The sequence below is a fragment of the Nostoc sp. FACHB-190 genome (assembly GCF_014696905.1).
In the GTDB taxonomy this organism is placed as follows: domain Bacteria; phylum Cyanobacteriota; class Cyanobacteriia; order Cyanobacteriales; family Nostocaceae; genus Nostoc_B.
In genome coordinates this window covers 115,343-173,013 of sequence record NZ_JACJQW010000004.1, presented here as the reverse complement: position 1 = coordinate 173,013, position 57,671 = coordinate 115,343, and the positions used below count along the sequence as shown (strand labels likewise).

General features: G+C 38.9%; 45 protein-coding genes and 1 tRNA gene (2 of these 46 running past the window's edge). 33 read left to right on the top strand and 13 right to left on the bottom strand.

Annotation, left to right across the window (positions count from 1 at the left end; genetic code table 11):
- From H6G28_RS07085 to H6G28_RS07030, 12 genes are all read left to right on the top strand, one after another.
- Positions 1–1,089, top strand: partial view of a nitroreductase family protein gene (locus H6G28_RS07085; protein ID WP_242054477.1) — the 3' portion only. The gene continues 18 nt to the left of window position 1, outside the view; only the last 1,089 of its 1,107 coding nucleotides appear in the window; the start codon falls outside the window, past its left edge; the stop codon is at positions 1,087–1,089.
- 210 nt (positions 1,090–1,299) lie between these two features.
- The gene (locus H6G28_RS07080) at positions 1,300–2,529 is read left to right on the top strand and encodes a polysaccharide pyruvyl transferase family protein (RefSeq protein WP_190669920.1); all 1,230 of its coding nucleotides are present in this window, start codon (positions 1,300–1,302) and stop codon (positions 2,527–2,529) included.
- A 23-nt stretch (positions 2,530–2,552) separates the two neighbouring features.
- The gene (locus tag H6G28_RS07075) at positions 2,553–3,686 is read left to right on the top strand and encodes a glycosyltransferase family 4 protein (protein ID WP_190669917.1); all 1,134 of its coding nucleotides are present in this window, start codon (positions 2,553–2,555) and stop codon (positions 3,684–3,686) included.
- Positions 3,687–3,736: 50 nt separating this feature from the next.
- Positions 3,737–4,810 (top strand): glycosyltransferase family 4 protein, encoded by a 1,074-nt coding sequence (locus tag H6G28_RS07070; RefSeq protein WP_190669915.1) that lies wholly within the window; start codon positions 3,737–3,739, stop codon positions 4,808–4,810.
- Between the two features lie 47 nt (positions 4,811–4,857).
- Positions 4,858–5,847 carry a glycosyltransferase family 2 protein gene (locus H6G28_RS07065; RefSeq protein ID WP_190669913.1) on the top strand — a complete coding sequence of 330 codons (990 nt, stop codon included), beginning with the start codon at positions 4,858–4,860 and terminating at the stop codon, positions 5,845–5,847.
- A gap of 24 nt (positions 5,848–5,871) precedes the next feature.
- Positions 5,872–7,011 (top strand): glycosyltransferase, encoded by a 1,140-nt coding sequence (locus H6G28_RS07060; RefSeq protein WP_190669911.1) that lies wholly within the window; start codon positions 5,872–5,874, stop codon positions 7,009–7,011.
- A gap of 101 nt (positions 7,012–7,112) precedes the next feature.
- On the top strand, positions 7,113–7,922 hold the full coding sequence (locus tag H6G28_RS07055; RefSeq protein ID WP_190669909.1) for a hypothetical protein: 810 nt from the start codon (positions 7,113–7,115) through the stop codon (positions 7,920–7,922).
- A gap of 31 nt (positions 7,923–7,953) precedes the next feature.
- The gene (locus H6G28_RS07050) at positions 7,954–9,243 is read left to right on the top strand and encodes a glycosyltransferase family 4 protein (protein ID WP_190669907.1); all 1,290 of its coding nucleotides are present in this window, start codon (positions 7,954–7,956) and stop codon (positions 9,241–9,243) included.
- A gap of 30 nt (positions 9,244–9,273) precedes the next feature.
- Positions 9,274–10,455: a glycosyltransferase family 4 protein gene (locus H6G28_RS07045; RefSeq protein ID WP_190669905.1), complete on the top strand. Its 1,182-nt coding sequence runs from the start codon at positions 9,274–9,276 to the stop codon at positions 10,453–10,455.
- Between the two features lie 214 nt (positions 10,456–10,669).
- Positions 10,670–11,884 carry an O-antigen ligase family protein gene (locus H6G28_RS07040; protein WP_242054474.1) on the top strand — a complete coding sequence of 405 codons (1,215 nt, stop codon included), beginning with the start codon at positions 10,670–10,672 and terminating at the stop codon, positions 11,882–11,884.
- A 23-nt stretch (positions 11,885–11,907) separates the two neighbouring features.
- Positions 11,908–13,161, top strand: a complete 1,254-nt coding sequence (locus H6G28_RS07035; protein ID WP_190669901.1) for a glycosyltransferase — start codon at positions 11,908–11,910, stop codon at positions 13,159–13,161.
- A gap of 133 nt (positions 13,162–13,294) precedes the next feature.
- Entirely contained in the window at positions 13,295–14,476 is a 1,182-nt protein-coding gene (locus H6G28_RS07030) for a glycosyltransferase (protein WP_190669899.1), read from the top strand.
- Positions 14,477–14,499: 23 nt separating this feature from the next.
- Here H6G28_RS07030 and H6G28_RS07025 read toward each other — a convergent pair whose 3' ends face one another.
- From H6G28_RS07025 to H6G28_RS07010, 4 genes are all read right to left on the bottom strand, one after another.
- Positions 14,500–15,717, bottom strand: coding sequence for a nucleotidyltransferase domain-containing protein (locus tag H6G28_RS07025; protein WP_190669897.1), 1,218 nt, complete (start codon positions 15,715–15,717; stop codon positions 14,500–14,502).
- A 197-nt stretch (positions 15,718–15,914) separates the two neighbouring features.
- Positions 15,915–17,372 (bottom strand): glycoside hydrolase, encoded by a 1,458-nt coding sequence (locus H6G28_RS07020; RefSeq protein WP_190669895.1) that lies wholly within the window; start codon positions 17,370–17,372, stop codon positions 15,915–15,917.
- A gap of 966 nt (positions 17,373–18,338) precedes the next feature.
- Positions 18,339–19,262, bottom strand: a complete 924-nt coding sequence (murQ, locus tag H6G28_RS07015) for an N-acetylmuramic acid 6-phosphate etherase (protein WP_190669893.1) — start codon at positions 19,260–19,262, stop codon at positions 18,339–18,341.
- Between the two features lie 82 nt (positions 19,263–19,344).
- Positions 19,345–19,761 carry a DUF3110 domain-containing protein gene (locus H6G28_RS07010; RefSeq protein ID WP_190589825.1) on the bottom strand — a complete coding sequence of 139 codons (417 nt, stop codon included), beginning with the start codon at positions 19,759–19,761 and terminating at the stop codon, positions 19,345–19,347.
- A gap of 108 nt (positions 19,762–19,869) precedes the next feature.
- Between H6G28_RS07010 and H6G28_RS07005 the strand changes: the two genes are divergently transcribed.
- Complete coding sequence (locus tag H6G28_RS07005; protein WP_190669890.1) at positions 19,870–22,509, top strand: CHAT domain-containing protein; 2,640 nt, start codon at positions 19,870–19,872, stop codon at positions 22,507–22,509.
- 339 nt (positions 22,510–22,848) lie between these two features.
- Here H6G28_RS07005 and H6G28_RS07000 read toward each other — a convergent pair whose 3' ends face one another.
- Complete coding sequence (locus H6G28_RS07000) at positions 22,849–23,622, bottom strand: ABC transporter permease (RefSeq protein ID WP_190589890.1); 774 nt, start codon at positions 23,620–23,622, stop codon at positions 22,849–22,851.
- Positions 23,623–23,794: 172 nt separating this feature from the next.
- On the opposite strand from H6G28_RS07000, the gene H6G28_RS06995 reads away from it, so the two are divergent.
- The 3 genes from H6G28_RS06995 (at position 23,795) to H6G28_RS06985 (ending at position 27,410) form a co-directional block, all read left to right on the top strand.
- Complete coding sequence (locus H6G28_RS06995; RefSeq protein WP_190669888.1) at positions 23,795–25,735, top strand: FAD-dependent oxidoreductase; 1,941 nt, start codon at positions 23,795–23,797, stop codon at positions 25,733–25,735.
- A 98-nt stretch (positions 25,736–25,833) separates the two neighbouring features.
- Positions 25,834–26,271 carry a hypothetical protein gene (locus H6G28_RS06990; protein ID WP_199332792.1) on the top strand — a complete coding sequence of 146 codons (438 nt, stop codon included), beginning with the start codon at positions 25,834–25,836 and terminating at the stop codon, positions 26,269–26,271.
- Between the two features lie 188 nt (positions 26,272–26,459).
- Positions 26,460–27,410: a glycosyltransferase family 2 protein gene (locus H6G28_RS06985; protein ID WP_313933878.1), complete on the top strand. Its 951-nt coding sequence runs from the start codon at positions 26,460–26,462 to the stop codon at positions 27,408–27,410.
- Positions 27,411–27,587: 177 nt separating this feature from the next.
- On the opposite strand, the gene H6G28_RS06980 is transcribed toward H6G28_RS06985, so the two are convergent.
- Positions 27,588–28,061 (bottom strand): DUF4347 domain-containing protein, encoded by a 474-nt coding sequence (locus H6G28_RS06980; RefSeq protein ID WP_190669886.1) that lies wholly within the window; start codon positions 28,059–28,061, stop codon positions 27,588–27,590.
- A gap of 446 nt (positions 28,062–28,507) precedes the next feature.
- Between H6G28_RS06980 and H6G28_RS06975 the strand changes: the two genes are divergently transcribed.
- Positions 28,508–29,065 (top strand): DUF4915 domain-containing protein, encoded by a 558-nt coding sequence (locus tag H6G28_RS06975; protein ID WP_199332791.1) that lies wholly within the window; start codon positions 28,508–28,510, stop codon positions 29,063–29,065.
- Between the two features lie 228 nt (positions 29,066–29,293).
- Here the strand turns inward: H6G28_RS06975 and H6G28_RS06970 are convergent, their stop codons facing one another.
- From H6G28_RS06970 to H6G28_RS06960, 3 genes are all read right to left on the bottom strand, one after another.
- Positions 29,294–30,184, bottom strand: a complete 891-nt coding sequence (locus H6G28_RS06970) for a phosphodiester glycosidase family protein (RefSeq protein WP_190669884.1) — start codon at positions 30,182–30,184, stop codon at positions 29,294–29,296.
- Between the two features lie 178 nt (positions 30,185–30,362).
- Positions 30,363–31,745 (bottom strand): oxygen-independent coproporphyrinogen III oxidase, encoded by a 1,383-nt coding sequence (gene hemN, locus H6G28_RS06965; protein ID WP_190669882.1) that lies wholly within the window; start codon positions 31,743–31,745, stop codon positions 30,363–30,365.
- 271 nt (positions 31,746–32,016) lie between these two features.
- Positions 32,017–32,733 (bottom strand): biliverdin-producing heme oxygenase, encoded by a 717-nt coding sequence (locus tag H6G28_RS06960; protein WP_190669880.1) that lies wholly within the window; start codon positions 32,731–32,733, stop codon positions 32,017–32,019.
- A gap of 591 nt (positions 32,734–33,324) precedes the next feature.
- Between H6G28_RS06960 and acsF the strand changes: the two genes are divergently transcribed.
- From acsF to H6G28_RS06945, 3 genes are all read left to right on the top strand, one after another.
- Positions 33,325–34,401, top strand: a complete 1,077-nt coding sequence (acsF, locus tag H6G28_RS06955) for a magnesium-protoporphyrin IX monomethyl ester (oxidative) cyclase (RefSeq protein ID WP_190669878.1) — start codon at positions 33,325–33,327, stop codon at positions 34,399–34,401.
- A 592-nt stretch (positions 34,402–34,993) separates the two neighbouring features.
- Entirely contained in the window at positions 34,994–36,580 is a 1,587-nt protein-coding gene (locus tag H6G28_RS06950; protein ID WP_190669876.1) for a general stress protein, read from the top strand.
- A gap of 46 nt (positions 36,581–36,626) precedes the next feature.
- On the top strand, positions 36,627–37,088 hold the full coding sequence (locus H6G28_RS06945) for a BON domain-containing protein (protein WP_190669874.1): 462 nt from the start codon (positions 36,627–36,629) through the stop codon (positions 37,086–37,088).
- Between the two features lie 153 nt (positions 37,089–37,241).
- Here H6G28_RS06945 and H6G28_RS06940 read toward each other — a convergent pair whose 3' ends face one another.
- On the bottom strand, positions 37,242–38,135 hold the full coding sequence (locus H6G28_RS06940) for an alpha/beta fold hydrolase (RefSeq protein ID WP_190669872.1): 894 nt from the start codon (positions 38,133–38,135) through the stop codon (positions 37,242–37,244).
- A 154-nt stretch (positions 38,136–38,289) separates the two neighbouring features.
- Between H6G28_RS06940 and H6G28_RS06935 the strand changes: the two genes are divergently transcribed.
- From H6G28_RS06935 to H6G28_RS06905, 7 genes are all read left to right on the top strand, one after another.
- Positions 38,290–38,601 (top strand): carbon dioxide-concentrating mechanism protein CcmK, encoded by a 312-nt coding sequence (locus tag H6G28_RS06935; RefSeq protein WP_062287987.1) that lies wholly within the window; start codon positions 38,290–38,292, stop codon positions 38,599–38,601.
- Between the two features lie 87 nt (positions 38,602–38,688).
- A complete protein-coding gene (locus tag H6G28_RS06930) occupies positions 38,689–39,039 on the top strand; it encodes a carbon dioxide-concentrating mechanism protein CcmK (protein WP_190589813.1) in 351 nt (116 codons plus the stop codon).
- Positions 39,040–39,852: 813 nt separating this feature from the next.
- Positions 39,853–41,037, top strand: coding sequence for a HetZ-related protein 2 (locus H6G28_RS06925; protein WP_190589812.1), 1,185 nt, complete (start codon positions 39,853–39,855; stop codon positions 41,035–41,037).
- Positions 41,038–41,268: 231 nt separating this feature from the next.
- Positions 41,269–42,402, top strand: coding sequence for a GspE/PulE/PilB domain-containing protein (locus tag H6G28_RS06920; protein WP_190669870.1), 1,134 nt, complete (start codon positions 41,269–41,271; stop codon positions 42,400–42,402).
- 205 nt (positions 42,403–42,607) lie between these two features.
- Positions 42,608–43,291 carry a Crp/Fnr family transcriptional regulator gene (locus H6G28_RS06915; RefSeq protein ID WP_190589810.1) on the top strand — a complete coding sequence of 228 codons (684 nt, stop codon included), beginning with the start codon at positions 42,608–42,610 and terminating at the stop codon, positions 43,289–43,291.
- Between the two features lie 471 nt (positions 43,292–43,762).
- Positions 43,763–45,547, top strand: a complete 1,785-nt coding sequence (locus H6G28_RS06910; RefSeq protein WP_190589809.1) for a M61 family metallopeptidase — start codon at positions 43,763–43,765, stop codon at positions 45,545–45,547.
- A gap of 169 nt (positions 45,548–45,716) precedes the next feature.
- Complete coding sequence (locus tag H6G28_RS06905) at positions 45,717–46,799, top strand: AI-2E family transporter (RefSeq protein ID WP_190670107.1); 1,083 nt, start codon at positions 45,717–45,719, stop codon at positions 46,797–46,799.
- A gap of 313 nt (positions 46,800–47,112) precedes the next feature.
- Here H6G28_RS06905 and H6G28_RS06900 read toward each other — a convergent pair whose 3' ends face one another.
- Positions 47,113–48,168, bottom strand: coding sequence for a DMT family transporter (locus tag H6G28_RS06900; protein WP_190669868.1), 1,056 nt, complete (start codon positions 48,166–48,168; stop codon positions 47,113–47,115).
- A gap of 445 nt (positions 48,169–48,613) precedes the next feature.
- Between H6G28_RS06900 and H6G28_RS06895 the strand changes: the two genes are divergently transcribed.
- Positions 48,614–48,994 (top strand): hypothetical protein, encoded by a 381-nt coding sequence (locus H6G28_RS06895; protein ID WP_190589807.1) that lies wholly within the window; start codon positions 48,614–48,616, stop codon positions 48,992–48,994.
- A 94-nt stretch (positions 48,995–49,088) separates the two neighbouring features.
- On the opposite strand, the gene H6G28_RS06890 is transcribed toward H6G28_RS06895, so the two are convergent.
- Positions 49,089–49,175, bottom strand: a tRNA-Ser gene (locus H6G28_RS06890).
- 255 nt (positions 49,176–49,430) lie between these two features.
- On the opposite strand from H6G28_RS06890, the gene H6G28_RS06885 reads away from it, so the two are divergent.
- The 3 genes from H6G28_RS06885 (at position 49,431) to H6G28_RS06875 (ending at position 52,188) form a co-directional block, all read left to right on the top strand.
- Complete coding sequence (locus H6G28_RS06885) at positions 49,431–49,928, top strand: LptA/OstA family protein (protein ID WP_190669866.1); 498 nt, start codon at positions 49,431–49,433, stop codon at positions 49,926–49,928.
- Positions 49,929–50,125: 197 nt separating this feature from the next.
- A complete protein-coding gene (lptB, locus tag H6G28_RS06880; protein WP_190589805.1) occupies positions 50,126–50,854 on the top strand; it encodes an LPS export ABC transporter ATP-binding protein in 729 nt (242 codons plus the stop codon).
- A 218-nt stretch (positions 50,855–51,072) separates the two neighbouring features.
- On the top strand, positions 51,073–52,188 hold the full coding sequence (locus H6G28_RS06875; RefSeq protein WP_190589804.1) for an LptF/LptG family permease: 1,116 nt from the start codon (positions 51,073–51,075) through the stop codon (positions 52,186–52,188).
- 30 nt (positions 52,189–52,218) lie between these two features.
- Here the strand turns inward: H6G28_RS06875 and H6G28_RS06870 are convergent, their stop codons facing one another.
- Positions 52,219–53,811 (bottom strand): tetratricopeptide repeat protein, encoded by a 1,593-nt coding sequence (locus tag H6G28_RS06870; RefSeq protein WP_190669863.1) that lies wholly within the window; start codon positions 53,809–53,811, stop codon positions 52,219–52,221.
- Between the two features lie 402 nt (positions 53,812–54,213).
- Here H6G28_RS06870 and mrdA point away from each other — a divergent pair, with 402 nt between their 5' ends.
- Both mrdA and H6G28_RS06860 read left to right on the top strand, forming a co-directional pair.
- Positions 54,214–56,034, top strand: a complete 1,821-nt coding sequence (gene mrdA / locus H6G28_RS06865) for a penicillin-binding protein 2 (protein ID WP_190669861.1) — start codon at positions 54,214–54,216, stop codon at positions 56,032–56,034.
- A gap of 484 nt (positions 56,035–56,518) precedes the next feature.
- Positions 56,519–57,671, top strand: the 5' portion of a protein-coding gene (locus tag H6G28_RS06860) for a B12-binding domain-containing radical SAM protein (protein WP_190669859.1). The gene runs 437 nt beyond the window's last position; 1,153 of the gene's 1,590 nt are visible here — the first part of the coding sequence; its start codon is at positions 56,519–56,521; its stop codon lies beyond the right edge, outside the window.

Here is a 57,671-nt window from a genome sequence, read left to right as displayed (position 1 = left end):
GCAAATACAAAGGTAATGAACATCAAATATCTGATTGATATGTTTTCAAAAGGAATTAAGAAGAACATTACACAGCTTATTCCAGAAAATATTCGTTCTTATCTCCGCTATATTCTGAAGCTAATAAAGATTATTCCATTGGCAATATCTGAAGTCAGGTTAGCATATAATTATGCTTATGATTTTACAAATTTTATAAGATGGTCATCTGTCAGAGGAAGCTCTACTCAAACTCAATTGGGTGCTTTAATTACAATGGATTACCATCGAATAGAAAAAGGTCTGGCGCTCAAAGAACCTAAAGTTGGTTTCGGAACTGATATTATCGAAAGGCTTTTATCAAATCTATGGGAATATCAAAAAAAATATGGTGTTGACGAAATCGTACAAATTTCTATTAATACTTTAGTGGCTTACTATGAGTTCAATCTTAATAATAGTTTAAAAAATGATCGGCTTTATCATGAACTGTTAAATTTAAAAGAGATAATTCCAGCAGATATAAAAGTACATCAGGGTGGAGTCCTAAAAATCACAGGGAAACAAATTATTGAATCATCTCAAATAAATTTCCGAGATTTTGTCAACTCAAGATACAGTATTCGACATTTTGCTCCAATTGATGTGGAAATCAGCTTAATTGAAAAAGCGATAGAAATGGCTCAGAAAACACCTTCTGTCTGTAATCGTCAGTCTTCAAAAGTGCATATATTTACAAGTAATGAAGATAAGAGCAAAGTTCTGAAATTCCAAAACGGAAACCGTGGTTTTGGAGAGCAAATTAGTAAAGTTTTAATTGTGACATCTGACTTACAAAACTTTGTTTCTGCGGGAGAAAGAAATCAAAGTTGGATTGATGGTGGTATGTTTTCTATGTCGCTTGTGTATGCTTTGCATTCTTTAGGTTTAGGTACATGCTGTTTAAATTGGAGCGTTCAGCATCAAACAGACACAAATCTTAAACAAGTGGCAGGCATAAAAGATTCAGAGGTTGTAATCATGATGATTGCAGTTGGTCATTTACCAAATGAACTGAATGTAGCGCAATCTCCTAGAAAAAATATTTGTGAGGTAATGATTGTTCACTAGTTAGAAGAAAATGAATTATTTTTTTAGTTGTAATTTATTTCTAAATAAAATTTACTTGAATACTGTTGTGAGTTATCTATATGAAAAATCGTTCTAAAAATACCTAGATTTGATTTAGTGAATGCGTTTTAATTTTTTATAAGACACTTTTACTTCAATATTTTTCCATCATTAGCAAATACTTTAACAGTTAATGGAGACATCAACTAAATGAAGAAAGCAGTTATCACAGGAATCACAGGACTACGTAACCGAGGCGTTGAGGCAATGGTTGTGACGACTATTGAGCAACTTCGTCAACGTCAACCTAATCTTGAGATAGATATTTTAACTGAAACTATAGATTATGATGAAATCCTGCTAAGACCTTATAATGTTAAGCTTTCAAGTGATGATTATTTGTTGTTATATAGAACTCAACCGTTACTTGCTAAACTTTCTAAATTCTCCCAACGCCTTGCTCCTACTTACAAAAATATCAATAATTTAGTGCGTGATGCTTCTGTGGTCATTGCTTCTGGCGGTGATGTATTTAGTTCAGACTACGGCACAAGATTTTTAAGACAACAACTGCAACCATTAGAATTTGCCTTAGAAGCTGGTGTTCCGCTTACATTTTTAGCTCAATCTATTGGCCCTTTTAAGAATGATAATGAAGCGGAGATGTGGCTTAATGTAGCTCGCCGTTCAAAGTTAATTACAATTAGAGAAAATTTATCTTATAAGTATGTTACGAAAGATTTGGGTTTGTCTCCAGAGTTAGTAAAACATACGGCAGATCCAGCCTTTCTGTTGCCGCCAACATCACCAGAGATTGTTAATAACTTATTTAAATCTTATGGCATCACTAAAGACCTTCCTGTTGTAGCTTTAGGAATTAGTCAAGGTATTTGCCGCTATACTCGTACAGACTATGATAAACATATCAAAGTCTGGTGTGAAACTATTGATTTAATTCTCAATGAATTTGGGGCGCAAGTACTCATTATTCCTCATGTACATGATCATCGAGCAGGAAATGATGATCGTATCCTAGCAGCTCACTTACTCAGGATATTTAATTTTGATCCTCGTGTACATTTAGCAGGTGCAGATCACACAGCTTCCGAATTCAAAGGTTTAATTGCTGCCTGCGATTTAGTCATTGCTGAAAGAATGCACGCTGCGATCGCTGGGCTTTCCAGTGGTGTTTGCACTCTTCCTATTGGTTACTCAGTCAAAGCAGAAGGAATTATGACTGATTTATTGGGTGCGGAATTAGTTCATGAAGGACTGCTGATTTCTGTAGAGCAGTTTTTAGATAGCGAGATGGCACACAAATCGATTCGTTTTGCTTGGCAGCACCGTCACGAAGTTGCCGATAAACTCAAGCAAGTATTACCAGAAGTCAAGCAAAAAACAGCTAGTAACTTCGATTTACTTTTATCAGTCATAGGCTAATGTTGTTTGCTTGAGAGAAAATCATGAAAATTGGGTATCTACACATCGGTTCTGAGCAACATGGAGTTCATCGCTATAGCAAGTTTATTGCTTCCGAAGCCAGACAGCGTGGTTTCACAGTCATTGAAGCTAATGTAGTTTTAACAGAAAATCTACATCACAATCGAGAAATATTGACAGAAGCTGCGAAAAAGCTTTCCAATGCCGATATTGTGCATTTACAACACAATACATTTCTTTGGGGTGAGCGATCGCAGCTGAAAAATTTTCGTGTTTTTGTGCATAACTGTTCATCCCCTTTAGTCGTTACACTTCATGATATCTATCTGCCCAAAATCCCACTACATTGGAAGACTTTTTTGTCTTACATAAAGTCACAATACAATAGCAATTCAATATTTATTCGTTGGATGTTTGCTAAAGTACAAAAAATTTTAGTTTGTACTGAGCAAGAAAGACAGAGACTTCACACTGTTGTCGGTATAAATACACTTAACGCCAGTAAAATAACACTTATACGGCATTTTGTTGAAGAAAGATTAATCATTGCTAACTCAGCAATCGCTCGAAAAAAACTAAATCTCGAAGGGTTTAAAACAATTACATTATTAGGTTGGATTTTTCCACGCAAAGGTCATCGCTTAGTCGTTGAAGCAATACCTTATTTATCAACGAATATAAAAGTAATATTTGCAGGTCAGCCAAGTGAAAGGTGTGACTGGTTTTTAGAAGAACTAATCACATTAGCACAAACACTAGGAGTAAAAGATCGTCTGATTGTCACAGGCTACTTATCAGAAGAAGAACTAGAGCAATATTTAGTCGCAACAGATTTAGCGATTTGCCCTTTCCAAAAATCTTCCGCTTCTGGTTCTTTATCAACTTGGCTTTCCATTGCTCATCCAAAAATTTTATCTTTTGACTTACCCTTAATAGATGAATACAACAACATAGAACCAGGCGCTATCAAAACTTTTTCACCTTATACGTCCAATGCTTTTGCACAAGCAGTTCAGTATATTTTATCCAAATCAGATGATAAAGAGAATATAGCTGTTAAAAACCTACGCCAACATCTTTGTATGTCCACAATTTTTACACAACACTTAGAAATTTACTCCCAAATCACTGAGAAATTACAAACATCTGAATTATAGAAAATAATCCCCTTACTAAAATACTTGAATTAATAAAATCATATTTAAACATGAAATCTATATTTCTACCACAAACAAATGATAATAATCCCTACCAAAAAGAGCTAATTCATCACCTCAATAAATTAGATATTCAAGCAGATTTTCCTCATCCTTCCTCTTCAACAACTTTCTTTTTACCAGCAGTATTGTTTCCTCAAAAAGCAGATGTAGTACACTTACATTGGCTCCATCCATTTTTCGCAGGTTCTAATACTGTAGAAAAATCTCTAAAATTATCATTTTTTATTTTAGAATTAATTATCTTAAAACTGCTAAGAACCAAAATTATTTGGACTGTACATAATCTAAAAAATCATGAAAATAAAAACTTAGTTTTAGATAATTTATGTAGTTATTTAGTGGCTAAATTAGCTGATGCGATTATTGCCCATTGTGACTCAGCTAAAGCAGAAGTTATCAAAAGTTTTTCCCTGAACGATAATCAAGATAAAGTATTTGTAGTCCCGCATGGTAACTATATCAACTGTTACGATAACAATATCGAAAAAACTCTAGCCCGCAAAAGCTTAAATATAGATGATTCTGCTGTGGTTTTCCTGTTCCTGGGGATGATTAGACCCTACAAAGGAGTCTTGGAACTAATAGATACATTTAAACAACTGCATAATGATGCAAGTCAACTATTGATTGCAGGTAAAGTATATCAAAACAGTCCAGAAATGACAGATATGCTTTTACAGAAGATTGATAACGAGCCAAACATCAAATTTATACCCGGATTTGTCCCTTCGGAGAAACTTCAAATTTATCTGAACGCTTGTGATGTAGTCGTATTTCCCTATCGAGATATTCTCACTTCAGGTGCTGTAATGTTAGCAATGTCTTTTGGTCGAGCCTGTATTGCGCCCCGCAAAGGATGTATCGCAGAAGTCTTAGATCATTCTGGAGCATTTTTATATGACATTGATGATGAATATGGTTTAATTCAAGCTATGAAATTGGCGTTAGAACAACAAAAACAACTATCAAATATGGGTCAATATAATCGCCAACTAGCAGAGAAATATGATTGGCTAAACATTGCCAAAATAACGAGCAATGTATATCAATCTTGTATGTAAAAATCTAATTAAAATTTAGAATTAAATTATTTTAGAAGCTAAAAGTTATGAATTCATCTCTCCCAGGACAACCAATCGTTAGTGTAATAGTTCCAACATTTAATAGAGCTAATTTTTTATCAAGAGCAATTTCTAGTATTCTCCAACAGACTTTCTCTAATTTTGAATTGATTATTGTTGATGATGGCTCTACAGATAATACTGCTGAAGTAGTTAAAGAATTTACCGATCCACGAATTAAGTTTTTACCTTTAGGTAAGAATTATGGAGGTAGCTATGCACGTAATCAAGGCATTAAAGCAGCCAGCACAGAATTCATCGCATTTTTAGACAGTGATGATGAATGGTTACCTGAGAAGTTAGAGTTACAGGTAAAACGTTTACAAGAAAGTGATGATCCTCTGGCAACTGTTGTTTATTGCTTAGGTTATGAATGTGTAGAGGGACAACAGAAAATACCCAGTTTACATCTTTATGAAGGAGATGTTTTTGATGATTTATTGAGAGGTTGGCTACCTCCTACCACTTCACTATTTATGGTGAAACGTTCTGCCTTACTAGAAGTTAATGGCTTTGATGAAAGTTTACCTAGTTTTCAAGACTATGATTTATGGTTGAGTCTAGCAGCAGCCAATAACCATTTTTTAGTAGTCGATAAACCACTAATTATTAGATATTTTCATCCCCAGCAGATTGGAGGTAATTTGCAAGCTAAATTAGAGGGATTAAGGATTTTCAAAAATAAGTGGGGGACAGTTATAAAACAACGGACAGGAGCGATTAATTATCATCGTGTTATAGGAGTAAGAACATCCATAGTCCAGTTACTTCGAGTAAATAAAGAACTTGATAAAGGAAATAAAATTACTGCTCTTTTCTATATTCTTGCCTTACTAAAATTCCTTCCCTGGTCTGGAAAACTTTTCGCTAAGGGAATTATAAGAGTAATTTTTGGGGCTAAAGTGTACAAATTATTATTTGAATTGAAATATGCTTTATTTTATAGGAATCAAAATAAAAGTTCTACAGCGATATAATTCTAGAGCCAGCATAAAAACAGTATGTCTAAGCCAAATGTAGTTATTTTCTGTGGACGCATTCTCCCTCCTTCAGAAACATTTATCCGCGCTCAAGGAGAAGGTCTAAAAAATTTTGAACCTTATTATGTGGGTTCTCGTTTTGTCAAAGGATTATCTCTACCTTCAGAGCGCACGTTAGTAGTTAATGAAGGTGGAAGTTTTGGAGCTTTCCAAGAGGTATTGTTTAAAGTCACAGGAATATCACCAAAAGTCAGGAAAAAAGTAAAACAGCTAAATCCTGTTTTACTTCATGCTCATTTTGGCGTTTGTGGAGCTTTAGCTCTTCCTTTAGTACAGTCTTTAAATCTACCTATGATTGTTACCTTTCATGGACTCGATGCTACCATGAAGGATGAATATGCTAGAAAAAATTCTATCAGTACTCGTGTTTATCTCAAACGGCGAGAATTACTTAAACAACAGGCCAATTTATTTATTACTGTATCAAAATTTTTGAAAGCGGAACTTGTTCAGCAAGGTTTTCCTTCAGAAAAAATATTAGTGCATTATATAGGTGTAGATACAGAACTTTTTCAACCTCAGCCAATAACTAATCGAGAGCCGATAGTTCTTTTTGTTGGACGGCTAGTTGAGAAGAAAGGCTGTGAGTATTTGATAAAAGCGATGGAGAGAGTACAGGCAGAAAATCCTGAAATAGCTTTGCTAGTGATCGGTGATGGCCCTCTCCGCAATTCTTTAGAAAATTTAGCTAAGTCCTTACTCAAAAACTATCGTTTTCTAGGCTCCCAACCACCAGAGGTTGTAAAACATTGGATGCAAATAGCCAAAATATTTTGTGTTCCTAGTATTAGAGCGGAGTCTGGTGATTGCGAAAGTTTTGGTATAGTGTTTGCTGAGGCTCAAGCAATGGGTTTACCAGTAGTTAGCTTTGCTAGTGGTGGAATTCCTGAAGTAGTAGCACATCAAGAGACTGGTTTTCTAGCACCTGAACGAGATGTTCAAACTCTTGCAGAGTATGTTTTACAGCTATTTAATGATAGTGTTCTCTGGCAAAGCTTTAGTCAAAATGGCCGACAACGAGTAGAAAATATGTTTAATCTTCATAAGCAAACGCAGATTTTAGAAGAAAAATACCAAATGCTCCTCAATAATCAGATGTAAATAACTTAGATTTTGAGCAAAATAATAATGATGTAAGTCTTTTAGACTAGCTTAAATTTAATTTAAAGTATTCAACAAACATAGAAAAAGTAAGATTATTTATGGATGATACTTCACAATTAGCAATTCTCGTAAATAGTACCGACAGTTTTGAAGATTGCTGGCAACCATTCTTTACTCTTTTTGCAAAGTATTGGTCTAATTGTCCTCACCCTATAATACTCAATACTGAAACTAAAGTATTTAGTTATCATGGGTTAAATATACAATGTTCTCAAGTTGGGATAAATGATGAGAGTGGCACAAGACCGAGTTGGAGTGATTGCTTAATTCGTTGTCTTGACCAAATTAAGTCAAAGTACATTCTTTATGTACAAGATGATTATTTTCTTAATGATTATGTCAATACAACTATCCTCTATGATTTTCTCAAAATTATGGAATGTGAAGGATATTCCCACATTCGGTTAAGAGAAACTCTGGGAATTGGCCCATATAAACCATCATCCAAATATCCGTTATTATGGGAGATTCCTCAAAAAGCCAACTATCGGATTGGGTTACAAGCCGGGTTGTGGGTCAAGGATAGACTCAGATTTTATCTTGAGCCAAATGAAACAGGATGGGAGTTTGAACGCTGGGGTAGCATCAGAGCCAGGAAAATTAAAGATTCATTTTTCTGTCAAAATCTTGATTATTTTAATGGTCAAGATAAATATATTTTTCCTTATTATCCCACTGGAATTGTTCAAGGTAAATGGTTAGAGGCGGCTGTGGTTGACTTGTTCAAACAACATCACATAGAAGTGGATTATTCCATTCGAGGTTTTTATCAATTAAATCAAAAACAAAAGCTGATCCAGCTATTGAAAAATCAGTCACGAAAATTATTAATGCGATACATACCATAAACCTGCATAAATATTTTAAGAAATGAAAAATATGAAAATTTTAGTTTCTGCCTATGCCTGTAGACCAAAGATGGGGTCTGAACCAGGAGTTGGTTGGAATATGGTTCAAGAACTAGCTCACAAATGTGAGGCTGTATGGGTAATTACACGTCAAGATAATCAACCCAGCATTGAAGCTGAACTATCCAAAATGCCAGTTCCAGGGTTGAAGTTTGTGTATCATGACTTACCTGCTTGGGCTAGATGGTGGAACCGAGGACAAACAGCACTGTATTTTCACTACTATTTTTGGCAAATAGGTGCATATTTTCAAGCCAGGAAACTACATGAGCAAATTAATTTTAATTTGGTACATCATGTTACCTACGGTCGATATTGTTTTCCTAGCTTTTTATCACTATTACCTATACCGTTTGTTTGGGGGCCATTGGGGGGCGGTGAAGTTGCACCGAAGCCATTTTGGCGTGATTTTCATTGGAGTGGCAAAGTTTATGAAAGTTTGCGGGAAGTTAGCCGTTGGATAGGTGAACGCGACCCTTTTGTGAAAATGACTGCCAAAAGAAGTGCTGTAGCAATAGTTTGCACATCAGAAACAGCTGATTGTGTAAGTGCATTAGGTACAAAACGTATTGAGAAGATATTGGGACAAACAGGTGTTAATCAACAAGATATAGCTCAATTCGAGCAATATAATGTTTCGCAATTCCAAGCTCCTATAAGATTTATCAGTATGGGGCGTTTACTGCATTGGAAAGGATTTCATCTTGGGTTACGTGCCTTTGCAGCAGCTAACTTAGAAAATGGGGAATACTGGATTATTGGTGAAGGCCCGGAACGTCCAAGATTAGAAGCTTTAGCTAATAAACTAGGAATTGCTGAAAAGGTCAAATTTTTAGGAAGTCGGCCTCGTGAAGAAGCACTAAGGATATTGGGAGAATCTTGTGCTTTAATTCATCCTAGTTTGCATGATTTTTCGCCTACGGTTTGCATAGAAGCAATGGCAGCCAGTAGACCTGTAATCTGTTTGAATTTAGGAGGCCCAGCTTTTCAGATTACGGAGCAAACTGGTTTTAAAATTACGGGTAATAACCCTGAAGATGCGGTTAAAGGTATGGCAGAGGCAATGGTTCGTCTAGCTAAAGATCCAGAACTCAGAGCCAAGATGGGACAAGCAGGTCAAAAGCGGGTGAGTGAGTTATACAACTGGGAAATTAAAGCAAATTCTTTAGTGGCACTTTATGAAGATATTTTGACTTGCCAACAGTCTCTATTATCACAAAGTGTAATTCAGACCAAAGAAAATAACGCTCAGGTTATTTAATTAATCATTATCCCATTCAAAATTTCCTCAATGCACATTCTAAGCATTCATAACAATTATCAAATTCGTGGCGGCGAAGATGAATCTCGTGAGGCTGAAGAAAAACTCTTACGGGAAATGGGTCATGAAGTTGATGTTTATCAAGAACATAATGACCGAGTGGGATCTATTGGTGCTGTACCGATGGCGTTGCGCTCTATCTGGTCTCAAGAATCTTACAACATAGTCAAACAAAAACTTCAGCATTCAAAATGTGACATTGTTCATATTCAGAATTTTTTCCCCTTAATTTCTCCTTCTGTTCACTATGCGGCTAAGTCAGAAGGAGTACCTGTTGTGCAAACTTTGCGTAATTATCGCCTATTGTGTCCCAATGGCTTATTTTTTCGGGATGGACTCGTCTGCGAAGATTGTATGGGGAAGTTTATTCCCTATCCTGGCGTTTGGCATGGTTGCTATCGGGAAAATCGTCCAGCAACGATCGCAGTAGCAACTATGTTAACAGCTCATCGCGCTATGGGTACTTGGCTGGAAATGGTAGATGTGTACATTGCTTTAACTGAGTTTGCTCGACAAAAATTTATCGCCGGAGGTTTCCCCGCCGAAAAAATTGTCGTCAAGCCTAACTTTGTGCATCCTGATCCTGGTGTGGGAGATGGTTCTGGCGGTTATGCTCTTTTTGTGGGAAGACTATCTTCCGAAAAAGGATTAGATACTTTACTAGCGGCTTGGAACTATTTGGAAGGGAAAGTTCCTTTGAAGATTATCGGGGAAGGGCCTTTGGCAGAGAAAGTGGTGGAATTAGTCAAACGATTACCCAACGTAGAATGGCTAGGACGTAGACCAATATCTGAAGTGCATAAATTGATGGGAGAAGCGATGTTTTTAGTGTTTCCTTCCAAGTGGTATGAAACTTTTGGTCGAGTTGCGGTTGAGGCTTTTGCAAAAGGTACGCCCGTAATTGCTGCTAATATTGGAGCGATCGCAGAATTAGTAGACTCTAGTCGTACTGGATTGCTGTTCTCACCAGGAAACCCCGAAGATTTAGCAAATAAAGTGCAATGGGCGATTGCAAATCAAGCAAGACTAGCTCAGATGCGTCAAGAAGCTAGACATGAATTTGAATCTAAGTACACAGCACAACAGAACTATAGCCGGATGATGGCAATTTATGAATTAGCTACTCATCAGAGTTTGTTAAAAATTTCATGAATCTCATCTATAAACAAATTACTATTATTTGAACTTCTATAAAAATCTTTATATTGCAACTATGCAATTTATATTTGAATCCTTTTAATTTTTCCAAATCAACTAGTAACACCTAAAAGGGCCTATGCTCGACAAGACAAGTGTTTATCCTAACAATGAGACAGAAAAATCTTCCATCGCCGATAAATTCCTCAACTGGTATAGTTGGGTACTGTTGGGATATTCTCTGTGTGGACGAGGATTTTCTTACTTTGGTGTTCCTCCTGCTTATATCGGAGAAATTACGCTTATTTTTGGATTGTTTACTTTAAGCATCAACAAATCAATCCCAAAACTTCTCAAACTCCCTCAAGTTTGGTTTTTAATCATATTTATGGTGTGGTGTTGCCTCAATACCATACCTTATGTACCCATATATGGCTTAGATGCCATACGTGATGCAGCCTTATGGTACTATACATTTTTTGCCCTAATAGTTGCCACCTTACTAATTAGTAAGCCACAGCGATTTTTATTTATGGTTGCTCAATATGGGCGCTTTTGTAGAATTTTTATTATTCTTATACCATTTCTCTGGTTGATATCTAGAACAATACCATTACCTAGTTTACCTGGTTCCGGGGCTAGAATTATCTCTCTGAAACCAGCAGATACAATGACTCATTTATCGGGGATTACTGCTTTTTTTGTTGGATCTAGTTTGCTAGATTTTCAACCATTATTATTTACTTTAATGTTTTTTGTCAATTTAGGTGTAGTTGCTCTAAATTCTAATCGTTCAGGAACACTAGCTTTTTTGAATGCTTTTTTTGTGCTGGGAATTGCTAATTATAAAAGTAGTAAAGTTTGGCGCATTATAACTATTATAATTTTGGTTATTTTATTGGTTTTCATTTTTAATCCAGAGTTTTTTGAACCATTAATTAATCGAGTGTTGAGTATTTTTATTGATAATAATGAAAGACAAGGTTCAAAAGAATATCGATTAGAATGGTGGACTTATCTCATCAAAAGCACTTTTTCAGATTATTTTTGGACGGGTCGAGGATTTGGTTTTAACTTGGGAGCTGGTACAGGTTTTGATCCTTTAGGTGATGGGGTTGTACGTAGTCCACATAATGGTCATATTACTGTGCTTTCTCGTACTGGCGTTCCTGGTTTCGTTCTTTGGCTTGTCATTCAGTTAGGTTGGGCTGGAAGCATACTATCAAAATATTTACAGTGCAGAAAAAAGGGGCAGACAAAATGGTCTGGTATATTTTTAACTTTACTTACTTATTGGGTGGCTTGTATGACTGTTACATCATTTGAAGTAATTATTGAAGGCCCCACAGGTGGTATTTGGTTATGGACAATGTATGGGATTGGTTTAGCTGCAATGCAAATATACAAACGTTATCCCCAACTTTTTGATGCAGAAGCTGAATAAATATTCTATACCAACTAATAATTATGAAAATTCTAATTTCTGCATACGCTTGTGAACCAAGCCAAGGTTCTGAACCGGGTGTAGGTTGGAATTTTGTTCAAGAAATGAGCAAATATTATCAGATTTGGGTTTTAACCTCTAACTGTCACCGCTCCGCTATTGAAGCAGAATTAGCACGCAAGCCACCATCTAATCTCAACTTTATTTATTTAGATCCTTTTGGTTGGATGATAGATTGGAGTCAGAAAGGAAAATCAACCCAAAGATGGGTATATCTTCACTACTATTTATGGCAAATTACAGCTTACTTTGTGAGCAGAAAGCTTCATCAGAAAATTTGCTTTGATATTGTGCATCACGTAACTTACGTAAAATATAATAGTCCGTCTTTTCTTTGTTTATTACCAATTCCGTTTATTTGGGGGCCTGTGGGTGGAGGAGAATTAACTCCCAAAAACTTTTGGACAAGTTTAAATTTTCGTAGCAAAATATATGAGTTGCTGAGAAACGCAGCTTGCTTAATCGGAGAGTGTGATCCTTTTGTCCACTTAACAGCACGGCGGAGTATTTTAGCTTTAGCAACAACTGAGGATACAGCTAAAAGGTTACGATATTTAGGAGCCAAAAATATTCAAGTATATTCTCAGCTTGGTATATCTCAGGAAGAATTAATGAATTATCCAGAGGTATCTTTATCCTATCAATCTATTATCAGGTTTATCAGCGTGGGTAGATTATTGCATTGGAAAGGATTTCATCTAGGATTATTAGCATTTGCCAAAGCAAATATATCTAATTCTGAGTATTGGGTTGTGGGAGAAGGATCTGAGCGAAAAAACTTGGAAAATCTCACTCAAGAATTAGGTATTGAAAAACAAGTTAAATTTTGGGGTAGTTTGTCTCGTGATCAAACCTTAAGTAAAATAAGAGACTCTCATGTACTAGTTCATCCAAGTTTGCATGACTCTGGTGGATTAGTCTGTTTAGAAGCAATGTCTCTAGGTTTACCAGTCATTTGCTTAAATCTGGGAGGGCCAGCACTTCAAGTTACTGAAGCAACTGGTTTTAAAATTGTAGCAAATACACCAGAACAAGCTGTCAAAGATATTACTCAAGCAATGATATGTTTGGTTGCAGATGTAAAATTGAGATCAAAGATGGGTGAGGTTGGAAAAAAGAGAGTTAGAGATGTATTTAGTTGGGAATTGAAAGGATTATTTTTTGCTCAATCTTATAAAGAAATTTGCGTGCAGGAAAAACTTGCTAGTTTTTCCTAGTTTATGCTTGTTTTATAGAATACTCATATAAAAATAAAATTCAAATAAACATTCACCAGTGTATCCCTCCTCCCAAAAACCCTGACTCTCTAACTTAATAGTATGAGTTCATATCCACCAGTTCATAAAAACAATGAAGCTGTTAATCTTACACAATCGCTATCGATTAACCGGTGGTGAAGATAAAGTAGTTCAAATTGAAAAAAGTCTATTAGAGGCTAATGGGCATGATGTGATTTTACTGGAAGAAAATAACCTAAATATAGTAAATGTTTGGGATACATTAGCAGCAGCAGGGGGCGCAATATATTCGCTTCCATCTAAGCAACTAGTTCAAGCAGAGATAATACGTTTTTCTCCTGATATAGTTCATGTACATAATTTTTTTCCGTTACTATCACCTGCTGTATATGATGCTTGTTATGCTGCTGGAGTACCTGTCATCCAAACGCTGCACAATTATCGCCTAGCTTGTCCTAAAGCAATGCCATTTCGAGATGGCAAAATCTGTGAAGATTGTATTGGTACATTAATACCTTGGTCTAGCGTTGTACATGGCTGTTATCGTAACTCTCATCTTCAAAGTTCTGTGGTTGCTGCAATGACTACATGGCATAGATTAACAGGTACTTGGCATAAGAAAGTAAATGGTTATATTGTTTTGACTCAATTTCAAAAAGAAAAAATGATTCAAGCTGGACTCCCAGCAGAAAAAATTTATATTAAACCAAATTTTGTTTTTCAGCCAAATAAGTTAGAGTCAAATATCCAACGTGATAATTACTTACTATTTGTTGGCAGATTATCAGAAGAAAAAGGAGTTTCTGTTTTAATTGATGCCTATATCAAAAGTCATATATCTACACCATTAAAAATTGTCGGTGATGGGCCACTGCATCAAGTTTTGCAGAAAAAAGTTCAAACAGCAGGCTATGAATATTTAATTGAATTTTTGGGATATCAAGATAAAGTAATAGTGCTAGAATTAATGCAGAAAGCTAAATTTTTAGTTTTTCCTTCAATTTGGTATGAAGGTTTTCCATTAACGATAGTTGAAGCATTTGCAGCTAGTTTACCTGTGATAGTTTCTCAGTTAGGTAGTATGGCTGAAATTGTTGAAGATCATGTCAGTGGGTTATACTTTGAAGCTGGCAATTCAGAAGATTTAGCAGCTAAAATAAAATGGGCTATTAATCATAATGAATTGATGATTAATTATGGCAAAAATGCCAGATCGATTTATGAATATAAATACTCTTCAGAAGTGAACTATCAGCAATTAATGTCTATTTATAATCAATTCGTTCCAATGTAATTGATTTTGAAAAATTATAAAAATTAATTTTTGCTTCGATTAAAAAAAATCAGCCTCAATGGTCGAACAAAATAGTACAGAAATGACAAATATCGAGGTAAAGACACAAAACTTTTGTCTGCGATCGTAGGAACAATGAGATGTTGATAGCAATATGATATTTTGTCCCACGGTTGTTCTATCAATTTTAGATGAAAAAGTGCTGATTTTAATTGGCTTTGTGTAGCAACATCCGCAACAGGACGAGTTAGTTGAATAATAATTTCAGCAGTGAGATGCTTGACTGATGAGTTATTTTCTATCTTTTGTAAAATCAATTCTGGAAGTGGAGCATCTAAGATATGATGAGCTAATGAAAGTCCTAACAGCAGCATTTTTGTCATTTTTAATTCAATAGCTAACTGCCAAACTTTTTCCCAATTCACATCAGTATAAGTATGTAGTACTTCAGCTAAGTCACAAATTCTATTTAAGTAGAACCAACAGTCTTTACTTCCTTGGGAACAGAGAATCAGGATGAGGTTTTCTATAGAAAAGCTGAGTATTTGTTTACCAGCAAAATTTATTGTTATTGTGTCATTCCATATCCATTCTGAACTGGAAGGTAGGGAGAATTTTTTAGATAAAACCCCTTGGTGAACATCTAAGGTGACTTGCTCTTTTCGATTAATTAAATGTAATTCCCAGTGAGAACGTAAATAAGTTTCTTCGTCTTGACTATTAAGAGATTTAAGATAAGCGGCTTCTTGTTCATTACTGTCTGCGTATGGCTCAAATCCTGCATCTATTAATATTTGTTTAGTTCTCAAAAAATCTTCCCGATGCACAAGTAGATCCAAATCTCCAAAAGATCGACGTGATATATCTCCGTAAGCTGTGGTAGCTAAAATTGGCCCTTTAAAGGGAATAACAGGAATATTATTCTCAGTGAAAATATTCAATATATTGACCAGTTTACTAGCCATTAATAGGCTATGCTGTGTATTAAGGTAATGATATTTTTGTAGTGTGCTGAAAATATTATGAGGAATAGCTTGAGAATCAATTTTATTCAGGCTAATAAATATTAGTGGTAAAACTTTGTGGTAAGCAGCAAGTTCTAGTAGATATTCCCAATTGATTGGTTTTTGTAATAATGTCTGGACTTTAATTAAGTCTTTTTCTTTGATATGAGTACGAGAACAACAAATTAATAGTTCTAGTTCATGAGTCAGATGATTTTCTAATAAAATCGCGTTCATAGCGTATCAGGATTAATATGTGCTTACGAATGTGAATATGTATATTAATTATATTTTATTTAGGATTTTTAGAGACAAAAATAGCTAGAATTTACTCTAGCCAAAAATTTGATAATTTAAATGGTATTTCACTACTGAAAAGTTTATGAGTGAATGACTGACTTAGTTCTTGAGGATAACAACTGCTATGTTTTCATTCACAGACTGCGGAGAGTGATGAGATCCAAACTATCTACTTTGGGAATAGTCACTGTTCCTTTCCGCATCACAGCAGAGCCTATGTAGACATTATTAACATTGCTGTTGGAACGATACATTTTCATCTTGATGTCACCAGCTTGGGCCAGTTCTTCGATAAAGACTGTGACAGCGAATGCTTCTGCTGCACGACCAGATTGAGCATCGCTCACCAATGTGCCTTTTGGATAACCAAATTCAGCAGGAAGAGGAAAGAAAAATTTGTCAGAAGTATAATTACTGATTCCGATTCCCCAAGAACCATCGGGGTTTTTGGCACTAGCTACTATAATTCGGGGCTTTTTGCCAGAACTCCAGGTCATATCTTTTTCTAGTGAACTATAGCTTTTTCGGAATACGGCTCCAATATCAAAAGTGCGGGTTAGTTGCTTGAAGTAATGATATTTCTGGAACAGTTGATATTTAAACGGACTAATAGTGTAAGGAATTAACCTTGTAGAGTTATCTTCGGGATGTGATACTCCATGTCCAATAAACCAAATCCAGTGAGTTACCCGGTTGTTCATATCATTGAGGAAGCGAGAAGCACCAGAAGCAGCTATCAGTGCATCTCCGGGTTCTTCTGGGCCGGTAGTACCAGCTTCTGTTATCCAATATTCTTTATCTGTTCCTTCAAGTAGAGAGCTTATCCAGGGTGCGGCGGCCATGTTGTAAGAGTGGGTGGAAATGGCGGCTAATGCTTTCCATGCTTCAGGGTTATTTTTGATAGCTTTGATGATGCGAACAGCTATACTATCAGCATTTGCCAACTCTGGTGTAACTATTTTGACATCTTTTAAATTACGGTTATCTAACTCTTGGCGTAGTGCTGTAATCATCACAGGCCATTGAGAATCTTTGAATTTGATGGGATTATCATTAGGCTCGTTTAATATGCCTGTTGCGTGAATTTTGACTCCATATTCCTGCTTCATACGATAGATGAAGTTTGCTAAAAGAGCTGCATAGTTAAATATCTCAGTGTCTTTTATGTAGGCACTATCTTCAGACTTCATATAAGGTGGGAGAAAATCAGGCGCTAAGAGCAATGTTGTGCATCCATTTGCTAAGGCATCAGCAATAAATCCTGATTTTACATAAGGATTGACGAACACAGGCATATTTTCAATACCTGGTTGGGGTGAGTATTTATGAGCTTGGAACCATAGCCGGACAACCTTGAATTTGGCATCATTACACACTAATTTTTGCAGTGTGTTTTTTTGTGATTGTGTGAGTTGGGAATATTTATTACCACCAGCAACTGTTGAGCTAAATCCTAACCCTTGAAATGTTTGTCTTGCTCCTGATCTAACTGTAATGTTAATGGGGGTAACTGCTAATGCACCAGAAAATGTTTGTCCCAAAAGTGCAGTAGACGCGACCAAGGAACATAACAAAGAATTAACTTTAGTCATGAATAAAATCTTGAACTCAATAGGGAACACTAAACTTGCTCGGTTTCTCGATATCCGAGAAATTGCGTAAATAAGGCAGGAAACACAATGTGATTCAGGTTAACTTAATATTTGTGTGATTGGTACTAGAAAAAACTCGTAACTATTAGTAGAAATATAAAATTTTAAGTATCATATAAAACTAGTAATTATACGCAATAACTAAATTTTCCACTAAAATTCTGAATATTCGTGAAATTCTAAAGCTGTTTATATAAGGCTTTGGGTATCTTTTGTATAATTTTAGATTATATGTAACCTGTAGCACCAATCATCAACCTGATTATTTTTTTAGGTGTTTTTTTGTAGGAAAACTAAATTGTCTGATTTCGTAAGCTATGAGATATTTAAATTACATAATCAAGACTGCTAAAATGCCCAACACGCAAGGGTTGTTGATATTTTTCATTTGCAAATAAAATGTGGTTGAGTAGTTGATTATTTTTATTCGTGTGTAGAAAATAATTTTAATAACAATTAAGATTGCCAAATGTAATATCAAGTTTTTTTACACTTTAATAGACATTGATAGACTTGTAATTAAATTTTTGATTTTTTACTAAGATTTGCGGATAGCATATAAACCTGTCAGACTTACAGTTTGGGGCTAATGCAAACGACTAGGTTCACATCTTACAGCAGTTGGTTTATTGCAAGTAAGGCAGGGTGGGCAATGCTAAAAATTCGCTCAAACCTTGATTTTTAAGTTGTAAGCATTGCCCACCCTACGGTTATTGAGAATGGTGCAAGATATGTGTAGGCGGTAATCTCGTCTTCGCTCGATTACCGCGTAGTTGCGTGATTTCGTGAATTGGTATGACTGTTGCAATATTCTAGAGGCAAAACATCAAAAAGGCTGACCACCAAAATCTAGTAGCAGCCAGCCAGATGTTTTGCAGAAAAATTGAGTTTTAAATTTGGTGATACTTAAGCCTTGGTGTTGTTGTAGCTGGCTACTGCGGCGCGGAGATTACCTTGGTTTTCTGATAATAGTCGATCGCCTGCTTGTTTTTCTAAACCAGTCCAGTGCATTAATAAAGCGAGTTTCACCCATTTACCGCTACGTTCTAGTAATAGACCGGCAGTTTCTCTACTTAAGCCGGTGAGGTCTTGGAGAATTCGCAAAGCCCGATCGCGGAGTTTTTGATTGGTGACAGCAACATCCACCATCCGATTACCATAAACCTTGCCTAGTTTCACCATTACCCCAGTAGACAAGATGTTTAAGGTCAGCTTGGTGGCTGTACCAGCTTTTAAGCGAGTTGAACCAGCTAATACTTCTGGCCCTGTTAACAACCGAATATCAATATCAACGTCGATACTAACTTGTTCTTGCGGCACACAGGCAATAAATATAGTGACGGCTCCTCTTTGACGAGCCGCATTCAGCGCCCCATGTACAAAGGGGGTTGTTCCGCCAGCCGTAATCCCCACCACTACATCTAATTGGGTGATATGTCGTTGAGCGATCGCAGCTTCGCCGTCTTGAGTGCGGTCTTCTAAATCTTCAGAACTGCGGACTAATGCGCCAGCACCACCAGCAATGATTCCCTGGACTAATTCTGGAGGTGTACAAAAAGTAGGAGGACATTCAGCTGCATCTAATACGCCTAATCTACCACTGGTGCCAGCACCGATATAAAATAAGCGTCCGCCTTGCTGTAGTCGCTCTGCTGTCTTTTCAATGGCTTGAGCTAATTCAACTTTAGCTGCGGCTACTGCGGCTACTGCTTTTTGGTCTTCTATATTAAACAGTTCTACTAATTCTAAAGAACTCAGTTGATCTAAATTTTGACTGAGAGGATTGATTTGTTCTGTGAGAAGATGCCCGCGTTCCTGCAAATCTGCCATTTTTTGTTTCCTGCGTTATTTGTTATTTGTCATTAGTCATTTGTCAGTAAACAATGACCAATGACTCATCAGCAATAACTAACTACAATAATCCTTCTAGTTTGCGGCGAATACTGTCGAGTTCCGACTCAGAAAATTCTGTTTCTGCGGCGGGTGGAACTTGTTCTGGATAATCACTATCATTGGTGGCGGCTTCTGCTTCCCAGTCGGTTTCCTCGACGTTGAGTTCTGGTGGTACGATTAAATCACTATTTTCGGGAACGATTTCCCAGTCGTAACCAGCACTTTCGCAAAATTCCTTGATTTCTTCTGAATCGATCGCTTCGACTGTTGGTGTTGGGAAATCCTGAGCTTCTAACATCAGGGCGAAGCGCAGAGCATCGTCTTCTGACTCAAACATGAGAATTTTATTGCGATCGCCAACTCGCACTGTGTGAATCCCCTCGTTGTCTGTGTGAGCATTAAAAATTAAAACAAATATACGCATTGGTGTAATCATCTTTGAAAGCTGAAGTATGAAGCATGAAGTATGAAATAAATTGTTTTTAGTCTTTAACTTTCAACCCCCATCCTTTATACTTTTTTATTTAATCATCTCCTCGTTGCCATGCCCATCAAAACCAAAATTAGGGATTTTTGGCTCAATATCCGCAAAATCACTCACATTTTAAGTTTATTGTTGTATTTTGTAGTCAGTCTACTGTTGGTGCTGAGTTCGCCTGTGCTGGCAACTTTACCTGATCATATTTACACAGCATCTTCATTGACAAATGCAACCATTACTGATTTAGAACAAGGTAAAACTCTTTATGATGCTGGACGTTTTGCGGAAGCGGTAGAAGTATTAACCAAAGCAGCCCAAGCATATAAACAGACAGGAGATAAACTTAAACTAGCTACTACCCTCAGTAATTTATCCCTGGCTTACCAACAATTAGGCGAACTGACAAAGGCGCAGCAAGCAATTATTGAAAGTTTACAATTGCTGGAAAATAGTCAAAATTCGCCAATATTCGCCCAATCACTAGAAATTCAAGGTCGTCTGCAACTGTTGATGGGCAAGCCAGAAGCAGCTTTAATCAGTTGGCAGCAAACTGAGCAAATTTATCAGCAAACACACAATTATAGTGGTGTGGTGCGATCGCAAATCAATCAAGCACAAGCTTGGCGCACACAAGGCTTTTACCGTCGTGCCATTAAAATGCTAGAGGTAGTTAATCAACAGTTGCAATCACAGCCAGATTCTCTCGAAAAAGCTGTGGGATTGCGATCGCTGGGTAATGCCTTGTTAATATCGGGAAGTCTAACAAAATCTCAAGAAGTTTTAGCACAAAGTTTAGCGATCGCACAACGCTTAAAATCTGATTATGATACGGCAGCTACTGTGTTGAGTTTGGGCAACAATGCACGCAAACAAAAAAACCCCCAAGGGGCGATCACTTACTATCAACAAGCTATCAAACTATCTGCTTCACCTTTAACCAAAGTTTCTGCACAACTGAACTATCTGAGTTTGTTAATTGAAGAGCAAAAACTAACAGAGGCAGTAGCAATATTACCTGAGATTCAATCTCAACTGAATCAACTCCCCCCTAGTCGCAAGGCTATTTATTCCCAGATTAATTACGCCCAAAGCTTGATTAAACTAAAAACTGCGAATCGTCAAAAATATGCTCATCTGGACTCTCAACTGCCAGATATGCGAAAAATCGCGCAAATTTTAGCTAATACTGTCAAACAATCTCAGAGTTTAGGCGATCGCCGTGCCGAAGCCAATGCGCTTTTGAGTTTAGGTCATTTGTACGAACAAACTCAACAATGGTCAGAGGCGCAAAGTCTAACTCAACAAGGGTTAATTTTAGCCCAGAGTAGCATTATCCCAGATATTGCCTATCGTTTGCAGTGGCAGTTGGGCAGAGTACTTTGGCAGAAAAAAAATTTTACAGGTGCGATCGCTGCTTATGATGCCGCAGTCGATACTATCAAATCTATACGGAGTGATTTAGCAACCATCAATCAAGACATACAATTTAATTTTCGAGAGAGCGTTGAACCGCTTTATCGTCAATCAGTCGAGTTACTCTTGCAATCTCCAGCAGAGCAACAAAATGAGAAAATCTTAGATCAAGCACGTCAGCGCATAGAAGCTTTGCAATTAGCAGAAATAGATAACTTCTTCCAAGAAGCTTGTTTAGAAGGGAAAAATATTGTTCTCGATCAAGTTGTAGATATCGAAAATCCCACCACTGCGATTTTTTATCCGATTATTCTCCCGCAACAACTCCAGGTAATTGTCAAACTACCCAACCAAACTCTAAAACTTTACAGCATCAATATTACTCAAGCAGAAGTAGAAACAATTGTTACCAACCTGCAAAAACTCTTGGTGAATCCCACAGCGACTAATGCTGTTAAAAACCAATCGCAAATAATATATAACTGGCTAATTAAACCAGTGGAATCAGAATTATCAGCCAGGAAAGTTGATACTCTGGTATTTGTATTGGATGGTGTCTTGCGTAACATCCCAATAGCATCGCTTTACGATGGGAAAAAATTCTTAATTGAAAAATATGCGATCGCTTTAAGTGTTGGTTTACAACTGCAAAATCCTCAGCCCATAGTACAACAACAACTAAAAGCTTTAGCAGCTGGATTAACGCAACCTCCAGCAGACTTTCCCAACTTTGCCCCATTACCAGCAATTCACATGGAAGTTAATTCGATTTCCAGTGCGGGAATTACTACAACCAATCTAATAGATCAGGAATTTACCAGCATAGCTCTCGAAAAAGCAGTCAACTCAGTTCCTTTCAATATCGTACATTTAGCCACCCACGGCCAGTTTAGTTCTAGTGCTGACAAGACCTTTATCTTAGCTGCCGATGGGCCGATTAATGTCAAACAATTTGACAGCTTACTTCGCAATCGAGATGAAACTCAAACACAAGCAGTCGAACTATTAGTATTAAGCGCCTGTCAAACTGCAACCGGAGACAAACGCGCCGCTTTAGGACTCGCAGGTACAGCCATCAGAGCCGGTGCGCGTAGTACCTTAGCTTCTCTGTGGCAAATTGATGATGAATCAACAGCTTTGTTTGTTAGTGAATTTTATCAAGAGCTAAACAAAGGAAACATCAGCAAAGCTCAAGCTCTCCGTCATGCTCAACTCAAAATCTTGCAACATCCTAATTACAAAGCGCCTAGTTTTTGGTCTGCTTATGTTTTAATTGGTAATTGGTTATAGTTCAATACGGTTCAGTTAAGAGAATAGTAGGTTTCGTAATTGGTCAGAATTAGAATTTGTTGTTATTGAAGAATCCATAGTTTATGGCGTTTCCTAATCACATGAGGTACATCATAGCCCCTCCTTGCTTGCGGGGAGGGGTTGGGGGTGGGGTTCTTGTACCTCATACCATTTCACGAAATTACTGATAGAAATCGCTTCCTCTGCAACTCTGCTTCTGGTCGCCGAGCGAAGTCGAGGCGCTACTTGCATATCCGTATCATTTTTAAAGTGAAATGGTATCACTAAAGTGAGAACCGCTATATGTATTACTTATCAAAATAATTTATTTTTCCCTATTCATAATTTTCTTTCTACCAGTAACATTCTGCGATAAGATAACCATCCACTAGTTATCATTACCAAAGTAAAAATTAATAAAAACCAAAAATGTGATGCAATCTCACTAAGTTGCTTGCCATTTGTGGAAACTCCCACGAATGCCTCATTCATGTGATAAATCGGATTGTATTGAGCAATTTTGATTAAACTTTTCGGAAACAATGAACTTGGTAAAAAGGCTCCACCTAAGATTAATAAAGGTACACCAAAGGCAGCAACTAAGGAATTTACATCTTCAATTCGCCTAGCTAATTGTGTACCTAAAATAAAACCTAAGCCGACATAAGCAGCGATACTCATCAAAATAATGATTAATCCTAAAAAAATTGAACCTTTAAATGTCGCGCCCCACAACGCAGCAACAGTATACACGAGTAAAGCTTGTCCTAAGCCAATGCAACTATGAGCTAAAAAAATTCCGAGAAAGTAGGATATACCACTCAATGGTGAGAGAAACAAGCGTTTGAGAGTTTGCTGTTCTCGTTCTGCAACGACAGTTGCAACTGTCCCACCCAAACAACTAAAAAATAAAGCTGCACCGACTAATGTGGAAGGTGCAGTATATTCAAAAGCTGCGTTGATTGGTAATTTTGCGCGTTCTGCTAAAATAAACCCACCGAGAATTAAGACGGAAATTGGAAAAATACTCCAAAAAATGAGGCTACGTCGCCGACGGAGTAATTCAATTAAGATGCGCTGGGTGACAGCGATGGTTTCGCGCCAATATTTCATCTCATTTAGTTTATAGGATTGTTTACTCTTGACAATTTCTGCCATTCTGGCAAAATAATTCAGTTCGGGACTTAGCACGGTGATCACAGAAATATTCTTAACAATACAATCTGCGAACTCACAGTGATCATTTCACGACTTTGTTAGATGGGAAAAGTTAATTTTGTAACCAATGAGCCAAATACCTAATTTGCTGGAATCATCTACTATCTCCCGTCGTACACTGCTGAAGTTGTTCGGTGTTGGTACAGTTGCAGGAGTTACAGGATACTCGCGGTTTAGTAAGCCTAAACCAACGGTATTTCAAAAAGATACTCTAGATTTGCCACAAATATTAAATAAACCTAAAACTGTTGTTGTGATTGGGGGTGGTTTAGCAGGTTTAGCTTGTGCTTATGAATTAAGTCAACGAGGATTTATTGTCACACTATTAGAAAAATCTCCCCAATTAGGTGGCAAAATTGCTAGTTGGCAAATCGAGGCGGCTGGTGAAACCTTTATGATGGAACATGGGTTTCATGGCTTTTTTCCCCAGTACTATAACTTGAATAGTTTAGTAGCAGAATTGGGAATAAAGGATAATTTTCAATCGCTAAACTTTTACTCTGTGGTTTATCAAGATGCTAAATACAAACCAGAGGTATTTCGCCCCAGTCATTCGGCTTTTCCTTGGAATATTATAGACTTAGCGATCGCATCTCCTAATCGTTTGCGCTGGGGCATTAATTTAACAAAAATCAAACATCTGCAAGTCTTTCAAGCTATCACAGGCTTTCAAAGAGACAAAAATTATCAGCGATTTGATAATATATCTGTGGCTGATTGGGTAGAAACAGAATTTCCCCAAGGTTTATATGATTTATATTTTCTGCCTTTTGCCAAATCTAGCTTGAATGCACCAGATTTAATGAGTGTGGGAGAACTGATGCAGTTCTTTCATTTTTACTTTTTTGGTAATCCTGAAGGACTGGCTTTTAATGGTACTAAAGATGATATGGGGACAAGTTTAGTCCAACCGATCGCTCAGGCAATTGTGCAGCGTGGCGGTAAAATTATTACCGATGCAACTGTGACTGAAGTTGTGGCAGCCAACGGTAAAATTGAGGGTGTGAAATACAGCACCGATGGTAATTATAATTCTGTGCCATTGACGGTGAAAAAAAATACTGCGATCGCAGATGACAAGATAGAGTATTTTGGCGCGGCTGATGAAGTATTTGCATTACCTGTAGGTTCTCAGCAAGCAATTTCTCTCACCTGCACTCATCAAGGTTGCACTGTCCAAAAAGCAGAGGATGGTAGTTTTCAATGTCCTTGTCATGGGGCTAAATTTGCGGCGGATGGTAAAGTTATCAAAGGCCCGGCTAAACGAGATTTAGCTAAGTTTCAAGTAGCACAACGAGATGGTGATGAATTGCAACTAGTAGCAGTTAATCAAGAGTTGCCATCGCCAGCAAAACTCCAAGCTGATTATTATATTTTTGCTACCGATGTTCCGGGCGTGCAAACATTATTTCAGCGCATCAATGGCGATGTTGATAAAACAGTACAAAGCCAAGTCAAAAAGCTGAGTATTGCTGACCCTTTTGCCGTATGTCGCTTTTGGTTTGACCGCGATTTTGAATGGCAACAAAGTAATTTTACTTCTTTATCTGGCTACCAATTAACAGATAGCATCACTCTTTATCATCGCATTCAACAACAATTTATTGAGTGGTCACAACGCACTGGTGGTAGTGTGGTTGAATTACATGCCTATTGTTACAAAGAAAAGCAATTTCCTACCCAAGCAGCTTTGCTAGAAACTTTTGAACAAGAACTATACAACATTGTGCCAGAGTTAAAACAAGCCAAAATATTGCATCGAGAATTAGTGAACCAACATAACTTTTCAGGATATCCACCCCATAGTTATGCTGAACGTCCCGAAACCAGTACTAATATTCCGAACTTAATATTTGCGGGTGACTGGGTAAAAATGCCTTTTCCCTGCGGTTTAATGGAACGTGCTGTGAGTAGTGGTTTATTAGCCGCCAACGAGATTTTACACCGGGAAGGTTTACAGAGGCGATCGCTCTTCTCAGTTAATCCCGAAGGACTATTGCAGATATGATGAGCAAACCAGATCCTTGACTTCTTAAAGGAATCGAGGATCTGAAGTTTTTTGAGTTATTATCGGTGACAGATAATATATGAATTAAGAGAATTTTGATGCAAGTGAATAAAATAGCCTTGGTAATTGCAGCAGTTATTACTATGTCACCCTTGACTTTAGTAATGGCAAAAGATGTACAGGCTGCTACTGTGGAAGAACGAGTTAAATCAACACCCAGTAATCAACCAGAACAAACTGTACAAAAAACTTTTACAAATCTCATCAATGCCATTGAACAAAACAATTATACCCAGTTTATCTCTCAAGGAAGTCCAGATTTTAAAGAAGGTTTAACCAAACAAATATTTACCCATGTGAGTAAACAATTAGCGCCACGCCTCAAGAAAGGTTATTCCTCTGTTTTCTTAACAAAATTAAATCAGCAAGACTATCAAGTTTACTTATGGAAATTGTCGTTTAAAGATGGCAGCGATGATATTTTAGCGAGACTTAGCCTGAAAGATGCAAAAGTAGCTGGATTTTGGTTGAACTAATATCGTTTCTGATACAAATAGACCGTAGGGGGAAGGAAAGACAAGGGAGACAAGGGAGACAAGGAAGCAATATTTCTACCTTGTCTACCCCCTCTACCTTGTCTACCTTGCCTCTCTCCACTCCTTGACCAATCAGGAACCGTGTCTAGTACAGTATTGTCATAAGCTGGAGATGGGTAATTTCTGTTGTGGGTGAGAACGTGTTTTTCAGTGTTGTGATACCAACTTACAATCGTCTGCCGATTTTAGAAAAGTGCCTCCGAGCCTTGGAAATGCAGGAATTGAGTGCGTCAACTATCGTTACTGATTACGAAGTTGTTTTAGTAGATGATGGTTCTAATGATGGAACCTTAGAATGGTTGGCGGCACACAAGCAAGAGTTTCCCCATGTGCGATGCTTTCAGCAAGACCATGCTGGCCCGGCGGCGGCGCGGAATTTGGGGGTAGAGCAAGCACTTGGTGATACGATTATATTTATCGATAGCGATTTAGTAGTGCTGGAAAACTTTCTACAAGCTCACGCTGACGCATTATTGCAGGGAAAAGAGAAATTAGGAAGCGATCGCTTCTTTACTTACGGTGCAGTAATTAATACTTGTAACTTCGAGAATCCCACGGCGGAACCTTATAAAATTACCGATTTCTCTGCGGCTTTTTTCGCTACAGGTAACGTCGCTATTCCTAAACATTGGTTGACTAAAGCTGGCTTATTTGATACTGGTTTTCAACTTTATGGATGGGAAGATTTGGAATTAGGTGTCCGACTGAAAAATTTAGGACTACAACTAATTAAATGTCCCGCCGCCGTAGGATATCATTGGCATCCACCCTTTAATTTAGAACAAATTCCAAACTTGATTGAAAAAGAAATTCAACGCGGACGCATGGGAGTTTTGTTTTACCAAAAGCATCCCACTTGGGAAGTGCGAATGATGATTCAAATGACATGGCTGCACCGTTTACTGTGGGGAATTCTCTCACTTAATGGCCTGCTGAATGAAAATACAATGGCTCCCTTTCTACGCTGGCTGATTAAATTAGGTAAACCCCAATTAGCTTTGGAAGTAGCTCGAATTTTTCTCAATTGGTACAACGTCAAAGGCGTATATGAAGCCTATGCACAGTCAACTGTGAAGTAGAAATTGGGTCAAAATTTGCTTATCCTGAGAGGATATTTTAAAATGTAATACTTCAAATTACGGTGTGTATTATGGCAACGCTGAACGCATCGAGAAAGATGGTGTGTTACGGCTATTTTTCACCTTCTTAAGTTCCGAAATCCTTGCGTAGCCGTAACACACCCTACTTAATAAGTATTATCTGCCTGTGAATAGAAAATTTATACCACGGTTGAAAGATTGATTTTGACGATCTTGTTGGGCGTTGCCAATTTTTCCGGCTGAGGCGGCAATGTTCGCCTTGGTAATTTGGTGTAGCTTCTGGATAAAGCTTTTACCCTGTTCTCCTTGAGCAACTTCACACCCATAAATCAGAATTTCTGTGGCTTGCCATTGTTGTAGTTGTTGGCTGTAGCTGTGGAGGTTGTCTAAATTGAGTTGGCTATTACCTAGTTGCAAGCAACCTGGGCTACCGTGAGCAATTATCTGAATACTTGCTGCTGGGTAGTTGCTGCACAGGGCGCTGATTTGAGTAATACCATCTGTATGTTTGTTGAGGACGGTGACTTTAGCGGTGGGTAGGATGCCTGACTTTAGTATTTGATAGTCATCAATTCCTGCATCAATAATGACTAGAGTTTGCTTTATAGCAGTAGTAACAGTAGATGCCATAATGTTTCAATCTTTGTCTGGAGGGTTAATTGGGCTATAGTATTTCTGACTCTAGTGAGGTAGTAGAGAGGAAGAATTAACCGCAGATGCACCCAGAGAAACTTGTACCTCAGCAAACTAGAAAAGGTGAGACAAACACCTAAAAATGAAAAAAATACTTATACCTTTTTAGCTTAATTTGATATAAAAATTTACGGTACTATTACTGTGCTTAACTGATGTCAAAAGAAGTTGCAGACAGTTTATTTATGTATAATTGCTGGTTTAATTTTTATTGATTAGTGGTATTTAAATTAACTTAAATCACCTGTTAACCTGATTTTATACGTATGTATGTTTGGTAACTAAAAAGGTTGGGTTTAGAAACAAAACCCAATATGCAAAAACCTTGATATTTTTGGGTTTCACCTTGTTCCACCTAATCTACATTGATATATTTTTTGTTTATGCTTTTACAATCTAATGCCCAGGCTGCTCTTCCTGTAGAAATACTTGCTTCGCATCATTTTATTGACTGGTTGCAGCTCCAGCAAATTAGTCTGGCATTTACTACTTATCAAAGTTCGCGGTTAATGTTGTTGGGAGTGAACGATCGCCATCAATTATCGGGATTTGAACGTTTTTTTGACCGCGCAATGGGACTATATACCACCCCAGAACGAATTTATCTCAGTTCTAAATTTCAAATTTGGCAGTTAGATAATGTGCTGACTCCTGGACAACTTTATGATGGTTATGACAAGCTTTATATACCCCGAATTGCTTATACAACAGGGGATTTAGATATTCATGATTTAGCTGTAGAAACTGATAACCAACGCATTATATTTATCAGCACTACATTAAATTGTCTGGCAACAGTGAGCGATCGCCATAGTTGCATTCCTTTATGGAAACCTAAATTTATTTCTAGCTTAGTCAATGAAGATCGTTGTCACCTCAATGGTTTGGCAATGGTCAACGGACAGCCTCGTTATGTTACCTTGCAGCTTTATAGTAAGTAACCACGCAAAATTAATTACAGTCATTGCGAGCGAAGCGAAGCAATCCCAGCCTTTGCGATTGCTTCATTTCGCTTCGCTCCATTCGCAATGACTTTGTGTAATTAATTATGTTTAACTACTTATGAGGGTGTAAAAATTTTGATGTCTACCCCATAAAATGAATGACAGCACAAAGCCTTTAACCCTGTCATCTGTCACCGTTCGGCTGACGCTCACGGCGGAAGCCTATTACCTGTCTCCTGTTATGTCTTTAACTAATAAAACTGATTTTACAGCTCGCTTGATGACATTGCCTTGTGAATCAACTTTGCCGTAGAAAGCTTTACCGTTGTAATAAAGGGAAGATGAACTACCGCCATCTAAGTTCATGGCTTCGGATGCACCCAGCTTTTTCATTAAATCTGCTAGTTGCGATAGAGATACACCAGAATTATTTGGTTGTGAAGGCTTTTGAGCTACCATCACTAAAAGAATACTGCGATCGCGGGTAATACCAACAGCCGTTCTAGCGTTGGGTTGTTTACTTCCAATTGCATCGCGTCCGTTAGTATTATCTACAAAAGCTTCTTGCTCTGATGTGAGTTTTGGTAACAGTCGTGGCCCAGCACCAATAGCGTCAATTATGCGACATTTGGCTGGTGGTGTTTCATTATGCACAGCTATGGCGTAGCGGGTGGTTTCTCCACACAAGTAACGGCGAAATTGACTCCGATTTAAAATTGCAATCAAGTAAGGTCTTAATTTGGGATTATTAATCAATCTCTCATTATTTCTGGGGTCAGCTACTAATTGACCATTAGTAATAATATAAGATGTAGATTTTTCGTTGGCTGGGTCAAAAAAGCCAGCGTTGATAATAGCCACAGCTTGATGCTTTTGGGCAAATTCCTCTACAGTGTTTGTCTGCTGAGATAATGCTGGAGTGACTACAAACTTGCTGTTGGCTGGAATTAACAAAACATGAGCTGTACCTTGGGGTAAAGTGCGTTCAAAGTAACGGATGGTTTTGGCGGTGGGAATTGTCGAAGATATCGACCTTGGTAAAGAACCCAGACCCAACCATAAGGGCAATACACCAACACTCGCTATAGTTAAACTCAGCAGCCAGATTTTTTTCATTTGCTCGCACTCAACCTTGCTGCATGAATATTACAGCAAAATTTACCGCAAAGCTTGTGGTGCGTTACGGCTTACACCTAATACATTGACTAAAATATGACTATAGTATTGTTTCTTAGGACTTACACAGTGATACCAAGATGCTGAAAATAATGCAGAATTTCATCACCAGTTAGAATTAAATTGCACGGGAAAATTGCTTGTCTTGTTGTTGATTATGAGCATCAAAAACAACGGCAATATTTCTCACTAATAACCTGCCAGTATCGGTAATTTGTAGGTGATGGGCAGATAATTTTAGTAGTCCATCTTCAACTAATGGTTGTAATGCTGCTAATTCTTGGGAGAAATATTCATCAAAATTGATGTTGTATTTCTCTTCAATATCTTGTTTGTACAACTGAAAATGAGACATGATACACATAATGACATCCCGGCGGATAATGTCATCTTGAGTAAGTTTGATGCCTTTACTCACAGGTAAAACATGATTATCAACTGCTTGATAATAATCTTTGAGTTGTTTATGGTTTTGGACGTAGGCATCGTTCAACATACTAATTGATGTAGCACCAAACCCAAACAAATCTGTACCAGCGTGGGTGGTGTAACCTTGGAAGTTGCGTTGTAGGGTGCGATTTCGTTGAGCGATCGCTAATTCATCGTTCGGTTTAGCAAAATGATCCATCCCAATAAATAAATACTGGCTGCTGGTTAATTCTTCAATGGTCATTTTCAGAATTTCTAACTTTTCTTGCGGTTTTGGTAATGCTTCTGGAGGAATATTTTTTTGTGCTGGTTTTAACCAAGGCACATAAGCAAAGTTAAACACCACAATGCGGTCGGGATCTAATGCAACGGTCTTTCTAATCGTCTCTCGAAATGTTTGCAGTGTTTGATAAGGTAAACCATAAATTAAATCAACATTCACACTATCAAACTTCGCTGCTTTAATCCAGTCCATAACATTAAATAACAACTCTTCTGGCTGGATGCGATTTACAGCGACTTGGACTTCATTATTGAAGTCTTGGATACCAAAACTCACACGATTAAATCCTATCTCCCGCAAAAAGAAAATATATTCTTTGTCAACGTAGCGGGGATTAATTTCAATGGAAATTTCGGCTTGGGGGTCAAATTCAAAATGTTGTGTAATTTTCTTCCACAAAAATTCTACTTGTTCTAATTCTAAGTAGTTTGGTGTCCCGCCACCCCAGTGCATTTGCAATACCTTTCTATCAGGAGAAATCAAGGTAGACATCTGCTTGATTTCTTGTGCTAAATGTTCTAGATAAGGTTTGGCAATATTTTTGTTGTTGGAAATTACTGTATTACAGCCGCAGAAATAACAAGCACTTTGACAGAAAGGAATGTGGAAATAAAATGATAGCGGAGATTTTCTGTGGTTGGAAGCTGCGATCGCTGTATGAAAATCATCTGTTGTAAATGCTTCGTTTAACTCGGTAGCTGGTGGATAACTTGTATATCTCGGTGCTGCTGTGTCGTACTTTTTGATCAAATCCAAATCAAACTTGACACTGGGTAATATGAATACCATCAAAACCTCCAATGTAATGGGTAGGCTAGATTTTCAAACTCACAAAAAATCAGCCTAAGTACTTGTTTGTATTGCAAATAAAGGTTAAAGGCTAGGGGTTAGAGGCTAGAGAAGAACTTTAACTACCTGGAAAGTGCTGAGTAAAACTACTATTCTCTAGTCCCTAGCTTCTAGCCTCTCATCTCTCTTTCTTGTAACTGCTGTCTAGTTTAGATATCAGTTGTAGTGCATGATGTGTTGACTCAAACCAAACAGCAAAATTTTGCGAAAATTAATTAGTGGCAGTTGCTTCTGTACTACCAGGATTATTAGCACGGGTCAGGTTATTAAATAATACTTGACCGATCGCTTTAATTAAACTTCCTTCTAGTTCCTCAGCCATTTGCATATTTAAACTAAAGGCATAGTTAGCTTCAGCAACAATTCTCTCGGCTGTCGCATCATCCACTGCTACAGCGTTTAAAGCTTCGCGGTATTTGTCCTTAAATGCTTTTTTGTCGGGAATTTGGTCAAAGTTATAAAAAGAAGTACCCTCATAGCCAGACAGCTTGAGGGTAGATTGAGCAATTTTTTGTAACATCTGACCGCCAGAAAGGTCGCCCATGTAGCGCGTGTAGGCGTGACCAATTAATAATGCAGGTTCATAAGCAGATAATTGTTGAATCCGGGCGATGTATTTTTTGCCATTGTTAGAAGGTGCGATTAAATTGCGCCAGTTGCTGCCATAGTAAAATACCATGTCTGTTTCTAAAGCTGCCTGACGATTTAATTCAGGAAAGTACATTCCACCAATTACCGGGTTGTTTTGCTGATTGGCTAATGCTGCTTCGAGTTCACTGTAAACAAAATACAAGTTACCCAAAAACTTTGCAAAGCAGTCTTTATCAACCACACCTTTCAGAAAACATTTCATAAATCCCACATTTTCGGCGGCGGTGTGGGCTTTTTGCGTACCAGTACGCAGTTTGATGGCTAAGTTACTACTCATTTTGGATTCCTTTATCACCGACTTACATTAAATGGAGAGATTAGAGGTTAGGGGTGAGAGGTTAGAGGCTAGAGGCTAGAGGTTAGGGATTAGGGGCTGGTTTTAATTACTCAGCACTCACACTTCGACTTCTCCTGTCGGAGACGCTGCGCGAACGCTCAGTGAACAACACTCAGCACTCAAAACTCAGCACTTTTAAAAGAATTTACGTCAGAGATGAAGGATTGTTATTCTAGATGTAGAGGGGAAAAGTATCGGCATCACTATCACTTCAACCAGCAACTACCATTGCCGATACTATTCTGAGAGATTTTTGCTCTCCCAAAATCATTTAACTATCAATACTTGTATAACTATACAGCTATTAATATTTCTTTATATTCCCCAATATTTAGACAAATTTAGCGATGTTGCATTGCTACTTCTCTTAAAAGCGGGGAAATTAGCCGCAAAACCACAGCTACAACCCTGAGAAACCTGAGCATTAAGGTTATCTCGTGATATTTGCTTTTCCATAATTCAACTGATGCGGATTTACAACATTTTATGCTTATATAACTATTAAAAGATAAAATAATGTAAAGGAGTCTCATGGTCGATTCAGTTGCAACCCCAGAGCCGCAATTGCTAAAGCCGGGTATTAAAGCGCCTGTTGCAGAAACTTTATTAACACCCAGGTTTTACACTACAGACTTTGATGCAGTGGCGAAATTGGATATATCGGCTAATGAGGCTGAAATCAAGGCTGTGATTGATGAATTGCGGGCTGATTACAACCGCCATCACTTTGTGCGTGATGATGAGTTTAAGCAGTCATGGGATCACATTACAGGAGAAAAACGCCGCGCCTTTATTGACTTTTTAGAACGTTCTTGTACTTCGGAGTTTTCTGGGTTTCTTTTATTTAAAGAATTATCACGTCGTCTGAAAAAAAATAACCCGTTGCTATCTCAAGCGTTTGAATATTTGGCGCGGGATGAGGCTCGTCATGCAGGGTTTTTGAATAAATCAATGGCAGATTTGAACCTGTCATTAGATTTAAACTTTTTAACCAAAAACCGCACATATACCTTTTTCCCGCCAGAGTGGATTATTTACACAGTTTACCTATCGGAGAAAATTGGTTATTGGCGATATATTTTAGTGCATCAGCACATGCAAGAGCATCCAGAATATCAGTTTTATCCGTTGTTCCGCAAGTTTGAGAGTTGGTGTCAAGACGAAAATCGCCACGGAGATTTCTTTAAAGCATTGTTGCGATCGCAAACTAAACTCTGGAAAAGTTGGACAGCAAAATTGTGGGTGCGATTCTTTTTGCTGACTGTGTTTGCTACCCATACAATGACTGTATTTGAACGCGCATCATTTTACGAAGTGATTGGGATTCATCCTCGTAAATACAACAACAGAGTTATTCAAGAGACAAATAACACTTCTGCACGCGCATTTCCCCTCATCTTGAATACAAATCACCCGTTATTTTTCTGGCGCTTAGAACAGTGTTCAGAAAATAACTTGAAAATTGCGGCAATTAAAAACAGTAATCAGCCCGCTATAGTGAAATTTTTCCAACAAATTCCGCCAATTGTTGCTATTTTTTGGCACATGTTACAGCTATATCTAATTAAACCAATTGAGACCGAATCTACACGCGGTACAGTTCTTTAATTAGTTTTGTTGAGCTATTGCTTTTAGGTGGACACAATTATTTAGAAGACGCATTTCGACTCCCTTCGGCTACGCTCAGGGCGAGTCGCTCAATGCTCAATAGACCTAATAAAAGAGGGTTGAGCGGAGCGATGCACTGAGCCTGTCGAAGTGTCGAAACCCGTTCATTTCAATTTAGGTTTAATTTATTTCTTATACTTAACTATAGGAATACGGTTTTATTCCCGAATTTACTGGTGTGCCAAGAAAGTAGGGAAGAAGTCTTGTCTAAATTAACTAATTATTTTTAGAAGTTGAATATTAGTCCTATGGTTGCTAATAAAATAATCATAAATATTTTTGCTACATCACATCCCCGATTTATTAAATAAATCGGGGATATTTATTTAGGTAAAAAGTGTGTTATCAATGCCATCGTTTTATTTAAAAAATAAATTTTCTGGATTCATTATCTACGTACGTATATCTGTTGATAGAGAAGATAATTACGCCGCGAGATTGAGGGAAATTATGGCGAAAAAGGATAGTAATAGGATTATTGAACTCAATAAATTTGTGATCACAAGATTTTAATTAATTAGGAGAAGTGAGAATGGTTGTTGGTGTACGGAGACGCTCTATAGGTGTATTTTCTAATCGCAGGGATGCCGAAGAAGCATTACATGAATTGAGAAATTCTGGCTTTCCGATGGATAGAGTCTCTGTGATTGCGAGAGATGCTGATGGTAAAGATGAGATTGCTGGTACGCAAGTCAGCGATCGCGTGGGCGATAAATCTGACGAAGGCGCGGCGGTGGGTGCAGCTACAGGCGGCGCTTTAGGCGGTTTAACAGGCTTATTAGTTGGGCTGGGAACTTTAGCCATCCCTGGAATTGGGCCGATTATGTTGGCGGGTGCAACTGCAACAGCGATCGCCACTACTATTGCTGGGGCTGGTATTGGTGCAGTAGCTGGTAGTTTAATTGGCGCTTTGATTGGTTTGGGAATCCCCGAAGAACGGGCTAGAGTTTATAACGAACGTGTCCAAAGCGGTGGTTATTTGGTCATCGTCGATGGTACAGATGATGAAATTGCCAGAGCTGAAGCCATTTTACATCGTCGGGGAATTGAAGAGTATGGCATTTACAACCATCCCCATGCTCATGAAGTTGATCCCACAACAAGTTATGCCAAACATGCTTTAGGTTACTTTAGTCTGCGTCAAGATGCGGAAGCCGCAATTAATGATTTACGGGTGGCTGGCTTTCCTCTGAGCCAAATTTCCTTGATTCATCGGGAGTCAATCAATCAAACAGCTTTAAAAGAAGTGAATTATAGCGATCGCTTGGATGCTGTGCGCTATGGATTACCAGATGACCGCACCCGCTTTTATAACGAGCGCATCAATCACGGCGATTACATCGTTGCAGTCAGTGGTACAGATGACGAAATTCATCGGGCGGCGGCGATTCTCAACCGCCATAGAATTCAACATTGGCAAATTTTTGACCCCCACAGCCACGCCACAACACCCTTACACCAAAACCGCCGCGCCATAGGTGTATTTTCCCACCGCCATGATGCAGAAGCCGCACTCAATGAACTGAGAGATGCTGGTTTCCCCATGAATCGCGTTTCACTAATTGCTAAAGACACAAATGGTCATGGTGTGGCTGGTGTCGGTAACAAAGCTGATGAAGGTGCGAAAGCCGGAGCCGCTACAGGTGGTGCATTGGGTGGTTTAGGCGGCTTATTAGTTGGATTGGGTGCATTAGCCATTCCCGGAATTGGGCCTGTGATTGCTGGTGGTGCATTAGCAACCGCTTTAGCCACAACCGTAGCTGGTGGGGCGATTGGTGCAGCTGCTGGTGGTTTAGTTGGTGCATTAGTGGGATTAGGGATTCCCGAAGACAGAGCAAGAATTTATAGCGATCGCTTTCAACGCGGCGATTACTTAGTCATGGTCGATGGTACAGACACAGAAATTCAACACGCCCAAACTATTCTGCAACGTCGCGGGATTGAAGACTTTGACATTTTTGATGCGACTGATGTTGATACCGAATCCCGTCGCGGTGGGGATTGGACAAGACATCAAGAAACCCCAGTGATTGAAACTGGTCGCGCTAATTATCCAGTAACAGGCGATCGTGTAGATCCCACTGTCACCATCGTTGATCGCCGGGACGACCTACTTTAACTAAAACAAAAAACCCTTCATTGTCAATCTATTGATCATTAAACCAATGAAAAAACTAGCTCCCTTTTTTGTTAGTAGCTTATTACTTCTTGGTGCTGTTGCTTGTCAAAATCCTTCTCGCACCAGCGAATCAGCACCCGACACAGTAAATCAAAATCCTGCTTTCCCAGCTGCACAAACAACTCAAGAAGCAAAAGAAGACGCTCAAAGTGAACTGCGCCGCCGACAACTTAATGAAGATATCCGGGCGCGTGAAGAACGAAATAATATAACAGGTGGTGATACCCAAAGAGCAACCGCCGATTTAGCCAGTGAAGTGCGTTCTAAATTAGAAGCTAATATTCCTGGTGGTCAGCTAACAGTTGCTGCCGACCAAAATGGTACAGTCACTGTGAATGGTACTGTCAATAATCAAGATCAGCTGAATAAGATTCAGCCTCTTGCACAAGAAATCAAAGGTGTAAAGAGCGTAGTTAACAAAGCTGTTGTTGCTCCTCCTAAACAATAATTAAATATAGTCATAGCAGCTGCTTCGACTCCACCCCGCAAGTCCGGGGTGTACACACAACTCTGATAAAGTTGCCTGGTAGTACTTCGCTCCCCCCTAGCCTAGGTTAGGGGGGAGCGAAATGCTAATCATATTTCCGCCGACCTGTACTTTTTATGATTCATCTCGAAATTCGAGAATATGTTGGGCAGTAACTTGTGGTTGTTCTAGATGGGGAATATGACCAGAGTCTTGAATCCAAATGAGTTTACTATTGGGAATGGCACGTTTGAATCTTTTTGCATCTGTAGTGCCTAAGATTTTGTCTGAGTCGCCCCAGAGAATTAATGTAGGTTGCAGAATTTGTCCTAGCTGCTTAAATCTAAAAGCACTGTAACCACCACTTTTGGTAAAAGCAATTAAAGCTAGATGCCAACTCGGCATTTCTAGATGCAGTCCGCCACAATATGTAGCATCTAGAGTTACTAGATTGGGGTTTTTATAAGCAGTGCGAGAAATGCGATCGCGGACTTTGGGATTACGCAAAAATTCTGTCGCCCAATTATCCAAGGGCGGAAACATGAATTTTGCTAAAGGTGAACCTGCTTTTAACCCAGCACTATCAATCAACACCAGTTTTTTGACGACTTCTGGATAGGTGAGGGTAAAGTCAATGGCGGCTGCACCTCCCATCGATGCACCCACCAAAATTACAGGCTCTTTAATTAAGGTTTTCCAGAAATAATATAGATGGGTTTTAATGGCGACGGGACTAAATGCTATGTCTTGGAGTCTGTCGGTAAAGCCAAAACCGAGTAAATCCACTGCCCAGGTTTGATTATTTTCTGCCAGTAGTGGTAGTAGTCGGCGAAATTCTAATACAGAACTATCAAAACCGTGGATGAGTAAAATTGGTGTGCCACCACTGCCTTGTTTCACATAAGTGGTGGTGATTGGTTCGGCAGATAAAGGAGTAGCGATCGCTTGACTTTGGATACTACAAGCTAGGGCGATCGAGTTTGGTTCAGTTAATTGCCTAACTGCGGCTGGTAAAAAGCTAGGAAACATAAATTATAGTTTACAGCACCCCATCACCAAAATTGTGCTGATTTGTTAGCTAATGACTCAGTGTACCGAAAAAAAACACTCCTGAATGTCACCATTGGAGCCAACCCCGCGTAAAATAAAGATCACTCTATTTATTGTCTCAGGAGCTAATGCCATGCCAATGGCTGTTGGCGTAATTGAAACTTTAGGTTTTCCATCTGTGTTAGCCGCAGCAGATGCAATGGTGAAATCTGCCGCAGTCACGCTGGTATATTATGGACTAGCGGAAAGTGGTCGCTTTGTTGTTGCTGTCCGAGGACAAGTTGCTGAAGTCAACAGAGCTGTTGAACAAGGTATAAACGCTGGGGAGCAGGTAAAGGCAGAAACAGTAATCACCCATTATATAGTTCCTAATCCCCCAGAAAATGTGGAAACAGTTCTGCCCATCCACTTCACCCAGAAATCTGAGCCTTTCCGGATCTTCTAAACAGTTTCGCCATTAAAATTTGTAACAAAGCTGCCTACAATTAATTTTGCAGCGATACATACGTTTATCTATATCAGGAGATGAAGAATGTCACTACAGGCAGTTGGTTCGCTGGAAACTAAGGGTTTTCCTGCTGTGTTAGCCGCAGCAGACGCAATGGTAAAAGCAGGACGAGTTACCCTCGTTGGTTATATCCGAGTTGGTAGCGCACGCTTTACGGTGAATATTCGGGGAGATGTTTCGGAAGTGAAAACCGCGATGGCTGCCGGTGTGGAAGCAGCAGAAAATGTTTATGGAGGCACATTAGAATCTTGGGTAATTATCCCTCGTCCTCATGAAAACGTTGAGGCTGTTTTACCAATTGCTTACACCGCAGAAGTACAGCAGTATCGTGACTCTGTAGAAAATCCGATCATCAGGTCTGGTAACGGCAGATAAAATTAGCAGGTTCATCCCACAGCTAAAGTCAAAAGTCCCCAGTCCAATTGCTAATCAATGATTAATAATTGCGACTAGACTATTGACTTTTTGCTAAGTATGCTGTTTCAATTTAATTCCATTTGTCACAAGCATTACTCTCCTGGGCAACTAACTCTTAAAAGAAACAAATTACTTCGAGGACTGGTTGTCAGTTTTGCGTATAATTAAAAAAAATTGCTTTACCCACAGCATGAGATTTTAAGAAAATTGTAGTGTTAGCGATCGCCGCAATCTTTCACACAACTTCCTCTACCGATAGAAATTAAGGAGTGAACTGTAAACTATGGCTTTTAGATATGATCGCCATAGACAAGTTAGTAGAAATTGATAAGAAAAATTACATATTTCCTAAAACACGAAATAAAGACTTGATGACGTGAAACTTATCTACTCAAGCTAACGTCTGGAATTTCGAGAAATCTCACTAGTTCTTGAGCAGTAGTGTAGAGTTTCTCATTTTTACTAACTGAAGCCCTTTAATCCTAGTTTGTCCTGATCAGATTGATTGAGGATTAGTTAGCTTTTTAGGTATTTTAATGATAAGTTGACAAAAATTGAAAATTGTGAAATATGGAAAAAATTGCTAACTACAAAATTTTTTATTGTGCAGAGAATAAAAATCACAAGTTAATCTGAAAACTTCTGCATAAAGTTTGAGAATAAAAACGTAAATAAAAATAGAATCGCTGAAATGTCTTCATGAAAGCGACCGATTCATGGACAACTGCCAGCCAAGATGTTAAGAGTGAGTGACGATCAACGGGGGTTGTGATGCAAACTTTAAGGCAAGGTTTTGAGGAAAACAATCTCACTATGGCAACAGATGCAGACAAACTGGCCCAGTATTGGCATAAACGCCTAGCTGTAGAAATTCCAGAACAAAGTACATCTGTGAGAGAGAGTATTGTTTTGTGGCTTTTGGGCAAAGACTTAAACAGATTTGAACTATTAGACCCCAAACAACTAGAAATTGCTAAACAAGCAATGGAATATCGCTGGAAAATTTTACATCAACGCTACTTGGGTCTTGGTAGAGAACGAGCTTATCGTAACTTAATTACTCGCTTGGGGAGTTTAGTCAGCTTACGCCATAAAATTCAAACTTGGGTAGCACTCAGCCGCGATCGCCAGCGCAGTGTTATGGATGTTTTACAAGAAGTGATTCAAGAACTGCTGCAAAGCGATAATTATATGCAGCAACAAATGGCCTGCATTGCCGAATTTACCACCGACAGAAGACTGCAAGATACATTACTATTTGCCAGCATTGAAGAGTATGCCTTGCGGCCAGTCCGCAATCAACCGCTACTAGTTTACAGATTTGTCAATTACTTGCGTCGGACTCAGCGCGGTGGCTTAACTCAAGTACCAGGTAGCGATATGGTGCGACTGGTTTCCGAAGAAATTCTCACCGATGACAGTGATAATCGCGTCAACTTAGTAGATAATCAAGCGATCGCCGAATATCAAGAAGCCCAACAACTAGAAGAACAACAAGCACTGCGCCAGTCCGTGCAAACAGAATTTGCCGACTACTTACAAGAAAATCTCGGACAAGACGCAGTAGATTGGTTGCGGCTATATCTCCAAGGCAAATCTCAAGACGAAATTGCCAAACAACTGCAAAAACCCATTCGAGAAATCTATCGTCTGCGGGAGAAAATCAGCTACCATGCAGTCAGAGTTTTTGCCCTCAAAGGTAAACCAGAACTGGTCAATAGCTGGCTATCCATTTCCTTAGAAGAACATAATTTAGGACTGACACCTAACCAATGGCAGCAACTTTATCAGAAATTAACGCCATTGGGTCAGAAAGTGCTAGATTTACGCAAAGCAGGTCATTCCCTAGAAGCGATCGCCCAACAGTTAAGTCTGAAAACTCATCAAGCAATGGGAGAATGGACAAAAATTTATCTCACCGCCCAATCCTTGAGAACCGAAGAATCAGAAGCATAAGTAGCCACCGCAATTCCTAGCCATGAATTCATTAAGGACTTTGCGGAAAGCCTTTCCCTGCTCCCTAAAACCAACCAAGACTAACTAGTACAAAAAAATTTATACCTATCGAACCTGGCATTATCTTACTGAGATTAATTTAATTTTTACCAAGAACACAAAGTATCTTTATTTACTGCCAACTAGCTTAGAGCAAAATAAAATATAAGGAAACTGTAAATAATTAAACCTATGTTGTCTTCAGAGGACAAATCAAATGATACCGAAGCCAGTGAGCAGCAGGTACTATCGAATATACCGATCAACTTAGAGCAAGAAAGCGATCGCCAACAAATATTTCAGCTAATTGATCATCTCTTGTCCTTTGAAGCTTGCTTGTACCACCAAATTCTGCCCTTTCGATTAGAAAGTAACAAATTACTCCTGGGGATGGTGCATCCGCAAGACAGTAGCGCCCTTGATTACGTAAATCGCATCCTCGCTTATATCAACTGCACAATGGTGGCTCATGAAATTGCCAGCGACAGCCACCGCCACATCCTCTCAGCCTACCTCAACTATAAAAATACCTTTAGCTCCAATATCCCCACCTTAAATCAAGCTGATTTCAAATCATCTCAACAGCAACCACCAACATCAATGGTGGAAAACATGGAAACTCCTAAAAATATTCCAGAACCCAACCTTTCAGCCTTAGCTCAAAAGCTTAAAGCAGAAATCACCGAAGCATCCCTGGCAACAAATTTAACCATCCTGCCAGTGCCTACCCCAGAACTATCCACTCCGGTGGAAGTGCTGGCACTACTCCCACCCAAAAAACTACTAGAAGAATTACTCGGTCGAGTTTTGGGTGGTGGCATTGGTCGCTTGTATTTAGAAAGACAACCCTATCAAGGTAGGATACTCTGGAGTGATAACGGTGTTGTCCAGTCAGTACTGGATAATTTACCCCTGTCAGTGTTTCAAGGCGTACTGAATGAATTAAAGCGATTTGCCGGTTTACCTATAGCCACAATTACAGAACCAAAACAAATAGAAAAAGAATGTTTATATCAACAAAACCGTTTGTTATTACGCCTGCGAGTCATGCCAGGGATTTACGGTGAAGAAGCCACACTACAAGTCCTGCGGGGAGCCGCCTTAAAGTTTTATCAACAACAACAATTAGGTCGTCTCAGCCGTGATGTTTTGGGTATTTCTCAACAACTGAGCTATAAATTACAAGAACTGCATCAACGGCTCATACTTAACTCTAGCCTCACATCAGAGCAAGCAGATGCTTTAGATAATTTAAATCGCATTGTGGAAAATTTAGACCAACAAGTCAAAATACTCACAGCAAATAGCGATTCAATGAGCAAATAATAAATCACAATTGGGTCAGTAAAACCTCTGATTTCGATCCCTGACATAATTGCTATGTTGTAAGGGAACATTAGACCGAAAAACCATAGCTTGTTAGTCTTAATTATTACATTTTAAATATGTATTAATACTATGGTAACAGGTTTAAAACTTATAGCAGTCAACTAAATTTTCCATTATTGAATTCATTTTTTACAGATATTTCATGCAGACTGAGGTTTTTAGTGAACTTTTCCCCTTGCTGAGTACAGCCAACCCACAAACTTTAGAATGGCTGCTCAATGTTGCCGTTGATCACGAATATCCCGTAGGACGAGCCGTATTGATGGAAGATGCCTGGGGTAACGCCGTTTACTTTGTGGTATCCGGCTGGGTAAAAGTCCGCCGTACCTCTGGCGAAGATTCTGTGGCTATAGCGATTTTAGGTCGGGGTGATTTTTTTGGCGAAATGGCGATTTTAGATGAATCTCCACGTTCTACTGATGTAATTGCCCTTTCACCTGTAAAATTACTGAGTATTTCTAGAGAGCGTTTTATTCAAATCTTGTTTAAAGATCCACAATTACACCATCGGATGCTGCAACTGATGGTGCGAAGAATCCGACAATTTAACCAACGTTTACAAATTCGCTCTTCACCACCAGCCGTCAAACTGGCTCATACCTTAGTTAGTTTGGGTGAAAGTTATGGACAAGACTCCGAACGTGGTAAAGAAATTTTTAATATTCCCTTTAAAGATTTGGCGGAAGTGACAGAAATCGGAGTTGAGGAAACCACCAAAATCATGGAAAAACTGCATGAAAAAGGATGGATCACAATCGATAATGCTAATAACATCATTTACTTGGTTAACTTCAAGCAACTGATGAATTTGGCAGGGAAAGTCTAATTCTGGGTTGAATGTGGATTCAAAGAAATTCAACTGCTACGACAACTGATTTACATTAGCTATCCAAGTCCGAGACTGAGGAACTTTGGGACTAACGACTGATGCTGGTGTTAGGAAGTCTTGAAAAAAAGAAACGGTAGCAGCCACAAACGTAAATTTTGGCAATGGTGTGGAGCATAAAGAGTTGAGTGACCAGCTTTGAAATCAGCTCTACTGACTATTTTTGATGAAAAACGCCCAAGCATCAAAAATGCTGGAAACAGATGCTTGGTGGGAAAAATTAATTAATTATGGATAAAAAGACTGGAAGCTTTGATATTAATTATAAAATATTAATTAATTGTAAATTTTTTCCAAATCGTGCTTTCACACTGCTTGATTCCTCGTTCTTTACAAAGTCCCTCCATTGACTATTAATTATTGACTAATAACTATAAACTCATAACTTATCACTCCTGTCTACTACTACAAATGACTGAAGCAACAGCACCTCGTCTCGAAATTGGCGTTAAGGAAACCGTACCGACGATTCATTACCTGGTCGCAATGCCCCAACCAGAAACCCATCTGTTTGAAGTGAGCTTGCAGCTGGTTAATCACTCATCCCCAACCCTGGATTTGAAAATGCCCGTCTGGACACCAGGTTCTTACCTCGTGCGGGAATACGCCAAGAATCTCCAAGATTTTGCCGCTTTTAGTGGAGAGCAACCTTTACCTTGGCGTAAAATCAACAAAAACCACTGGCAGATCAACACAAACGGTATTTCGGAATTAACTGTACGTTACCGTATATTTGCCAATGAGCTATCGGTACGGACAAATCATTTGGATGGTACCCACGGTTATTTTAACGGTGCAGCCCTGTTTTTTAGAGTCCGGGGCTATGAAACTTTGCCAATTCAAGTAACGATTGTACCGCCGCATCCCGAATGGCGAGTGACGACAGCCTTACCTTCAGTTGATGAACAGTCATTCACTTTTTACGCAGCCGATTTTGATACTCTTGTCGATACTCCCTTTGAAATTGGTGATCACAAGTTATACCGCTTTGAGGTTTTGGGAAAACCTCACGAACTGGCGATTTGGGGACAGGGTAATTACCAAGCACAACAAGTAATTGCGGATATTCAAAAAATCATTCATGTAGAAGCACAGATGTTTGGCGGGTTGCCTTACGACAGATATGTGTTTCTGCTGCATTTGTTTGCTCAAGCCTATGGCGGCTTGGAACATAAAAACTGCTGTTCTTTGATTTATCAGCGTTTTGGTTTTAATTCACCAGATAAATACGATCGCTTCATTCAATTGGTGGCGCACGAGTTCTTTCACTTGTGGAATGTAAAACGGATTCGCCCCAAAGCTTTAGAGGTGTTTGATTACGACCGGGAAAGCTACACTTCGTCTCTGTGGTTTTGTGAAGGAACAACTAGTTACTATGATTTGCTGATTCCTCTACGGGCAGGAATTTATGGTGCCAAATCATATTTTCATAATTGGAGTAAGGAAATTTCCCGATTTTTGACTACCCCAGGGCGGAAGGTGCAATCACTGGCTGAGTCCAGTTTTGATGCCTGGATTAAACTTTATCGCCCAGATGCTAATAGCAATAATTCCCAAGTTTCTTACTATTTGAAGGGAGAAATGGTGTCTTTATTGCTAGATTTGCTGATTCGAGAGCGATCGGCAAATCAGCGTTCTTTGGATGATGTGATGCGGTTGATGTGGCGCAAATTTGGCAAATCGGAAATTGGTTATACACCCGAAGAGTTGCAGGAAGTAATTGAATCTGTCGCAGAGATGGATTTGACGGACTTCTTTAATCGCTACATTAATGGCACGGACGAGTTGCCGTTTAATCAGTATCTAGAACCTTTTGGCTTACAGGTGATTGCCGATAAAGAAGAAGAACCTTACCTTGGGTTGAGATTAAATACCGAAAATGGCAGAGAAATTGTCAAGTTTGTAGAATTTGGTTCGCCTGCACAATTGGCAGGAATTGATGCGGGTGATGAGTTACTAGCGATCGCTGGTATCCGTGTCACTTCCCATCAACTAAGCGATCGCTTAAAAGATTACCAAGCAAACGACGTAATTCAAGTAACCGTTTTCCATCAAGATGAACTACGTACCTGTTCTGTGACTCTGGCGGCACCACGTCCAAGTAAATATCAAGTAGTTCCGGTTAACAATCCAAATAACACACAAAAAGAAAATTTTGCAGGTTGGTTAGGCATACCACTGGCCAGCCTGCGTTAAAACTGCTACTTTTGAATCTTTTTATTGCTAAGGCAACTCACAGGGGCGCAATATATATATTGCGCCCCTGTGAGTTTTTGCTAAGATACATCCCTAAAAAAAATAAAGTCAGCAATTTTTTGATAAGTTGATACTAAGCATGACAAATTAATTAGGAATAATTATGAATATCAATTTATCAGTTAACCGCCTCCTAAAATGGCTAATTTTAACACTCTTGTTTCCGCTATTATTTCTTAATGGATGGCTATTATTAAAGTTTTTTCAATATTTTCAACCTTTAGTAACTATTCTTGTATTAGCATCTTTGTTTGCTTTTATTTTAAATTACCCTGTTGCGTTACTAGAGAGGAAAGGATTAAACCGCAACTATGGAGTTACGCTAGTTTTTGTCTTAGCTACGTTGATATTAGTAACTTTTGCAACTACGTTATTGCCCATAGTTTCTCAGCAATTTAATGAAATGGTGAAATTACTACCCCAATGGATTGATTCTAGTGAGACAAAATTACAGGTTTTAAATGATTGGGCCTTTAGCCAGAAAAGCCGCATAGATTTTAGTCAGATTTTTACCAAAATTACTGATAAAATTCCCGAAGAAGTAGAGTATCTTTCAGATAAGCTGTTAAGCATTATCATCGACACAATTGATAGTGTTTCTGGTGCATTAATTACCGTAGTTTTAAGTTTTTACTTGTTGTTAGATGGGGCAAGATTGTGGCAAGGTATATTTAAGAAGTTACCTTGGGATTCTGCCCAAAAAATTGGTAAATCAATCCAACAAAACTTTCAAAATTACTTGATTGGTCAAGGCACATTAGCTTTATTGATGGGACTTGCTCAAACATTCATGTTTTTGCTGTTTCAAGTCCAGTTTGGATTACTTTTTGGCTTAGGAGTAGGAATTTTAAGCTTAATTCCCTTTGGTGATGTGTTTAGTTTGATTATAATTACTTTAATTATCGCTACCCATGATTTTTGGTTAGCAGTCAAAGTGTTAGCCGTAGCTTTGATCATAGATCAACTCATTGACCAAGTGATTGCTCCACGTTTATTAGGAAGTTTCACAGGGATAAGACCTATTTGGGTGTTAATTTCTTTATTAGTAGGAACTTACATTGGTGGCGTTTTAGGATTAATTATTGCCGTACCAGTGGCTGGTTTTATTAAAGATGTTGGAGATGGCTTTGCTGTATCGAATCATTCTGATAAGGCGGTTGTCGGTGAAGATGCAGAAATGTTACCTCAATAACCTACATCTGCTTGAAACAAACCCCTCATACCAAATTAAAAAATGATTGCGACAGATGGATGACTCAAAAGCTTACCGATCAACCCTTACCCAATCCAAAATCTAAAATCTAAAATCCAAAATGGTATCATATCGTGTCTGGTAAAAGACTTATCATCAAAACCGCAGGAAGCAGGGGTAGGACAAGTTTTGTCTCAGCGTTTTTCATCCCAATACGGTACATTCATCTAGTCTCTAACCCCTAGCCTATAGCCTCTATCCCCTATCAACTTGTACTGCACTCAACCGAAAAACGCTGTATATTGATTGGTTATTAAATACCTTTAAATCCCATTTCGCTTTCTACTTGTTGCACCTCGGTAGAATTTACCTGATTGGCGGTGGTTACTCTACGAGTTTGACGCATCACTCCCAGTTGGCTAATAAATATGCCAACGACAATCAAACTACCACCTATATATTGAGGTAAAGTTGGGACTTCATCTAAGATAAAATAAGCCGCCAAAATGCCTGCAATGGGAGCAAATGAGCCAACTAAAGAAGCTACGGATACAGTAGAAGCTCTCAAACCTTTAAACCACAGGGACTGGCCTAAAACTACAATCACCACACTATAAAGCAACATCCACCGCCACAAAAAAGGCGAAAATACTTCGACAAAATGATGTTGACCGTATAACTTTAAAGCCAGAAAGAAAAATACAACAGTACCTAAAGCAGTGCGGTAAATTGTAAAAATTCCTAAAGGAACGTGGGAGACAGATTTTTTCCCTATCACGGTAGCGATGGCGGCTGCGACTGCTGCGACTGCTGCTAGAATTTCGCCTGTACCCAAGTGAAACCCAGGCATATTAGTTATATGAGTTCCCGTTGGCTGGAGTATAACAGTTAGTGTCACGCCAATAAAAGCCGCGATCGCACCCACAATTTCCCACAGATTTACCCGTTCTTTTAATAACCAAATTGATAAAGCTAAAGCCAGTGGTGGTTCTAGTCTGCCAACCAAAATCACATTATTGACATTGGTGAGCGCCAATGCCTGAAAAATTAACCCAGGGGCTAAAGCTCCTGATAGGATAGAAACCACCGACAACACTAACCAATTCTTCACAGATATTTGCTTCAATGCTGTTTTGTTCCACTGCTGCCTATAGATAAGCATCAGAACCAATAAGGCGCAGATATTACCGACAAACAAAACATTACATAAAGAAATCGGGTTTCTGCCATTTATTAAGTTTTGCGAGCCGATTTCTGTTAATTTGCGCGTAATTGCGCCAGATGCGCCGAAAATGACGATTGCGAGCCAGAGATAGGCTTGACTGGGAATTCTATCAATGAAACGATGCCATCTTCTCAGGCTAGTCACAACAATACCACTTATAGTTGCAATACAAATATTAGGAATCCGATTTGATTTCTGAATCTAGTTGTGTGGTGCGCGTTCGCAAAGCGTCTCGCAGAGAAGCGCAGCGCAAGCGCGATAGGCTGGGAGTAGGGAATGGGGAGTAGGGAGTAGGAAAGCAGCCTGATCTGAGTGTACTGATTTTTTTCATAAATCAAATATAAGTCCTATAACATCCAGAATACTAAAAGATATTAGCTTATATTTAGCTGATAACAGGCTGGAACACTGTTAAAAATTACCTAAGATTTTTGGACATCACACTTACCTGAGAAAATGCTGAGTTTAAACTGAATCTTCTCAAGGAATAAACTCAGACAATTTATGGCTAAGTTTCAGATGAGGTTCAGTAGTGTCTGAGATGCTCTGGATAGCTGCTATAAATCTCAAACACAAGGAATATTAACCAATGAAATTCGCCCCTTCTTTACTAACAGGTGTTGCCGTAGCTGGGTTGTTGACAGTTGCTAATGTTACATTACCAAGCGTAAACCCTTCACAAACTCAAGCAATTGCGGCTGAAGGCAAAGATGCTTTAGGTTTGACTCCTCAACAAGAAATCGATTTGATCACCAAGCATAAAGGTACACCTGGTAGTGGTGATCAACTGCGTCGTTTTTTCTTTGGCGACCTTGAACCAATTGGAATTCAACCTGGTGGTGCAGGTCAAGTTGTTAACCTTTACAACAAAGCTAACAACGTTACATTTTCTTACTGTTCTACCTTTGATGTTGTGGTCGCAGTGAAAAAAGGTAAAGTTCCGAAATTTCCTGCTAATGAAGTTAAGTAATTTTGTGTAGTAATTAAGTCAGATAAATAAACTTTAGGGTAGTCAACAAGATATTTGTTACTACCCTAATTTTTTGAGGGATTTTATTTAAGAACGGAGAGGGGGGGATTTGAACCCCCGAAGAACTTACATCCTTAACGCATTTCGAGTGCGCCGCATTCAACCACTCTGCCACCTCTCCAGGTACTGATAGAAATGCGAAGACGTTCCTCAGCTATGATAACATTCCAAATCCAGAGAGCGATCGCTTGTTTGGGAAATCCGCATTAGACTTATATGATCATGATGAAAATTTTCATGAAACTTCAACCTTCTGCCAAACGTCAGTTTTCCAGCCATGACTTATCCCAAGCTATTCCAGATTGTAGAGGTTATCGCTGGAGAAAGTACTTGAGATAATTAGTATAAAATCCGAAATTCTGAACCCCCAATTTCTATGAAGCCCTGCAATCAATCGCTAACATCACCCCTACGTCGCTTTGGTCTAGCCTTGGTACTCCCAGCCGCACTTTTAGGCGCATTTACCTTTCCTAGCCAAACACAAACAGCAACCGCGCAGTCTGCTGGTGGTAATCGCCCTTTAACTATTCGCTCAGATATCCAAGAATATGACGCTAAAAGCCAAATTATCACCGCCCGTGGTAATGTGCAGATGTTGTATCCAGCGCGGCAAATCCAAGCAACGGCGGCTCAAGCACAATACTTTAGCAAAGAACGCCGCATAGATTTTAGTGGCAACGTCTATATTTTGCAGCAAGGCGGCAATAGTATTCGGGCAGAGAAGGTGACATATTTAATTGATGAAGGCAGGTTTGTCGCTTTACCCCAAAGTAATCGTCAAGTCGAATCGATTTATATGGTGGAAGACTCGGAAATAGGTGGACAAAATACTACACCAGCCCCCAAAACCCCAAATCTCAAGCCAGCCAATTAACATTTAAGTAGAATTGCAGAAAATAACCTCCTGGTTTATCCTCACAATAATTTAAAATCTAAAATTGGCATGGTTAACCTAAGTTGAAAAAGCGATGAGTGCTGAGGAAAAAACTAGTTTCTAGCCTCTAGCCCCTTTTTCAGCAGTCCTAGTGTATGCAGTTCACGATTACTACTTAGTATCAATTAACGCAGATAGTGAAAATTGTTTTAGAGAATATTCACAAATCTTACGGCAAGCGAGCCATTGTCAATCGTGTCAATCTTTCCGTGATTCAAGGTGAGGTCGTTGGTTTACTAGGCCCCAATGGCGCTGGCAAAACGACGACCTTTTATATTGCCACAGGTTTAGAAAGACCCAATCAAGGGCGCGTTTGGCTAGATACTCAAGATATTACTGGTATGCCAATGGACAAAAGAGCGCGTTTGGGTATTGGCTATTTAGCCCAAGAAGCCAGTATATTTCGCCAACTTAGTGTGCAGGATAATATACTCTTGGTGTTAGAGCAAACCAATGTTCCCAAACGAGAGTGGTCGAAGCGATTGTATACTTTGCTGAAGGAGTTTCGGTTAGAGAAAGTAGCTAACAGCAAAGGGATTCAACTCTCTGGTGGTCAACGACGACGAACAGAATTAGCTAGGGCGTTGGCGGCGGGAAGAGAAGGGCCAAAGTTTTTATTGTTAGATGAACCGTTTGCTGGGGTTGATCCGATCGCAGTAGCAGAAATTCAAGAAATTGTAGCAGGACTGCGCGATCGCGGTATGGGAATCTTAATCACAGATCACAATGTGCGTGAAACTCTGGCTATTACTGACCGCGCCTATATTATGCGCGAAGGACAAATTCTCGCTTCTGGTACAGCTGAAGAACTGTACAGCAATCCTCTTGTGAGGCAATACTATTTAGGTGATAATTTTCACGTTTAAAAAACCGAAAAATTTAAATTGATATAAAAATTCTCAATGATTTATCAACATCTCTCTGCCTTGTCTCCCTTGTCTCTTTTATTCACACATCAAATAGGACTGCTATAAGTTACAAACTACGCATTAACCAGGGTTGAACCATTAAATTTTAATTGCTTATGATTTCCACAAAGCAACAGTCTTTTTATAGTATTAATTCACTGCTGCCATTTACGATTATGGATCGTTATTTGCTCAGTGAATTGCTACCACCATTTTTATTTGGAGTTGGGGCATTTTCCTCAATTGGTGTAACAATTGATGCTGTATTTGATCTAATTAGAAAAATTGTTGAATCTGGCCTACCTGTAGGCATAGCTATTCAAGTTTTCTTGTTAAAGATGCCATATTTTATTGTGTTAGCTTTTCCTATGTCCACGCTGCTGGCGACTTTGATGACTTACAGTCGTCTTTCGAGCGATAGTGAACTCATAGCATTACGCGGGTGTGGAGTAAGTGTTTATCGGATGGTGCTACCTGCTATTGTGTTAAGTTTATTAGTTACAGGTATGACATTTGTCTTTAACGAACAAATTACACCAACAGCCAATTACCAAGCCAATCAAACTCTTCAAAGTGCTATTAAATCTGATAAACCAGTTTTAAAACAACAAAATATTTTTTATCCCGAATACCGCGATATTCAAGAAGCCGATGGTAGTAAAACTAAGCAGTTAGCACGGTTATTTTATGCTGACCAGTTTGACGGTAAACGGATGAAAGGTTTAACTATTATTGACCGTTCTACAGCAGGTTTAAATCAGGTGGTTGTGGCAGAATCAGCACAATGGAATGGTTCGCAAAGCGTTTGGGATTTTTATAATGGCACTATTTATTTAGTTGCATCTAATGGTTCTTATCGCAACATTTTACGTTTTGAACAGCAGCAACTCAAACTACCACGCACACCACTGAGTTTGGTAGAAAAAAGCCGTGACTATGGTGAAATGAATATTTCCGAATCTTTAGAACAGTTAACAGTAGAAAGATTAGGAGGCGATCGCCAAAAAATTCGCAAGCTGCAAGTGAGAATTCAACAAAAAATTGCTTTACCCTTTGTCTGTCTAGTGTTTGGCTTAGTCGGCGCAGCAATGGGAAGCGTCCCGCAACGTACTGGGAGAGGTACAAGTTTTGGCGTGTGCGTGATTGTGATTTTTACTTACTATTTACTATTTTTTATTAGTGGTGCGATCGGACAAGCTGGTGTGATTTCTCCTTTTTTGGGTGCTTGGTTGCCTAATTTTATTTTCTTAGGCATAGGTTTATTCTTATTAATGCGCGTAGCTAGGCGTTAACTTGAATACACTCCATTGGTATCACCTAAATTAAAAATTCAAAATATCTAGCGACTCTTCAATTTGTAAATCTAAAACTCGTCCTCGCGCATCTTTAAGCGCATCTAATTTACCTTCTTTGCGATAAAGTTCTACAGCTTTTTGAAAATCTATCATTGCTGCTTGTTTATCGCCGATCGCTGATTGCACATTGCCGCGATTATAATAAGCATCGGCATAATTTGGGTTAATTTGTATAGCCTGAGTATAATCTTCAAAAGCTCCGGCATTGTCGCCTAAATCATAACGAGCATTACCGCGATTATAATAAGCATGGGCATCATGAGAGTTAATCGCAATTACTTGAGTATAATCATCAATTGCACCTTCATAATCACCCATATCTGCACGCGCATTACCACGATTTTTGTAAGCAATAGCATCGTGAGGGTTTAACTTAATAGCTTTAGTAAAGCTTTGCTGATATCCTAAAAAATAACGGGACATGCCACGGTTTTGATAATTTATGGCATAGTTAGGATTAATTTTAAGTGCTTGGCTGTAATCTTCAATCGCACCTTGATTATCTCCTAAATGGGAACGAGCATCGGCACGATTTTTATAAGCTACTGCCAGATGAGGATTGATATTAATTGCCTGGGAGTAATCATGAATTGCTGAAGTATAATCGCTTAACTGGTAACTTGCTAACCCACGTTTAATATATAACTTGGCATCATTGAGATTAAGTTGAATTGCTTGGGAATAATCTGCGATCGCTTCTGTATAATCTCCTAGTTGATAATAGCTTAATCCTCGTTGATAATAAATCTCTCCATCATTTGGGTGTAATTTTAAAGCTTGACTATAGTTAGCGATCGCATTTGCATATTCTCCCTTAGCAAAACAATCATTCCCTAGTTTGACATAATCAATTTCTGTCTGCACAATCAAAAATTGATTATCTTGATTAACTGCGGGACGCGCCGCTAACATTGGTGTTTTCTGATTATCTTCTGTCCGATATTCTTGATAATTAATAGTAGATTGATATTGTTCTAAATAACAACGCAAACCACCACCATATAATAATTGTTCTATGCCAAAGGCAATTCTACCTGTTTTGAGTTTAATCATCCGAGTCGGTAGAAATCCGGCTAAAAAAAGATGATACTCAGATTGCGCTTCGTGTACTTCTTCTTGAATTAAAATACAAACTACAACCGCATTTTTTTCTACTTCTTCCGAACTAACAGACCATCTCACCCGATCAAGGCTACCATGCCGAGATTTGACTTCAATCCCCACTGATGGGTTAGTAGTCAGGGTAAAATCTATCTTGCCATCGCCACCAAAGCGTTTCTCATAATCAACTTCGGTAATTAAATCAGCCAAACGTTCCTTAACAACTTCCTCGCCTAATTTACCTTTGAGATAGCTGATAAAAACATCACGCACTGGCGAAACCCGCTTGTATTTTTCAGCCATTTGCCAGCAAAAGTCGCGGAGTATCTTTAATCTCTCCCCAGAAATTATAGTTAATTCGCTGTATTGACCTTCTGTTTCGCAATGTAGCAGAGAACCAGATGTTAGCCTTTGAATAAAATCAGACTGTAGCGATCGCAGCAGCGTAATCCAGTCCATTGATATATTGCAATCCTATTTGATTTCTAAACATCTTGTCGAGACAGGGAGTCGGGAGACTGAGTATATCTGCGAATCTTGGAATTAGATTATTTTATTCAAATATCCCATATACGTAAACATTTCCCCTCAAAAACACTCTCTAACTTGTCCCCCTTGTCTACCTCGTCCTCCTTGTCTCCCTCCTCCCCTTCCCTCTAAAATTTCTCCAAAATAATTTACTCTGGTCATAGACTTTGCGAATGGCTAATTGCAATAATTCTTGATAAACTGAATCAGCGATATGGTTTTACTTAAATAAGTAAAACTATATACAAAAAATTATTGTGATTAACAGTAATACCCGGTAGAAGCTCAGAACCATTGTATACAGATAGTACTTATCAGTAATTAACCTTATTTATGGCAGTATTACACCCTTCTCCTCTAGGTGGCAAAAAAAATACACGCACAGTCGGGCGCAATTTTCAGTCTATATTTTTGATGATATTTACCCTCACAATGCTGAGTGGCATCGGGGTGAGGTTGGCCTATTTGCAAATTGTTGAGGGAAACACACACCGCCAACGCGCCGAGTCTAACCGCATTCGAGTTATTGCCAAACAGCCAGAACGGGGAAATATTTTTGACCGCAACGGCAAACTTTTAGCCAGTACTCGTTATCCCCGTTCTGTGTATCTTTGGCCAATGGCGCATACAAAACCCTCTTGGCCAGTTGTGGGGCCGAGGTTAGCCAGCATTTTAGAGATTCCCCAAGCAGACATTGAAAAAAAGCTCGATGAAGCAGGCGCAAATTCATCTTCTTTAATTAGAATTGCCCGTGATTTAAACGAAGCCCAAGTCACAGCAATCAAAGAGTATGAAAACGAACTCCCAGAAGTGGAAATTCACACGGAGGCTGTACGTTATTATCCCCACGGCACAGCATTAGCCCATGTACTCGGTTATACCAGAGAATTAACAGCAGAACAGTTAAAAGAAAGAAAAAAAGACGGCTACCGCTTAGGTGATGTTATCGGTCAAATGGGAGTCGAAAAAGCTTACGAGAAAATGTTGCGGGGTGAATGGGGTGGTCAGCAAGTAGAAGTAGATGGGGCTGGGCGACCATTGCGGGTATTAGGAGAAAAACAAGCCAAAGCCGGGAATGATTTGCATTTAACTTTAGATTTAGATATTCAAAGGGCTGCCGAAAAAGCTTTAGGCGATCGCGATGGTGCTATAGTAGCCATCAACCCGAAAAATGGCTCAGTTTTAGCCTTAGTTTCCCATCCCACCTTTGACCCCAACATCTTTTCTAAACAAAAACTCACACAAAAAGACTGGGAATCAGTACAAGGTGAAGACCATCCCCTAGTGAATCGCGCCCTCAGCGTCTTTCCCCCCGCCAGCACCTTTAAAATTGTCACAACCACAGCCGGTTTAGAATCAGGCAAATTTTCCCCCAGCACAATTTTACAAACCTACGGTTCCTTGACCATTGGCGGAACCAGATTTGGCGAGTGGAACCATGCAGGTTTCGGGCCTTTGGGATTTGTCGGCGCGATGCAATGGAGTAGTGATACTTTCTTTTATCAAATAGGTAGAGGTGTTGGCGGCCCGGCTTTAATTGAATGGACTCGCAAATATGGATTTGGTCAAAAAACCGGCTTTGAGTTCGCCTCAGAAGAAGCCAAAGGGTTAGTCCCCGATGAAAACTGGAAACAGAAAACTTGGAAAATACCCTGGACTGTAGGCGACACAATTAATATGTCTATTGGTCAAGGTGCTTTACAAACCACACCTTTACAAGTAGCGGTGATGTTTGCAGTCCCGGCTAACGGCGGCTATCGAGTCCAGCCACATTTACTCAAAGATAATGAAGATGCTCAAAGTTGGCGCGAATCTTTAAATATGAAGCCAACAACCGTTAAAATTTTGCGCGATGGACTGCGTAAAGTTGTTTCTGAAGGTACAGGGAAGGTTTTAAATAAACCGACAATTCCCCCGGTAGCGGGTAAAAGTGGTACAGCCGAAGCTTGGAAACGTCGTGTTAAACAAAATCATGCTTGGTTTGGTGCGTATGCGCCAGCCGATAATCCAGACCTGCTAATTGTCGCTTTTGCAGAACATTCTGGTGGTGGTGGTGGTAGCGTCGCCGCGCCGATGATTCTACAAATTATGGAAGACTATTACCAAAGAAAGTATCCAGGTAAATATCAAAAACCAGAGGCAAAACAACAATAGTTTGACCAAATAAAGCAAAAGTAAAAAGTTAAAAGAAAGAAAAAGAAAATGGTTTGAAGCCCATCAATTTATTTAGGGGAATTATCTTTTTACTTTTTACTTTTTACTTTTTACTTTTTACAGAGCATCCTTTTTGGTTCGTCATATCATTCGGTGCGTCTTCATACAGAATTGGTAAGACTAGTAATTTTAGGTTGTTCTAACTTTAGACAGAGAGAAGAACAGCCTTCTGAGTTGTAGTATTTAAGATGTCTTTGTTGACTCAGTTAGTAGGAAGATATTCTCAATCTTCTGACAGGTGTATTGCTAATTTAAAAGACTGAATTTATTTTAGTCTTTTATTATTTTTATCATGCCTATATGCCTAAGCTGTAGTGCAGATATTAGGCGTTAATTTGTTTGGAGCAACATATCAGTTTCCAGACAGATCATGTCGGCTATTGATGGGAGTCCGAGATAGCAGAAGTTTTGCAACCAGGATTTTATGAAAGCATTATTGCTCTACCCTCAGTTTCCCCAATCTTTTTGGTCTTACGATCGCTTCATGGAAATCGCCGGACTTAAAGCCGTTTTACCGCCATTAGGAATTATCACAGTTGCAGCACTATTACCCAAAGAATGGGAAATTAGATTTTGCGATCGCAATGTCAATCTGGAAACAGAAGCTGATTGGGAGTGGTGCGATCTCGTCATCTTGTCGGCCATGCTGGTGCAGAAACCAGATTTTCATACCCTGATTCAAAAAGCAGTCCGCTTAGGTAAAAAAGTAGCAGTTGGTGGCCCTTACCCAACATCTATTCCACAAGATGCTTTGAACTCTGGAGCGGATTATTTAATTTTGGATGAGGGGGAATTAACTGTTCCGCAATTTTTAGCAGCCCTCAATCAAGGTCAAGAACAAGGAATATTTCGCTCCCTGGAAAAACCTGATGTCAGCCAAAGCCCGATGCCCCGTTTTGACTTGTTGCAAAGGGATGCTTACTTGATGATGGCTATCCAGTTTTCTCGCGGTTGCCCCTTTAACTGCGAATTTTGCGATATTATTACACTCTACGGTCGCAAACCACGCACAAAAGAACCTCAGCAAACCATTGCTGAGTTACAAGCTCTGTATGATTTAGGCTGGCGCGGGTCACTGTTTATTGTTGACGATAACTTTATTGGCAATCAACGGAACGTCAAACGTTTCTTGCGAGAGTTGATTCCGTGGATGAAACAACACTCCTATCCCTTCACATTCATCACTGAAGCTTCTGTGAATTTAGCCGAAGATGAAGAACTGTTGCAATTGATGAATGAAGCAGGTTTCTATGCTGTCTTTCTCGGTATAGAAACTCCAGACCAAGAAAGTTTGCAATTAACACAAAAACTGCAAAATACTCGTAGTCCTCTTGTGCAAGCCTGTGAGAAAATTAATCAAGCAGGTATACTCATCTATGCAGGGTTTATCCTCGGTTTTGATGGAGAACGCCCAGGCGCAGGAGAAAAAATTCAAGCTTTTGTCGAACAAACCAATATTCCTCAACCAATGTTGGGTATTCTTCAAGCTTTGCCTAACACTGCTTTATGGAACCGTCTGCAAAAAGAGCAGCGTTTGTTAGAGAGTAAGGGTATTGGTGCAACTGAAGTGGGAGACC

Excerpts from the sequence above, each read along its gene's own strand:
- H6G28_RS06950 (WP_190669876.1), top strand. The coding sequence starts at position 34,994 with ATGGTTGTTGGTGTACGGAGACGCTCTATAGGTGTATTTTCTAATCGC.
- H6G28_RS07035 (WP_190669901.1), top strand. The coding sequence starts at position 11,908 with ATGAAAATTCTAATTTCTGCATACGCTTGTGAACCAAGCCAAGGTTCT.
- H6G28_RS06930 (WP_190589813.1), top strand. The coding sequence starts at position 38,689 with ATGTCACTACAGGCAGTTGGTTCGCTGGAAACTAAGGGTTTTCCTGCT.
- H6G28_RS07060 (WP_190669911.1), top strand. The coding sequence starts at position 5,872 with ATGTCTAAGCCAAATGTAGTTATTTTCTGTGGACGCATTCTCCCTCCT.
- acsF (WP_190669878.1), top strand. The coding sequence starts at position 33,325 with ATGGTCGATTCAGTTGCAACCCCAGAGCCGCAATTGCTAAAGCCGGGT.
- H6G28_RS07010 (WP_190589825.1), bottom strand. The coding sequence starts at position 19,761 with ATGATTACACCAATGCGTATATTTGTTTTAATTTTTAATGCTCACACA.
- H6G28_RS07025 (WP_190669897.1), bottom strand. The coding sequence starts at position 15,717 with ATGAACGCGATTTTATTAGAAAATCATCTGACTCATGAACTAGAACTA.
- H6G28_RS06920 (WP_190669870.1), top strand. The coding sequence starts at position 41,269 with ATGTTGTCTTCAGAGGACAAATCAAATGATACCGAAGCCAGTGAGCAG.
- mrdA (WP_190669861.1), top strand. The coding sequence starts at position 54,214 with ATGGCAGTATTACACCCTTCTCCTCTAGGTGGCAAAAAAAATACACGC.
- hemN (WP_190669882.1), bottom strand. The coding sequence starts at position 31,745 with ATGGTATTCATATTACCCAGTGTCAAGTTTGATTTGGATTTGATCAAA.
- H6G28_RS06995 (WP_190669888.1), top strand. The coding sequence starts at position 23,795 with ATGAGCCAAATACCTAATTTGCTGGAATCATCTACTATCTCCCGTCGT.
- murQ (WP_190669893.1), bottom strand. The coding sequence starts at position 19,262 with ATGGCAGATTTGCAGGAACGCGGGCATCTTCTCACAGAACAAATCAAT.
- H6G28_RS07050 (WP_190669907.1), top strand. The coding sequence starts at position 7,954 with ATGAAAATTTTAGTTTCTGCCTATGCCTGTAGACCAAAGATGGGGTCT.
- H6G28_RS07075 (WP_190669917.1), top strand. The coding sequence starts at position 2,553 with ATGAAAATTGGGTATCTACACATCGGTTCTGAGCAACATGGAGTTCAT.
- H6G28_RS06975 (WP_199332791.1), top strand. The coding sequence starts at position 28,508 with ATGCTTTTACAATCTAATGCCCAGGCTGCTCTTCCTGTAGAAATACTT.
- H6G28_RS06895 (WP_190589807.1), top strand. The coding sequence starts at position 48,614 with ATGAAATTCGCCCCTTCTTTACTAACAGGTGTTGCCGTAGCTGGGTTG.
- H6G28_RS06935 (WP_062287987.1), top strand. The coding sequence starts at position 38,290 with ATGCCAATGGCTGTTGGCGTAATTGAAACTTTAGGTTTTCCATCTGTG.
- H6G28_RS07080 (WP_190669920.1), top strand. The coding sequence starts at position 1,300 with ATGAAGAAAGCAGTTATCACAGGAATCACAGGACTACGTAACCGAGGC.
- H6G28_RS06870 (WP_190669863.1), bottom strand. The coding sequence starts at position 53,811 with ATGGACTGGATTACGCTGCTGCGATCGCTACAGTCTGATTTTATTCAA.
- H6G28_RS07005 (WP_190669890.1), top strand. The coding sequence starts at position 19,870 with ATGCCCATCAAAACCAAAATTAGGGATTTTTGGCTCAATATCCGCAAA.
- H6G28_RS07065 (WP_190669913.1), top strand. The coding sequence starts at position 4,858 with ATGAATTCATCTCTCCCAGGACAACCAATCGTTAGTGTAATAGTTCCA.
- H6G28_RS06960 (WP_190669880.1), bottom strand. The coding sequence starts at position 32,733 with ATGAGTAGTAACTTAGCCATCAAACTGCGTACTGGTACGCAAAAAGCC.
- H6G28_RS06980 (WP_190669886.1), bottom strand. The coding sequence starts at position 28,061 with ATGGCATCTACTGTTACTACTGCTATAAAGCAAACTCTAGTCATTATT.
- H6G28_RS06990 (WP_199332792.1), top strand. The coding sequence starts at position 25,834 with ATGCAAGTGAATAAAATAGCCTTGGTAATTGCAGCAGTTATTACTATG.
- H6G28_RS07030 (WP_190669899.1), top strand. The coding sequence starts at position 13,295 with ATGAAGCTGTTAATCTTACACAATCGCTATCGATTAACCGGTGGTGAA.
- H6G28_RS06910 (WP_190589809.1), top strand. The coding sequence starts at position 43,763 with ATGACTGAAGCAACAGCACCTCGTCTCGAAATTGGCGTTAAGGAAACC.
- H6G28_RS07020 (WP_190669895.1), bottom strand. The coding sequence starts at position 17,372 with ATGACTAAAGTTAATTCTTTGTTATGTTCCTTGGTCGCGTCTACTGCA.
- H6G28_RS06875 (WP_190589804.1), top strand. The coding sequence starts at position 51,073 with ATGGATCGTTATTTGCTCAGTGAATTGCTACCACCATTTTTATTTGGA.
- H6G28_RS06970 (WP_190669884.1), bottom strand. The coding sequence starts at position 30,184 with ATGAAAAAAATCTGGCTGCTGAGTTTAACTATAGCGAGTGTTGGTGTA.
- H6G28_RS06915 (WP_190589810.1), top strand. The coding sequence starts at position 42,608 with ATGCAGACTGAGGTTTTTAGTGAACTTTTCCCCTTGCTGAGTACAGCC.
- H6G28_RS06945 (WP_190669874.1), top strand. The coding sequence starts at position 36,627 with ATGAAAAAACTAGCTCCCTTTTTTGTTAGTAGCTTATTACTTCTTGGT.
- H6G28_RS07045 (WP_190669905.1), top strand. The coding sequence starts at position 9,274 with ATGCACATTCTAAGCATTCATAACAATTATCAAATTCGTGGCGGCGAA.
- H6G28_RS06940 (WP_190669872.1), bottom strand. The coding sequence starts at position 38,135 with ATGTTTCCTAGCTTTTTACCAGCCGCAGTTAGGCAATTAACTGAACCA.
- H6G28_RS06885 (WP_190669866.1), top strand. The coding sequence starts at position 49,431 with ATGAAGCCCTGCAATCAATCGCTAACATCACCCCTACGTCGCTTTGGT.
- H6G28_RS07055 (WP_190669909.1), top strand. The coding sequence starts at position 7,113 with ATGGATGATACTTCACAATTAGCAATTCTCGTAAATAGTACCGACAGT.
- H6G28_RS07000 (WP_190589890.1), bottom strand. The coding sequence starts at position 23,622 with ATGAAATATTGGCGCGAAACCATCGCTGTCACCCAGCGCATCTTAATT.
- H6G28_RS07070 (WP_190669915.1), top strand. The coding sequence starts at position 3,737 with ATGAAATCTATATTTCTACCACAAACAAATGATAATAATCCCTACCAA.
- H6G28_RS06925 (WP_190589812.1), top strand. The coding sequence starts at position 39,853 with ATGCAAACTTTAAGGCAAGGTTTTGAGGAAAACAATCTCACTATGGCA.